Raw genomic sequence first — 57,671 nt, forward strand, 5'->3', positions numbered from 1 at the left:
CGGATTCTCTCCTGAACCATGGAGGTTCCGGCGTTCGCTCTCATCTCCTCCGCATACCGCCTTGCGGCTTCGATGTCTGCGTCGATTCGCAACCGGTTCTCGTAATAGTAGGCGAGCGCGGCATGGACGTCGGAGAGGGTGATCGAGGGATACTCCGCGACAATCTCGCCAGGGCTCATGCCCATACGCTCATGCCAGATCGCAATGTCCTCAACCTGGATACGATGTCCGTCGATGCGTGGTCGTCCACCGCAGACGCCCGGCGTGGAGACGATCCGAACGCGGTCCAGGGGATGGGCGGCCTCCACGCCGTGAGCGGGGTCCGTGGTGAGGCCTGTCGCTTGGATAGCGGAGGGTTCCATGGCTCTATTCTATCGATCCGGGAAACGCCTGGGCAATTGCAGGAGTTCGATCCACCCGCAGTCGCCTCACGGCTTCGCGTCCAGCATCTCCACCGTCTCGCGGATGGCCGTGGCGTGGACGACGATGCCGAAGCCCATCCGGTGGCGGAACTTGCTGGTCTGGTAGATGGCCTTGAACTCCTCGTCGAGGAAGTGCTGGCCGACCATCAGGCCCAGGATCAGGCGGACGCGGGCCGGCTCCGGCTTCGCCTGCAGCAACCGCTGGAGGTCGACGAGGTAGACGGGGGCGCCGCTGTCCCCCTCGAACGTGTTCAGGTCGACCAGGAAGGTTTGCGTGGCCTTCGTGGGGAGGAGGGGGAAGCCGGCGATGAAGCCGCCGCGGACGACGCCGAAGCCGGCCTCGCTGGCCTCGAACTGGTTCGGGTGGGGGAAGCCGACGCAGCGGACGGCGTCGCCGGGGTGGATCTCGTACTTCTCGAGGTCCGCGTCGGAGGCGAGCAGGTCCACCGGGACGGCCGGCGGCACGGCCTCGGCGGGAGGCACGACGGCGATCACGCCGACGTCGAGCTCCGGGTGCTTCTTCCAGAGGACCTTGCCCTCCTGCCGCACCCGCACCTTCACCGGCGCCTTCTCGTACAGCCCGTTGGGCCGTCGCTTGTGGAAGAAGAGGGTCACGTCCTCCCCCTTCGTGCGAGCCAGGGTGTGCTCGGCCGTGACGAGGAGGAACTGGGTGGCCTTCGGGTCCTTCGGAGACGGCCGGCTGAGCAGGAACCCCGTGCCGGTCGCGTCCGGGTCGGCGACCTTCACGGTCGCGAGCATCAACTGGGTATCCAGGTCGGCCGACTGGGCGCCGGCCGTGCCGGCGCGGGTGCAGACGAAGATCGCCAACAGCGTCGGCACGAGCAGGGACCGGTGCCGGCCCGCGAACCAGGCGGACGAAATGGCCAAGGCCGTCTCTCCCGAGGCATGCGCCGCGGCGGCCTCCCCTCCCGCCGGGTCATCTCGCGGGCCGTCGCGGGACCGATTGTACCATGTGGCAACGGACGAGGGACGAGGGGCGAGGGGCGAGCAGGGAGGGAATTCGGAAGCCGAGACGCGAGTCGAACGACACCAGGGCGAGCAAGGACCGCACGGGCCGCTTGCGGCGTCCGTCCAACGCGTCCTCCCGGTCTCTCGCCCCTAACCGATGGCCAGCCGCTTCCGGCCGGCGCGGTCGTGGGGTTTGAAGTCGGACTTGTCGATCTGGTAGCGCCGGAGCTTCTCGCTGATGCTCCGCCGGGAGAGGCCGCAATGGCTGGCGCAGCGGTCGATCCGGCCCCGGTGGGTCTCCAGGACGCGCGACAGGTAGGCTCGCTCGATCCGATGAGTGAACTCCTCGGTCAGCTCCTGGAGCGGCCGGGAATGGTCGAAATCGAGGCTGAAGGGCTCTTCATGGCGAGGCACGATGTGGGATGGCAGGTTCTCCGCGGCGATCACCTGGCCGGGCGAGGTGACCAGGGCTTGCTCGATGACGTGCTCGAGCTCGCGGACGTTACCCGGCCAGTCGTATCGGGCCAGCCGGCTCAGGGCGTCGCGGGCGATCGTCCGCGTGGGCAGCCCGCGCTCGGCCAACTTCTGGAGGAAGTGGTCCACCAGCACGGGCACGTCGTCGAGCCGCTCACGAAGCGGCGGAAGGTCGATCGAGACGACGTTGAGGCGGTAGAAGAGATCCTCGCGGAAGCGGCCCTCGGCCACGGCCTCGACCAGGTTGGCGTTGGTCGCGGCGATGACCCGGCATTCGGTCCGGATCGGCTCGTTCCCGCCCACGCGCTCGAACGCCCGCTCCTGGAGGACCCGGAGCAGCTTCGCCTGCATCGGCAGCGGGAGTTCGGCGATCTCGTCGAGGAAGAGCGTCCCGCCCTGGGCCATCTCGAACCGGCCCTTCCGCTGGCGATCGGCGCCGGTGAAGGCGCCCCGCTCGTGGCCGAAGAGCTCGCTCTCCATCAGGTGTTCCGGGAGCGCCGCGCAGTTCACGGCCTCGAGCTTCCCGGTGCGGGTGACGTCGCTGTAGTGGATCGCCTGGGCGACCAGCTCCTTGCCCGTGCCGGTCTCGCCGGTCACCAGCACGGTGCAGTCGGACGTGGCCACCCGCTCGACGCGGGCGAAGACGTCCATCATCCGCCGGCTTCGTCCCAGCAGGTTGTGGTAGGCATCCCGCTTCCGGAGCCGGTTCCGCAGGTCGGCCACCTGGTCCAGGAGCTGGCGGTCCTCGAGGGCCTGGTTGACCAGGAGCTCGAGGCGGAGGGTGTCGATCGGCTTCTGGAGGAAGTCGTAGGCGCCAAGCTTCATCGCCTCGACCGCGGCCTCCACGCTGGGATGGCCGGTCAGGACGATGATCGTGACCGGCAGGTCGCGGTCGCGGATCTCTCGAATCAGGTCCATCCCGCTGATGCCGGGGAGTCGCAGGTCGGTGAGCACCAGCGAGTAAGGCCGATCCACGAGGTGCTCGAGCGCGGCGGTCCCGTCGAGCGCCACGGTCACCTCGCGCCCCGGCATGGCCAGGAGCTGGGAGAGCTGCTGGCCGATCAGCTCACTGTCGTCCACCACGAGGATGCGTCGATCCATGGCGCCCTCATCCGTGCTGAGGTGGCGTGGCTCGATCCCGGAGCGAGCATGCGAGAGGGCCGCGCTCCCGGATCGGTCCGAATGACCGGGTCCATCTTCGAAGTCCATTTACTCAAGGGTCGTAGCCTACGGAGATTTCCGGGGCTGTCAAGGCGGGATTGAGAGCGCGGCCGTCTCCGACCTCGCCGATCGGTGATCCCCGTTCGGTAACGGTCGCCCTTCAATTCTACTTGCACGGTACAAATTACCCAGACGTTCGATTTTCGCTTTTCCTCCGACTCATCCCGGATTCTCATGCTAGATTGGAATAGCACCCTTTTGGAGCAGCACCCATGAGTAGCAGCGAGTGCCGGGAACGGCGAGCGATCGGCGACCAGCCACCGGCAGAGCTTGTCGAGCTGAGGGAGCGTTTGCGCTCGCAGGCCTACGAGATTCGGGCGGAGCTCGAGCCGCTGGTGGAGAGCGCGATCGAGAGCGCCCAGTATCGTGGCCGTGCGATGCGGCTGGCGCGTGAGGCACTCGAGCGATTCCGGCTCGAGATTGCGATGCTGGAATTCGACCTGGATGCGACCCGCCGGGAGCGGGAGGCGTATCGGATGAGGGTCGTCGAGGCGTGAGGAGCCGGAGCCCCGGCAGAGGGTCGCGGCCTGTCCTAGCGACGGCCGCGACGCTGGGGCACCGAGAGCCACGCGGTGACCACCCGGCCGACTTCGGCCAGGCTCTCGGCCGAGCAGTTCTTCGGCAGGTCGTCGGCCTTGTGCCAGTAGGGATAGTCGAAATCGATGATATCGATCGCCGGGATACCGGCGTTGTTGAGCGCGAGGTGATCGTCGAGGACCTCGCGGCCGACCTGGGTCTTGAAGCTCTTCGCGCCGATCTGGCGGGCGACCGTCCAGACGTCTCGGACGAGATTCTGGGCCAGGCTCAGGCTGTTCGGCTCCTGGGGGAGGTGGAGGTTCTTCCCCCCGACCATGTCGAGGACGATCCCGGCGACGTACTCGAAGCGGAGCTTCTCGCGCTCCTGGTCCTCGACGTAGGCCCGCGCGAATTCCTTGGAGCCGAGGAAGTACTGCCCCTGCGTCTCTGGATGGCGGCCGTAGACGAGCTCCTCGCCGTCGAAGAGGACGAGGTCCACGCCCCATGGCGTCTTCAGGTCCTTCATGTGGTTGGCGATCTCCATCAGGAGTGCCACTCCGGCCGCACCGTCGTTGGCGCCGAGGAACGGCTGCTTCTTCCGCTCCGGGTCGGTCTCCTCGTCCGGGAAAGGGCGGGTGTCGTAGTGGACAGAGATCACCACCCTACGCGCCCGCTCGGGATGCCAGGCCGCGATCAGGTTGACCATGCGGACCTTCTCGCCCGTCAGCGGATGATCGCCGGTGAAGGGCTGCTCGCGGACCGTGGCGCCGGCGGCCTTGAAGTGCTCGGCGGCCAGTTGCCGCTGCTTCGCGTTGGCCTCGGAGCCCGCGATCCTCGGGCCGATCGCGCAGATCTTCTCGAGGTATCCGAAGGCACGCTTGCCATCGATCGGTGCGGGTGTCGCGGCCACGGCGGCATTCGCCTCCCCAGAGCCAAGCCACGGCCAGAGCGCGGCGGAGAGGGCGGCGAGGCCGGCGCACAGCCCAACTCCCAGCGCCAGGCCGCCCGGGATCCTCGACCTGGCCGGTTCCCGGCCCTGTGTTCCTTCGATGGCGTCCATCTCGACTCCTCGGGGATGAGTCCGGACCCTTCCCGGCCGGATCAGGAGGTCAGGGCGGGGTGCTCGGCCAGCAGTTCCTGCAATCGCTCCATCGGCAGGCCGACGACGTTGGAGAAGCTGCCCCGACGGACCGCGACGAACGGGTCGTGGTCCTGGACGCCGTAGCCGCCGGATTTGCCTTCCCAGCGATTGGAGTCCAGGTAGCCCACTCGCTCCGCGTCGCTCAGGTTCCGGAAGCGGACGATGCTGACCTCGGTGGCACCCACCCAGACGCTCCGTTCAGGCCGGAAGAGGCAGAGCCCCGTGACGACCTCGGTGTCCCGACCCTCCTGGAGCCGGATCATCCGCTCGGCGTCCGCGCGGTCGATCGGCTTGTTGAGGATATGCGACCCGACGGAACAGACCGTGTCGGCGGCGAGGATCAGGCCCTGTCGTCGTCGAGACGCCACGGCCCGGGCCTTCCGCCACGCCAGGTTTGCCGCGTACTCCGACGGATCGATCCCCGGCTCCGGCTCCGGCTCGTCCACGTCGGAAGGATCGACCTCGAAGGCGAATCCCGCCTCCTGGAGCAATTGCCGGCGGCGGGGTGACGCGCTCGCGAGGATCAAGGTCGCCTGCATGAACGATCCGGGTCGCTAAACGGAACCTAGACCACACGTCCGGACTTACGCTCCCTGATCGTACGTCACTTGCCCCTTGCCAACAAGGCGGAAAGCGACCACGCTGGGGGGAGGAGGTCCACCCGCGGCAACTCCATCAAAGGTCCCGGATAATGAGGTTCCACGCCCTGGTTCCGGCTCTGCTTGGCCTGGCCTGTCTCGCTCATTCCCCCCTCCTCGCCGCCCCGCCCGGAAGCGACCGACTCGATTACCTCCGACAGGTCGAGCCATACGCCCCCGGTCGCAACTTCCCTCGGCTGGTGACACCGCAGTGGATCGGAGAGCCGGGCGTCGAGGCGGCGATCATCCTGGCCGTCGACGACATGAAGGACCCGGCCGCCTATGAGGCCTTCCTGCGTCCCATCCTCGACCGGCTCCGGCAGGTCGAGGGCCGGTCGGCCATGAGCATCATGACCTGCAAAGTGGACCCGCGGCATCCGCAGCTTCAGGCCTGGCTCCGGGAGGGGCTTTCGCTCGAGGTCCACACCCTGGACCATCCCTGTCCCCTCCTCCAGAAAGGGGACCTGGGGTTCGCCCGTCACAACTATCACGACGGGGTGGAGCTCCTCCACTCCGTCCCCGGCAACCACCCCGTGGCATTCCGGATGCCCTGCTGCGACTCCATGAACTCCCCGAGCCCCCGGTTCTTCGCGGAGCTGTTCAACAAGACGAGCCCCGGCGGCCACTTCCTGACGATCGATTCCTCGGTCCTGAATGTGTTCACCCCCGACGACCCGAGCCTGCCCCGGGAGCTCGTGCTCGACGGCCATGGCGGCGAGCGCTTCCGAAAATACATGCCGTCACCCTCATTCGTTAATACGATCGAGAATTACCCCTATCCCTACACGATCGGTAATCTCTGCTGGGAATTCCCGTGCGCCGCGCCGAGCGACTGGGAGGCGAGGAACCTGCGGGGCGACGCCCATCCCCGGACCCTCGAGGACATGAAGGCCGCGATCGACCTGACGGTCCTCAAGCAGGGGGTCTTCTGCCTGGTCTTCCACCCGTACGGATGGATGAGGAACGACCAGGTCGTCGCCCTGATCGACCATGCGACCCGGACGCACGGCAAGAAGGTCCGGTTCCTCAACTTCCGCGAGGCCCAGGAGCGACTGGACCGGAACATGCTCGGCGGCCGACCGCTCCGCGCGGCGGACGGCTCGGACAATCACGTCCGGATCGCCGACCTGGACGGCGACGGCTTCATGGACGTCGCCGGGCCGTCGACGCGAATCTGGGACCGGGCCGGCCGGTCGTGGAAGCCGGGCGAGCCTCTCCCCTCGTTCCCGTCGGCGATCACGCCCGGGCCCGACGACGCCACGGCGCGCCAGCCGGGCCTCCGACTCGTCGACGTCGACGAGGACGGACACCTCGACCGCGTCTTCTCCAATGACCGCGAGTACGGAGTCTACCTGTTCGACCCCGGGACCGGAGGCTGGACGCGGAAGGCGATGGCCGGCAAGGCGGGCGAGCCGAATGCCCTGCCGCTCATCGATCGGGCGGGCACGGATAACGGGTTCTTCGTCCACTCCCGCACGCTCTGGTGGCAGAACGAGGATACCGCGCAGCTCCCGGACCACGTCGCCCGGCGATCGTTCAACGAGATCCTCAGGGACCTCCCGACGCGGGCGAGGCCGCCCGGAGCGGCACTCAGGTCGATCCACGTCGCGCCCGGCTATGCGGTCGAGCTGGTGGCGAGCGAGCCGCTCGTCAAGGATCCGATCGCGATGGACTGGGGCGCGGACGGCCGGCTCTGGGTCCTCGAGATGGGCGATTACCCGCTCGGCATCGACGGCAAGGGGAAGCCCGGCGGCACGGTCCGGGTCCTCGAGGATGCCGACGGCGACGGCCGGTACGACCGGGCGACGACGTTCCTCGACGGGCTCGCCATACCGTCCGCGCTCTTCCCCTGGCGAAACGGCGTCCTGGTGGGGGCCGCGCCCGACATCCTCTACGCGGAAGATCGCGACGGCGACGGCAAGGCCGACGTCCGCGAGGTCCTCTTCACGGGCTTCACGCTCGGCAATCCGCAGCATCGGATCAACGGCTTCGAGATGGGGCTGGACGGCTGGATTTACGGGGCCAACGGGGACAGCGGCGGCAACGTCAAATCGGTGAAGACCGGCAAGACGGTCAGCATCCAGGGCCGCGATTTCCGCTTCCGACCCGACACCGGCGAGTTCGAAACCGACAGCGGCCAGACCCAGTACGGCCGGCATCGCGACGACTGGGGGAACTGGTTCGGAAACTCCAACCAGGTGTGGGCCTGGCACTATGTCCTCTCGGAGTCGGACGTGAGGCGGAATCCGTTCTACGCCTCGCCCGACCCTCGCCAGGTGCTCGAGCCGGACACGAGACTCTATCCGGCCAGCCCCACCCTGGCTCGCTTCAACGAGCCCGATCAGGCCAACCACGTCACCTCGGCCAACAGCCCCACGCCTTACCGGGACGACCTCTTCGGCACCCGCCGCGACGACCGCATGGAGCTCTTCGTCAGCGAGCCGGTCCACAACCTGGTCCACCGGATGATCGTCTCGCCGTCGGGGGCGACCTTCCGAGGCGGCCGCGCACCCGGGGAGGAACGGAGCGAGTTCCTCGCCTCGTCGGACAACTGGTTCCGCCCGACCCAGCTCAAGACCGGGCCGGACGGCGCGCTCTGGATCGCCGACATGTACCGCGCCGTGATCGAACACCCGGAGTGGATCCCGCCGGAGACCCAGAAGAAGATCGACATGCGTGCCGGCTCCGAGGAGGGGCGCATCTACCGCGTCCATCCGGTGGATCGCCGCCCGCGGAAGATCGAGCGGCTCGACACGCTGGACGTCGCCGGCCTGGTCGCCGCGCTCGAGAGCCCGAGCGGCTGGCGGCGGGACACGGCCCAGCGGCTGTTGCTCCATCGCGGGGACCGGGCGGCCGTGGGGCCGCTCCGATCGATCGCGCTGGGCTCGACGAATCCGATGGCGAGGGCGCACGCCCTCTGGATCCTCAAGCTCCTGGACGGCCTGGACGAGGCGACCCTGGTCACGGTCCTCACGACGTCCCACCATCCCGACCTCGCGCGGAACGCCGTCAAGGTTTCGGAGGACTTGCTCGCCACCTCCCCGGGCATCGCGGACGCCGTGCTGCGGCTCGTCGACCATCCGGACGCTCGCGTCCGGATGCAGGTCGCCATCGCCCTCGGCAACTGGAAAGAAGAGCGGGCCGGCAAGGCGCTCGTCCGGATCGCCCGCCGGGACTGTGGCGACCCCTGGATGCGTGCCGCGGTCCTTAGCTCCGCCCAGCCCCACGTGGCCACCCTCCTCATCGAGCTCTTCGAGGATCGGGCCCAGACGCCCCCCGCAGAGGTGGTCGAGCCGCTCGCGGCCGTGGCCGGCGCCACCCTCCCGAGGTCGCGGATGGACGCCGTCCTGCGAGCCCTGGATAGGCCCGCTGGGCCGAACGGGACGTTCGCGCCCTGGCAGCTCGCGGCCGTGAACTCCCTGATCGAGGCATCGAGTCGCTCGACGCATCCCATCGACCCGGCCGCGGAACCCGTCCTGGTGCGGCTGATCGACGCCGCCCGCAAGCTCGTCGAGGCGGAGGCCGCGTCGGAATCCGATCGGATCCTCGCCATCTCCCTGCTTCGCTTCTCGGCGGCGACGCGTCCGGCGGACAGGCAGCTCCTGGTCTCGCTGCTCGCGCCCCGGCATCCGGTCGCGATCTCGCAGGCGGCCGTGCAGGCGCTCGGCCTCGCCACGATGCCCGAATGCCCGGACGTCGTCCTCAAGGGTTGGACGTCCTACGCGCCGGCCGTCCGGTCCTCGATCGTGGATCTCCTCCTCAGCCGGAAGGTCTGGATGGGCTGCCTGCTGTCCGCGCTGGAGGAGAAGCGTATCCCCGCCGGCGAGCTCAGCCTCGCGCATCGCAATGGCCTGATGGCCAGTCGCGATCCGGAGACCCGCCGCCGAGCCCAGGCCATCTACGCGGACCTCGCCCGCTCTCGCCAGAGCATCCTCGACGCCTATCGGCCGGCCACCGAGGTGAAGGGGGATCCGGTCGCGGGCAAGGCCGTCTTCGCTCGCGTCTGCGCCATCTGCCACAAGCTGGGGGACGTCGGCTTCGAGGTCGGCCCGAACCTCGCCGCACTCAAGGAGAAGTCTCCCGAGGCCCTGCTGACGGCCATCCTCGACCCCAACCGGGCCTTCGAGTCCCGCTACGCGAGCTTCACGGTGGGGACGACCGAGGGACGCGTCATCTCGGGGCTGGTCGCCAGCGAGACGGATACGACCGTGACCCTCCGGCGGCAGGAAGGCAAGGAAGACGTCTTCCTCCGCAAGGACATCGAGGAGGTCGCCGCATCCGGCAAGTCGCTCATGCCCGAGGGCCTGGAGAAGGACGTCAGCCAGAAGGACCTCTCGGACCTGATCGCATTCCTCCAGGGGACGGCACCGCCGCCGAAGGTGGTGGCGGGGAATCACCCCCGGCCCGTCGCCCCGTCGCAGGACGGGACGATTCGACTTGCGGCCGTCGACGCCGAGATCTACGGCGAGCGCCTGGTGTTCGAGAAGGAGCATCAGAACCTGGGCTTCTGGATGGCGGCCGACGATCACGCGGCATGGGCCCTGGATGTCGTCCGACCCGGCCGCTACGAGGTCTGGATGGACGCCGCCTGCGCCGATGCCTCCGCCGGAGACGTCCTCGAGATCGACCTCGGCCGGCAGCAGATCCTCCACCAGATGCAGGGCACCGGCACCTGGGAGGACTACACGAAAACGCGCGTCGGCGAGCTGACCCTGCCGGCCGGCCGCTGCCGGATCGAGGTGCGCCCGGCCGCCCCGCCCCGGAACGCCCTCGGGGACCTCCGCAGCCTCGAGCTGAAGCCGATCGCCCCCGGCCCGGCCGCGTCGGCAAGTGCCCCCGGGCATTCTCCCCATCCCTGACCTCCCCAGGACCCGCCTCGACCGACTCGCCGAATTCTCGCGATCCACGCTTGACTCCTCAGACACGGTGTCTTAGAATCCGCCTCAGACAGCGTGTCTGAAAGAGGGAGGGGAGGGATGAGTCGAGAGCACTCGGACGTGACGGAGGCGGAGCTGGCGCTCTTGCAGTCGCTCTGGGACCACGGGCCGGCGACGATCCGTCAGCTCGTGGACCGCGTCTACGAGCAGGGGGGGACCTCGGTGTATGCCACCGTGCAGAAGCTCCTGGACCGGCTCGAGGCGAAGGGCTGCGTGAGGCGTAATCGCACGGGGGCGGTGCACGTCTTCGAGGCGTCGATCGCCCGCGGCGACCTGATCGGCCGTCGCCTCCGGGCGGTGGCCGACGCGCTCTGCGGCGGGGCGCTGGCGCCGCTGCTGACCCAGCTCGTCGAGGGCGGGGACCTGTCGGCCAGGGACCGCCAGGAGCTGCGATCCCTGATCGACCGGCTGGACGAACGGAAGCGAGGGGGCGGGCAGAACCGGGCATGAGCTGCGACCCGAAAGGAGCATGGGGATGAACGACCTGCTGAACCTCGGTCTCTCGAATGCGGCGGCGGCCTGCGTGATGGCCGTCGGGGTCGCGCTCGCCGGCCTTTTGCTCGGCAGCCGGCCCGCCTGGCGACACTGGCTATTGCTGCTCGTGCTGCTCAAGCTGGTGACGCCGCCGATCTGGGAATTGCCGATACCCCGGCTGGACCAGGATCGGCCGGCGGAACTCGCCGCCCCCGAGCAGAATGACCTCGGGCCGATGTCCGTGGAGATCGTCGAGCTCCCGGACGATGCGGTCATCGCCGCACCGACCCCGGCGGAGCTGCCGCCCGCTCCCGCTCCATCGAGCGTCTCGGCGTCGGCCGTCCTGGCCGCGATCTGGGTGGTCGGGGTGGTCGTTTCGCTCGGGACCGCGGGCGTCCGCATCGTCCGATTCCGGCGAAGGCTCCGCGCCGCCTATTCCGCGCCGGACGAGGTGCACGAGGAGCTCGCGGAGCTCTCCGATCGGCTCGGAGTGACGCGAACGCCGACCGCATGGATGCTCGACGAGGAGGTCTCGCCGATGGTCTGGCCGCTCGGCGTGCGGCCGGCGATCATCCTCCCGGTCCGGCTCTGGAAGGGGCTGGACGGACGGCAACGATCCATGGTCCTGGCCCATGAGCTGGCGCATCTGCGCCGGGGCGACCATGTCCTCCGGCTCTTCGAGCTGGCCGTGACCTCCCTCTACTGGTGGCTGCCGGTCACGTGGTGGGCCCGCCGGGCGCTCCGCGAGGCCGAGGAACAATGCTGCGACGCGTGGGTCGTCTGGGCCTTCCCCGACGAGGCCCGCGCGTATGCGGAAACGTTGCTGGACACGATTGATTTCCTGACCCCGACACCGTCTGCCGCGCCGCTCCTGGCGAGCGGCTTCGGCCGGACCCAACAACTGCGCAGGAGACTGACCATGATCATGCTCGGAACGACCCCGCGGAGCCTCGGCGCCGCGAGCACGTTCGCCGCGTTCGCCCTGTCCGCGATCCTCTTGCCCATGCGGCCGAGCCTCGCCCAGAAGCCCGGCGAGGACGCGAAGAAGGAGACCGTGACCGTCACGGCCTCGGCCATCGCCTCGGACGACGAAGTTGCCACGATCAACGTCGTCGGCGACGCGATCCTGGAAGACGATCCCAACGTGGTCGACGTCCGCGTTGAGGGACCGGAACCGGGCCGTCCGGCCGAGCTCAAGACCATCACCCTCCGCGCCGTCGGCGACGAGCCGAAGTCGGTCGAGACGACCGCGAACGTCACGATCGACGACGTCAAGGTTGAGGGAAAGCCCAAGCAGTCGATCCACATCGTCCTCAAGAACGGCGACAAGGTGGACGACATCAAGGCGGATTCCGTCGAGGCGGCCGTCAAGCAGCTCAAGGATCATCTGGCCGAGCTGGCCACCAAGGAGCCGAAGGACGAGACCTGGAAGGCCAGGAATAAGGCGCTCCAGAGTGCCCTCGACAGCCTCGCGAAGACGAAGACCGTCGTGATCGGCAGGCAGCTCGGCACGCGGCAGGGCGTGGTTGTGGCCAGCCCGGTCTCCCCGGAAGAGGCCGCGAAGAACAAGGCCAGGGTCGAGGAGCTGAGGAAGGACGTCTCGAAGCTCCAGAAGGAGCTGTCGGAGAAGCAGCGTGAGCTCGCCGGTAAGCAGCGTGAGATCGCCGAGAAGCATCGTGAGATCGCCAAACTCTCGGGCCAGATGGTCGTTCGCGGTACGCTCAAGGTCAACGCCGAACCCAGGAGGGAAATCCGCTCGGTCGTCGTCCGCGACATCCACAAGGAGGAGCCGAAGGATGCGAAGGCCGGCGCGCTCAATGGCGACGAGCGCAAGCGGCTGGAATCCCTCGAGAAGAACCTCGCCAAGCTCCTGGATGAGGTCAAGGACCTGAAGAAGCACGACGGCGGCGACAAGCCGAAGTGACCTCCGTGCTCGCCGGACGAGTCTGGGGCAGGGGGGATCACCCCACCCGGCACACGAGGCACTTGAGGTAGTCACCCTCGGGGCAGGCGGCCAGGACCGGATGGTCGGCCGCCTGCCCGCGTTGTTCGAGGACCTGGATCGGCCGCCGGGCCTCCTCGGCGACCAGACCGAGCATCGCGCCGAAGGTCGCCCGATCGACGAGCCCCGAGCACGAGCAAGTCACCAGGATTCCCCCCGGCTCCAGCACCCGGAGGGCGGCGACGTTGAGACGCTGGTAGCCGCGGAGCGCGGCGTCACGATCCTTCGCCTGCCCGGCGTACTTGGGCGGATCGCAGACGATCACGCCGAATCGCTCGCCTCGCCCGGCGAGATCGGCCAGCACGTCGTGCACGTCGCCGCAGCGGAACTCCGCCCGATCCAGGCCGTTCAGCGTGGCATTCCGGCCGGCCTGGCGGATCGCCCCGGCCGAGCTGTCCACGCCCAGGGTCGACGCGGCCTCGCCGTGCCGGAGGGCATTCAGCGAGAAGCCGCCGGCATAGCAGAAGAGGTCGAGGACCCGCCTCCCCGAGCAGAAGGCCGCGACCGCCTTCCGGTTGTCTCTCTGGTCGCAGTAGAGCCCCGTCTTCTGTCCGCCGCCCACGTCCACCTCGTAAGTCAGCCCGTTCTCGACGACCGTCACGGGCTCGATCGGGATCGACCCGACCAGGCATGTGTCGCCCCGCGACATCCCTTCCCGATCCGCCGTCGATCGGTCGGGCCTGGCGAGGATTCCCTCGCAGCCCGTGGCCTCGCGGAGCAGCCCGAGCAGCAGGTCCCGGCGATCGAGGAGTGCGCGACTCGAGAAATTCACGACCAGCCATCGGTCATATTGATCCACGGTCAGGCCCGAGAGCCCGTCCCCCTCGCTGAAGATCAGGCGGCGAGCGGAGCCCATCGGGGGCAGCCTCAGGACCTGGTCGCGGAGGGCGATCGCCGCCTCGACCTTCATCCGCCAGAAGGCCGCGTCCAGGGGCTCATCCTCCCAGCGGTAGAGCCGGACGGTGATGTTGCTGGCCGGGTTGAAGAGTCCCCGCGCGATGAAGGCCCCCTCGGCGCTCACGACCGAGACCTCGTCACCCGCTCCGGGAGAGCCGTCGACGCGGGCGATCGAGGGGCGAAAGAGCCAGGGATGGCCGGCGAAGAATGGCCGCGCCCGCCTGGGCAGGAGGGTGACCCGAGGCGGCGAATGGCCGGTCATGGCCCGTCGGACGCGACGCCGGGCTGGGGCTCGCGGCTGGCCGTCTCGAACTCGGCGAGGTAGGCCAGCGTCCGCTCGAGCTGGTTCTTGAGGTGCCGGACCCGCAGCAGGCTCCGGATCCGGCAGAGCAGCTCCACCTTGTTCACCGGCTTGGTCAGGAAGTCATCGGTCCCCACCTGGACGCCCCGCTCGAAGTCGGAAGACTCGTTGAGCGCGGTCACCATCAGGATCAGCAGGTCGCGCGTCTCCGGGTTCGCCCTCAGCTTCCGGCAGACCTCGAAGCCGGAGAGCCTCGGCATCATAATGTCGAGCAGGAGCAGGTCGGGGCGGAACTCCTCGACGACGCGCAGGGTCTCCTCGCCATCGGCGGCCGTCCGCAGCTCGCATTCGACGTCGCTGAGGTAGGCTTCCAGGAGCTCCACATTCTGGACGTTGTCGTCGGCGATGAGGATTTTCGGGACCGAGCTCGACTCGTTCAAGACCAACCCCCCTCGAGGCCGTCCGACCCCGAGCCAAGTTTCCCGCAGCCAGTCGGCCGACATTCCACTTCGAACGTGCCGAGGGAGACTCTCGCTCCCGGCCCCACCAACGCACCGAATCCCGCGTCACTCCGATTGTATCGGGATCCGGGGTCGCGGTGAACGCGAGTCTCGCCCCGCGACCCCGCCCCGGCCGTCCCGGCCCGGGCCTTGTTCCGATTGTTCCCGACATGACGGACATCCCGCCGGATCGTCAAAAGCCGTCCCTCCGCGGATTGCCCAACGCGTTGTCTGTGATACAATTGTAGCAGATTTCGCGAGATCGCCATCGGGACAGTTCTCCACCGCTCCCCTCGACCCCTCTTCTCGGAGAGGAGGCATCGCCGTGCCCCTGAGCGACATTGATCGCAAGCTCATCGACCGATGTCTGGGCAAGGAGCCCGGCGCCTGGAAGGATTTTGTCGATCGATACCTCGGCCTGATCTACCACGTGATCCAGCACGTGGCCCATGCCCGCAGTCGGACCGTCTCCCAGGCCGACATGGAGGACATTGCCTCCGAGGTCCTGCTCAAGATCGTCGACGACGACTACGGTATTCTCCGTCGCTATCAGGGGATCAGCTCGCTCCCCACCTACCTGACGGTCATCGTCCGCCGGATCTGCGTCAAGGAGATGGTCAAGCGGCAACGCGAGGCCGAGCTCGGTCACGCCAACGCCCACCGGTCCACCATCGGAGACGCGTCCGGCGAGGTCGAGGCCATCGCCACCGCCGAGGAGGTCGAGCGGATCCTCGGCGAACTTCCCGAGCGCGAGGCGGACGTCGTCCGGCTCTATCATCTCAAGTACATGAACTATCGCGAGATCGGCAAGCGACTCGGGATCCCCGAGGCCTCCGTCGGCCCCATCCTCTCGAAGGCCCGCAAGCGGCTGCGGGCGACTGCCGAGCATCGCGAGCGGGGCGACCAGCCCGCACCGGCCGAGCCGCCGGCCGCCGTCGAGCACCGGGCCGCAACCTGAGCCTGGACCCATCGGGTGTCCGGTCAACCTTGAGAATTCCGCTTGAATGGCAGGCAGCAGTGTCTGCCATTCGGTGTTTCGACTCCGAGGTCTTGAGGGTATCAGAAGGGCAGGCCGTCCTGCCTGAGCTCCCTCCATCCTCACGTTCAATCACCGACGGAGCCCCGGCCGTTCCCGTTCCTCCCGGCCCTCGCGTTCATTCACGGGCCGTCGACGGGGGGGGGATGAGAGCCGTCTCGGGGACAGGATCGCCGGTCCTCGTCGACGGGCCCGGCCTCGGTGCCTCCACGACGTCCAGGTCCAGGACCGGCAGGAGGACGACGCCACCGACCGGCGGTGTCGGCGACTTCTCCAGTCTGGTCGCGGACGTCCTGGACGTGGCCGAATCCTCTTGAACCGGCTGGGCGGGAGCCCGGCTCGCTCGTTTCCGGGGCTCGGGAATCGGCATGGACTCGCGGACGTCGGTGGCGGTCTGCTGCGATTGCTCGGGCCGCGCAAGCTGCGCGAGGTTGACCCGCGTCGAGCCCCGCGGAGTCGGCTCGACGAAGATGGCGGTGCTCTGCTGGGGCTCGAGCTTGTTCAGCTCCACCCCGGCGAGCAGGACATCCAGGAGGATTCGCTCGCGCTTCCACTCGAGCGTCATGTTGCTCGGGAGCGTGCAGGTCTCGACGGCCGGCGGGGGCGCGGAACGCGAGCCCCTGCGAGTGGGCCCGGTCGGGTACTTGTCGTATTTCTTGACCGTGGCCTGGGCGATCAGGGTCTTGCCGTCCTCGGCCAGGACCTTGAGCAACTGCACCTGCCGGGTCTGGTCGGAGACGATCATGATCCGAGTGTAGGGGAGCCCGCTGTCCCGCCTCGGCGGGAAGGTCAGGATCGTCGTGCCCGCCTGAGCCCCCGCCTGGACCTGGATCCTCGACACCTCTTCCTGGGAGATCACGTTCAACCCCATGGCATCGATGATCCAGTCAGGCTGGTACGTGATCGCGAGCGAGGTGGATGACCGGTCCTCATAGTTGCAGTAGTAGACCGACGGGTCGTTCTTGTTCTGGAACCAGAACCAGAACTTCTCGTCGTTGGAGCCGATGTCGGCGATGTCGTGCAAGTGGTAGCCGATCTCGAGCTTGAAGTTGCGGGGGCGTTCCAGGGCGAGGCGCCCGTTGACCTGGGCCTCGGTCGGCTTCTCACCGGGAGGGCTGAGCGTCGCCGTGATCGACGGGGTGGCCTTGATGTTCTGGATCCGCGAGGCGTTCTCGTTGTGCTCGGCGACGAACTCGTCGAGATCGAACGTCGGCCGGACGAGCCGGACCGGCGGCCGGTTGTGGGCGATCGAGTTCACCTCGGCCGTGCGACAGCCCGACGCTGCCAGGAGCAACCCGAGCGCCAGAAGTGTTCCCGCCACCAGCTTCATGAATGGCCCCAGGGGAATCATACCACCCGCCGCGTCCATGCGTAGGGCGGCATGCTCCTGAACGATGCAGCATGCGAATGCCATCGGATCGAGATGACGCTCGACCTCGAGATGAACTCACGAAGGGATCGGCACCTTAGCCGAAGTCGCCGAGCACCACAAGCGCGATCTGCGGGGCACGGAATTCGTGGGTGAGACGACATCGGTCCGCCGCGTGATCGGTCGGCCTCGCTTCCTCTCACTCGGTTCTTCGGCAAGGACCATCCCTCTTCTTCTCTGGTATCCGCCCCCGCCTCGATCTCAGGAACCACTTCCCGCATCGATACCGTATCCCTTCCTCGGCCCAGCACGATTGGGTCCGTTCGTCGCAAGGCGGTTGCCCCGGGATCGCTGTAAGGTGTTACAGAGATTCTGATTAGAATGCGTGAAACGGTTGGCTTCGTTCCCCGGTCACGAGTCGAAGTCTCCGTGCTTCAGCCGTCATTGGAGGCCGGAGCGTCGTCCTCAGGTCAGAGACCTCGCCCCCGCAGCTCACCTCAATCCTCCGCCTCCGCCCGGAGATTGCCCGATCGAACGGGCGCGCACCTTCTCCCGGATCCACTTCCTCGGGATTGTCGCACGACACGATGGTGGATCTTGCCATTCCTTGAGCCACGTAGGCCCCCCGGGTGGCCGTGGTGGAACACCACGGGACCGGCTTGGCCCCGGAGAAAAGCCTGTCCAACCACTCGGCCTGCTCTCCGTGGTGTTCCACCACGGCCACCCGCTCCATCTGTCAAGCTCTCTGAGCCCCGAAGCCGGGCAGTTTGCGACAAGCCCACTTCCTCTATTCTAGAGAGTGCGCCATGTTTCGCGATTTCCGTTCATCGCCGACGGGATTTCGCAGAGATTGTCTCCGCGGAAATCGGCGCAAACCGGATCTTCGATCCTCCCGGCCGAACCCGAGTCAGTTTCGAGGCGATCGGCCGTGCCGAGGTCGAGAAAGAGGTCCGGCGATCGACAACCTGCGGGGTCAACATGGATATGGCCCGTATCTCTCACCGCTCATGTTCCAGAGACAGTAGACCATGGCAAAATACCTCATTTCATTTCCGAGTGCTGCAATGAAGGTATCCGCCGACGAGTGGGAGGCGGTGGGTCGAGACGCGCATGCCGTGATCCGGCAGGCGAAGGAAGCGGGCGTCTATGTTTTCGGCGGAGGTATCGACGAGGCCGTACCGCCCGTCCTCGTCTCGGCCGACGGCTCGGTCGCTCAGGGAGGCTACCCGTGGGCCCCTCCGCTCAATGGTGGATTCACGGTGCTGGAGCTGCCTTCAAGTCAGGAGGCCATCGCATGGGCCGCACGCATTGCCAGGGCGTGTCGCTGTGATCAGGAGCTTCGCGTCTTCGGCTTCGATCCGGAGTCGTGAGGTCGGAGAGTTAGCCCGCCCGACGTTCAGGGTCGACGGCCTCTGAAAAGCGGCTCATCCGGCGGAAGCGTGCGCGGGCTTCAAGACGCGGCCAAATCCGGCTCTCCCCCTTAATGAGGCGGAGTCGGAGGGGGTGAATGATCCGGGCCACGGCGATCGAATTCACCCCCCTGAATCTCCCCTTGGTATCGGGGGAGCGTTTTTTCCTCGGTCCGCCATTGCAAGCGAGCCCGAGACGGCCTCGGGACTCGTAAGGACCACCTGTCGTTCACGGTCCTGCCGTCGTAAGGGGGGCGGACACCCGCGAATGGTGGGCGATCGACGCTCAGCCCGCGAGGAATCCCTCCAGGGCGTCGAAACCGCGCTCGATCGTCTCCAGGTCGGTCGCGAACGACATCCTGACGTATCCCTCGGCGCCGAAGGCCGAGCCCATCACCAGGGCGACGCGGGCGGTGTTGAGGGCGGCCATGCAGAACGACGTCGAGTCGGAGACGGTGATGCCGCTCAGGCTCCGCCCGAAGTGGCGAGAGACGTTCATGAAGGCGTAGAAGGCCCCGCCCGGCGGGGCACAGGTGACGTCGGGCAGCCGGGCGACCCGCTCCATCACGTAGTCGCGACGGCGGGCGAACTGGGCCTTCATCTCGGTGACCGAGTCCTGGGGGCCGACGATCGCCTCGAGCGCGGCCCACTGGCTGACGGAGCAGGGGTTGCTGGTCTCCTGGCTCTGGAGGTCGGCCATGAACTTCGAGACGGCCGGCGGGGCGACGCTCCAGCCGATCCGCCAGCCGGTCATTGCGTACGTCTTGCTCACGCCGGAAATCGTGATCGTCCGACCGGCGAGCTCGGGCCGGAGCGAGGCGAAGCACGTCGATCGGGCGTCGCCGTAGGTTAGTTGCTCGTAGATCTCGTCGGAGAGGACGCCGACCTCGGTCTCGAGGACCGCGTCAGCCAGGTCCTCGAGCTCCTCCCGCGTGTACACGACGCCGGTGGGGTTGGACGGGCTGTTGATCATCAGCAACCGCGTCCGCGGCGTCACGGCGGCGAGGAAATCCTCCGGCCGGAGCTTGAACCCGGACTCCTCCGTCGTTTCGAGGACGATCGGCGAGGCGCCCGTGAGCTTGACCAGGTCCGAATAGCTCACCCAGTAGGGGGCCGGGATGATCACCTCGTCGCCGGGCCCGCAGACCGCCATCAACGCGTTGTGGATCGAATGCTTGGCCCCATTGGAGACCACGACCTGCCCCGGCTCGGTCGCCAGCTTCTCCTTCCGGGTGTAGTGCTCGGCGACGGCCTGGCGGAGCTCCGGGATGCCGGCGGGGGGCGTGTAATGCGTCTTGCCGGCGCGAATCGCCCGGATCGCCGCCTCCTGGATGTTGGCGGGCGTGTCGAAGTCGGGCTCCCCCAGGGCGAAGTCCAGGATCTCGAGCCCCTGGGCCTTCAGCCGCTTCGCCTCCGCGCCCATGGCGAGCGTCGCCGAAGGTTCGATCAGTCCCGCCCGTTCCGCCAACGACAATGACATCGTCTGCACCCTTCCCTCGAAGTCGATCCGCTGCAATCTGAAGAACCCGACCATCTGGATCCGGGTCGCCACCCCCGCCTCAGACGCCCGCGACCTCACGCAGGTTCTCGGCGAACCGGAGCCGGGCCATGGCCTGACTGGAGAATCTCCCGAAGACCTTCTTGCTCGAGGATCGCTCTTCCTATTTCCGGCATCTTCCCCATCTTACGACCGGGATTTGCACGGACTGGTCTCACGTGGTAAATTATGCTGTCAAGGTAAGGATTGACGGCGGCTCGTGAGAGCGAACTCGCGGGTACGAGTGTAACGCCAATGAAAAGGAAAACAAAGGATCACGGATCGGTAATCCCACACGGCATTCATGGTGATCGCAACGAGGGTGGGAGAGGAACATGCACCGCGTCGTCGTGACGGGCATCGGGATCGTGGCTCCCAACGGTGTTGGCCGCCAGGAATTCTGCGAGGCGATCCTGGAAGGCCGCTCGGGTGTTGGCTACATCGAGAGCTTTGACACCACGGGCCTGCCGATCAAGATCGCCGGAGAGGTGCGCCATTTCGACGTCTCGAAGTTCCTCAAGGACCATCGCAAGAACGCGAAGCTGATGACCCGGGCGGTCCGGTTCGCCGTCGGGGCGGCGGCGCTGGCGGTGGAGGATGGCGGGCTCGATACCGAGCACCTGGATCCCTCGCGATTCGGCGTCTGCATGGGGACCGGGATCACCCCGGTCGACATCCAGGAGCTCGTGCCGTCGATCGTGCAGGGGCTCGGGGCCGACGGCTCCTTCGACATGGCGAAATTCGCCCAGGCTCGCTCGGAGAGCATCTTCCCGCTCTGGCTCCTTCAGCATCTGCCAAACATGGCGGCGTCACACATCTCGATCCTGCACCAGGCCATGGGGCCCAACAACACGATCGTCACGGCGTGCGCGGCGGGGACTCAGGCGGTGGGGGACGCGTTCCGGCTGATTTCTCGCGGCGACGCGGACGTGATGCTGGCCGGCGGCTGCGATAGCCGCCTGGACCCTCAGCTCCTGGTGGCCTACTCGGCGATGAAGGCCGTGAGCTCGTCGCTCCGGCCCCCGGCCGAGGTCTCCCGGCCGTTCGACGCCGATCGGGACGGGTTCGTGCTCGGCGAGGGGGCGGCCGTCCTGGTGCTGGAGGACTACGAGCGAGCCCGTCGCCGCGGTGCCAGGATCTATGCCGAGGTCACGGGCTACGGCTCCTCGTTCGACGCCTATGGGATCACCCGGCCGGAGCCCGAAGGCAAGGGTGCGGCCCTCTCCATGATCGCGGCGCTCCGCGAGGCGCGGCTGGACCCGGATGACGTGGACTACATCAATGCCCACGGCACGAGCACCCGGCTGAACGACCAGATGGAGACGGTCGCCGTCAAGCGCGTCTTCGGGTATCGTGCCGGCTCGATCCCGATGAGCTCGCAGAAGTCGATGATCGGGCATCTGATCGGGGCCTCGGGCGCGGTCGAGGCGGCCGCCACGGCGCTCTCCCTGGAGCGCGGGGTCGTCCCTCCTACGATCAATCTCGCGAATCCCGATCCCGACTGCGACCTGGATTACGTCCCCAACACCGCCCGAGAGATCCCCCTCCGCACCGCGATCTCCAACAGCTTCGGCTTCGGCGGCCAGAACGCATCGCTCGTGCTCACGCGGGTCTGACCGAGCGGCGGTTCTTCGGCATGCCTTGCTTTTGACAGTGCCTCATCCGCGCCTTAGGTTTGCTTGGAGGCTGCTCCGGGGCGAATGCCCGGCGCTCGCCACGGTACCGAGTCACCGGCGCGGAGAGTCGCAACGTGAAACGTGGAACCGCAGGCTCGGAACCTGACGCCGACCGCGTCGTCCGGCTGGAGAATGGATTGCGCGGCGTCTTCCAGGACAGGCCGTCGTCACGGCGGGCCTTCCTCGAGACGCCGAGCACGATGCGTCCCCTGGCCGTCGCCGCCGGAACCAGCGAGACGGGGTCTCCGCCCGGGGCCGCGGCCGAGATCGCCGGGCTCCCCGAGGCCCAGGGGCCATCCCCCTCGCATCCGGCCCGGCGGGCGGAAGCCCCGGTCGTGAGCGAGAGGGCGAATCGCGACGCGGATCGACCGGCGAGCTCGCCCGCCGGGTCCCTGTACTCATCGCCAGTCGCGGCCGTGCCCGAGCCGGCGCGACCACGGTCGCTGCGCGGTGGCGAGACCCCCCGTCGTGCGGGACAGGAGCGGCGGGTCTCCCACCGGCATGTGGTGCGGAGCGTGCGGGTTCGACTTCAATGGAGCGACGAGGGCGGCTCGATCTCCCTCACTCCCGGGAACCCCCTCGTCGAACATCCCGCCGAGATCGTGGACATCAGCCAGTCGGGAATCTGCGTCCTCTGCGGCCACGTCCCGCCGGGCAACCGCGAGATCTGGATCTCGGCCCCGGGAGCCGAGGTGGAGCACTGGAGCCGGGTCGTGCTCAGGTCCCTCTCGGAGCCCGAGCTCGGGCGGTTCTGCCTGCGGCTGGCCTTCGCGGAGACCTGCCCGTATGAGCTGTTCAAGCTCGCCGTGCTCGAGCCATTCCGGCTGACGGCGATCGCGATGAAGGAGGCGGGGCCCGGCGCATCGTGACCGATGCGCCCCTCAGGGGAGAGTGACATGAGTCGAAGCGGCTCGGTGCCCGATCGCTCCGGATCCCGGAGGCGCGATCACGCCTCGGGGAGGGACCGCCGGAACGTCTGCCGCTATCGGGCCCGTCATACGGCCGGGATCCTTGCATGGACCGAAGCCGAACAGTCATTCTCGATCCCGGCGCGAATCGAGGACGTCTCGATGAACGGCTGCCGCCTGAAGATCCGTCGCCGGAGGCTGCCGAGGCCCGACGGCCCGGTGATCCTCAGGGTCCAATCCAGGGGGCACGACGACTCGATCCCCGGGGTCCTCCTCGCCGCCGACAAGGCGTTCCTCGGCCCGCGGACGTGCCGCATCCGGTTCATCCAGTCGCTCTGCTTCAACACGTTCAAGCTGCTGGTGAATGGCCCCGACTACCTGGGCGAGCCCCGCCCCGACCGCCCGGAGCACGAGACCGATACCCTCTGGAGATAGCCCGGCCGGGACCCCGTTGCCGGCGTGCCGGCCGTCATTCCGGGCGAAAGAAGGGATCTCCGACCGCTCCGAAGTTCCGATCCCGGAATTTCACCGGCGATTCGAACGGCGGCGGCCCGGCCCGCGCCGCGGCGTCCGCCACTCGGGCCGCCTCCTCCGGGAATCCGTTGTGGCCGAATCGCCCGATCGTGGACTCCGCCATGTGGTTTTCCACGGCCAGGACGGAGTAGTTCACCCCGTCCGCGTACAGGTATGCGAGCGTCCGCTGGAAACGATCGGGGTGACTTGCCCGGGCCATCTCGAGTCGTTTCGCCCCGAGGAGATGCCGCCTGGCGAAGTCCAGCGAGTCCCGCCCGTAGGGCTGGTCGCCGACTCCCGGCCGGCTGCGATGATGAATCTCCGGCGCGTCGATACCGAGGATCCGGACGGTCTCCCTGGCCTCGCCCGGCCAGTCAATCCGGATGGTATCGCCGTCGTCGACCCAGACCCGGGCGGGATCCACGACCACCCGGACATGGGCCGGCCGCGAGGCTGCTGCGATTCGCTCCCGCAGCCGGCGATCCGGGGCGAGCGATCGCGTCGACGGGCAGGAGCGGAGGACGGCCGCGATGAGGGCCGCGAAGACCAGCCAGACCAGAACCCGGCGCACCCATCGTTGGATCATGCTGGCCCCGCGATCGCGTCGCCCGACCGGTCGTTGTCGACCCGCTCAGGGCGCGGTCCGCTTGATCTGCTCGAACAGGTACGTCCCCTTCTTGTTCGAGACCACGATGTCCAGGGTGCCGTCGCCGTTGAAATCCTCGACGACGAACTGGGTCCCGATCCCGCTCTGATCGTCGATCTCGCGGGGGGTGAACGCGACGGGCCCGTCACCCTTCCGGCTCGCCTCGAACCAGTAGAGCCGCGCGGGCTTGTCGGAGCCCGGCTCGTTCTTGCCGTGCGACCAGAACCGCTTGCCGGTCACGAGGTCGTCGAGGCCGTCGCCGTTGATGTCGGCGGCGATCAGGGCGTGCGTCTCCGAGACGAGGTCGGGGAAGAGGTCGTGCTTCTCGAAGGCCGAGCTCGCCGCGTCGCCCTGTTCGAACCACCAGATGCCATACTGGTGCGCCGAGCTCGCGATCGCGTCCGGCTTGCCGTCCCGGTTGACGTCGTAGGCCAGGATGTTCGACACGGCGTCGCCGAACTTCCCGGGGTGGAACGGCCAGGCCGCGGTCGCCGACCTGCCCGAGGCGGGCTGCTCCCACCAGCCGTCGGTGCAGATCACGTCCTTCCGGCCGTCGCCGTTGAGGTCCCCCGCGCCGAGCCCGTGCGAGAACCGGAAGGTCCCCGGCATGGGCTTGCCCGGCGAGCTCGGCTCGCTGATCGGGTGCATCGGCCAGGGCCTCGTCGGATCCGTCCCGGGGGCGAACCAGGCCATCTGCCCCTCGTTGTCCTTCCCCTTCGGCTGCCACCCCATGATCAGCACGCGGCGCCCGTCCTTGAACAGGTCCGTGTAGAGCGGCGTCTCGTTGCAGGCGCTGTGCCAGATCTCATGTTCGGGCCAGTGGCCGGGCTGGCCGCGCGGATTCTCGTACCAGTAGGCCGCGTCGCCGGGGAAACCGACCACGACCTCGTCGACCCAGCCGTCGCCGTTGATGTCGTCGGCCCAGCAGGTCATGCACTTGCTGTAGCTGTGCAGGCCGTCGCCGAATTCTCCGGGCTGGCGGATGTCGTGGCGAGTCCACGAGGGGGCCTCGTACCAGCAGTCACCGACGAGGATGTCGGCCTTCCCGTCGTGATTCACGTCGCCGACGCTCACGCCCTCGGACCGGAACCTCGCCTCGATCACGGTCTTCTTCCAGGTCACGGACGGGGCGGGATCGCCTCCGTTCGCGACCGCGACGGGCCGTCCAGCCGCCGGGCCGCAGACGACGAACGAGACCCACGCGGCCAGGGTGATCATCCCCATCGAAATCCCTCCTCTCGACCAGTCCACCCGCATCAGGTGCGACACGTCGAGATTACGACGGGCGGTCGCGGAAAGCCAGCGAGACGTGGCCGCGACGGGGACGAGAATCGAGGGGCTCTCCGGCCGCCATTCAGGAGGTGCCGGCGGGGCCCGGACTGCCGCCGGCCCCGACAGACACGCTGGGCTCCGGCGATTCCAGGAATTCGGCCGGGGCCGTCAGCAGGACTCGCTCGCCCGGCGAGAGGCCGCCGGTGACCTCGAGCATCCCCGTGGTGGAACGGCGGGTGGTGATCGAGCGCCGCTCGGGCCCGTCCGGACCGATGACGAAGCAGAATTGCTCTCGCCCCCGCATGCCCATCGCCTCGACCGGGATCGCCAGGCAGTCCCTGATCGTCCCGGTATCGATCTCGACGGTGGCCGACATCAGGGGGAGCATTTTCGGCGGGGTCCGATCCAGGCGGACCCGGACGACGAAGTGGCGGATCCTCTCGTCGTCTTCCTTCCAGTTGACGTCCGAGAGCAGGGCGATCGAGACCACCTTCCCGGGCAGCACCTGCTCGCCGAGGGAGGCCACGCGGACCTCGGCCGGCATGCCGACCTTGACCTGCGGGCCCATCGACTCGTTGAGCGAGACCTCGACCTCCATCTGCGTCAGGTCCGGCAGCTTGAAGAGCTCCTGCCCCTCATAGACCATCGAGCCTTCCTGCAAGGGCGTGCGGCGGAAGTAGCCGCGCCGCGAGTGGATGGCGATGCCGTCCTGGGGCGCGCGGATGACGCAGCGGTCGATCTGCTTGCGGACGTGGGCCAGCCGCTCTTCCTGGACCTTGAGGCGGGCCGCCGCCGCCCTCAGGGTGCCGTCCGCGATGCCGACGTTGCCCCGGAGCGAGACCGTCTCCTTCTCCACCTGGAAGTCTCGGAAGAGCCGGAATTCCCGCTCCGTCCGATCGAGCTCGTGCTCCGCCTTGGCCAGCGTCTGCTGCTCGGTCGCGAGCTGGGCTCGCGAGGCATATCCCTTGGCGAACATCCGCTCGGTCCAGGCGAGATGTTCCCGGTATTTCTGCACGTCCGACCGTCCGAGCGCGATCCTCCCCTCGTAGTCGTTCGACTGCTGGGCCACCAGCCCCTCGGTGTATTCGCGGACGGCCAGCTCGGCCGTCTCCTTGCCGAGCCTGGCCCGAGACCACTCGGAACGGGCCTGGTTGAGGAGGATCTCCTCCTCCCGCGCCAGGTCGTCGAGCTCGGACGTGTTCAAACGGCAGAGGACATCCCCCTTCTTCACGGGCTGACCGTTCTCCACCAGGCTGATGACCGTGAGGCCCTCCTTCTCCGTGATGTCCTCGACCTCGCAGACGACCATCGTCTCCTTCATCGGCTGAAGGTCGCCTCCCGCCATCACGGTGAAGCGAAGGTCGGTCCGCTCCACGGTCGCCCACGGGCCGGTCACCTCGACCCGTCGCGATCCGAGCGACCCCGTCACCACGGCGTAGCACGCCGCCGCGCCGAGTACGGGGACGAGCAAAATGGCCGCCTGCTTACAGGGAGTCGAGAGCATGGAACGACCCATCTACCACAGGCAACTCGAACCCGATCGCCCGCCACCGTCCTCGTACGCCATCCTCTGACAAGTGTAATAAACTTGGGGGATGGCGGCAAGGGCATGCGAGGCAATTTCGGGAGAAAGGCCGGGCCGATTTGCCGTCGGCGTCAGGGTTGCTGTTTGAGGTCGATGGCGACGCGGGCGCGGAGACCCTGGTCCTCGAAGGTCAGGCCGAAGCGGAGGGACTTCAGGTCCCTGGACGCGGTCGCGAGTCCGCTGGCCTGCTCGGTTCGCGGGGCGGCGGGGCAGCCGAAGGCGGTTGATTCCATGGTCTTCCAGGTGTCGTTCCAGACGTACCGTCCGCCGCCGGGGCAGGTGAGGCGAGTGCCCCAGAGTGTCTCGTGGAGGAGCAGCGGGTCTCGATCCGGGAAGAGCCGGTGATACTCGTTGAGGATCGGCAGGTTGGCCCACGACTGGAGACGGAGTCTTTCCAGTATGGTCGGTGAGCCCAGAGTCGAGAGGATCGGGATCACCGCCGGATCGAGCTTCAGCGCGAGGCTCTCGCCGAGCCAGGCCGGCTCTGGGCCTGTCGGGCTTGGTTTCGGTTCGTTCCCGGCCGATTTCGCGTCGAGCCGGTCCAGGAATCGAAGCACGACTTTTTCGACGGGGGAGATGACGAGGGCGCGGGGAGTCGCGGCGTAGTAAAGTGTCATGCCGGACGCAGGGCCGCCGCCGGCTCCGTCCTTCATACCGACGTGGACATAGTCTCGCTGGCCGTGCTTCCGGACCTCGAAGTTGAGCATCCCCGGGGCCGACTGATCGAGATAAGCCCGAGCGGCGGCCAGGAAGAGGGCAAGCTTCGTCCCGTCCGTCGATGCGATCTGGAGTCCGGCGGGAATCTTCTCCGGATGTTCGATCGCGCGTTCGAGAGAAGGGGGCGTGCCAAGGCTTTCCCGCCAGGTCGGATCGTCATCGAGAAAGAGAGAGACCGACGCCCCGATCCATCCGAGCGCGATCTGCGGCGGCATCTGCGTCAAACGCGTGACGTCGTTGCCCATATTCTGAGCGATCGCCGCTTTGATGTCGATCGCGAGGATGCCGTGGAGGAGCGAACTGGGATGCGGGTCGCCGTCGCCCGGACCGATCTTCGAGGCGCCAACCAGGTCGATGAACTCCCTGTATTCGCTGGATGCGATCAGGGGCATCACGCTCAGATCCATGGCGATCGAGCGGTCGGGCCGGCCGCCAAGGCGGATTGCAATCGGATCGAAGTACTGTCGCAAATTCCGTTGGTAGCCGTCGCGCCAGAGCTTGTATCCGGCGGCCTCCTCCGCCGTCGCCTCCTCGAGCGGCAGGTCGGCGATCGGCGTGGGGTTGGCGAGTGTGCCGTAGACCTGCGAGAGCACGCCCCCCCGCGTCAGGCTCAGGCCGCCGAGGTCGATCGCGTGGGAAGCACGATTCGCCTGGAGGGGGAGTCCCTTCGCCGTATCGCCGGCGATCTCGGCCATGTGGTTGGCCTGGAGGGACACCAGCCGTCCCGCGGCGCGGAGGCGGCGAGAGGAGCCGATCCGCCATTTCGGCCCACACCAGCGCCGGATGGCGGCGTCGGTGAGGACGATGAGCCCGTTCTCATCCTCGCCGCCCCTCGGATAGCGATCGCGGAAGAAGGTGTATTCGGGGGCGTCTGCAAGCCTCGGCAGTTTGCCTGCGATCGTCTTGCCCACCTGCTGTACCTGCCACCGCGAGTTGGTGAGCAGGACCAGGTCGTCCCACGAAGCAAGGAACGCGGAGAGGCTCCGATCGCTCGACCGGGCGACGCGGACCTTCCCCCCCTCGCACACCTCCTCGACGATGTGAACCGCCGGATCGACATGGCGTCCGGCCGCCTCGATCCGGCCTTTGAGGAAGTCCACCAGGGCCGAGGGGTCGGTGACCTCGAAGATCAGGGCGAGGTCCGTACCCGTGGCGAGGTACGGATCCGAGCCCGAGATGGCCAGGCTCCGGATCGCCCGGTCGCCCGCGACCTTTTTCTGGAACAGGAGAATCTCGTCCACGGTGACGCCGAGCTGACGCTCGTATCGCTGCTGGACCGGCAGGGCCTCGTCTGCCCTGCCCGCCGTCCCCAGCAGCGGGAAGGCCCGGTCGCGGAGCAGCCTGAGCAGGTTGTCCGCGGCGTCCAGGTTCGCGATGAAGAGCGCATGCTGGTCCGCGGGGATCGCCCGTGCCAGTGGATCGAGGCTGGGCGTGCGGCCCTGGAGCCGGTGTTTCCAGTCGATCTCGGCGACGGTGATGCCGGTGAGCGAATCGATCTTCACCGGACCGGTCGCCGTGGGTCGGGGAACTCTTCCGGCCTGAGGAGCTTCATCCGGATCATCCCCGTTGCCGGTCAAGGGGAGAGGGCGATCGAGCTGGAGGTTCTCATCGATGGCCCTGCCGCCGCCGAACAGGCTGAAAGTGTCCTCCATGGATCGGGCACGAAAGCGCAGGTCCGAGGTATTCGGTATTCGCCGCACCCTCGCCGCGTCCGAATGCGGCTCGCCCAGGACGTCGCGGGCGGCGGCGATCTGGCGAAGGAACCAGGGTGCACCGGGTCCTCCCTGGTACAGGAGACATTCGAAATAGGACCGCTTGGAGATTCCGAAAGCCCGCTTCGACTCGTCGGTCGTCTTACGGATGGGCAGCACGAAGGAGGCTGAGGTCATCCCCTTTTCGCCGGGGAAGACGATCCGACCGCGGATTTCTCGCCGGTCCGGTGACGCCGGCACGCGGGCGGCCACGACGTCATCCCCGTAAAGATGACCCAGGGGTGAGAGCGGCCACGTCCCGCCAGGTTCCGGGATCGTCCGCCCCTGCGGCCATGAGACGCCGACGTAGGCCTCGCCGGGTCCGTCCAGCACGACGTAGGGCATCTCCTCCGGCTGGCACCTGTAGCCCAGGTTGACGGAGGCCGGGGTCGTCGGACGTTTCGATTCCGCCGGAATCAGTCCGCCTGGTTCCAGCTTCAATGCGCTCACCGAGGAAATGACGATGGTGTCCTCGTCGCGGGCTCCGGCCGACGAAACGATTCCTGGCCAGCCGGCGAGGAAGACCAGCGCGACGGTCTGCACGCGAAGGCTCGTTGTCGCTCCCATGCTGTGACACTCCGGACGATCCTGATACGAATGCCCCTGAGGCCTCAAGTTATCTCATGCTCGGAGGCCGCGGAAGTGAGACGGGAAGACCGAGACTTTTTCTCCAGCAGGAAGGGCTTCCCAGGCGCGAGATTGGGGGGCGAAGGCTACAATTGACGGCGGTCATCCAGCGTGCTCCGGGTTCGACGGAACACGTCCCGCCCGATGCGATTTCATCCTGACGAGACTGCCTGATGCCGACTCGTTCTGCTTTCTCGTTGTTGCTCTTCCTCGTTTTCGTTCAAAGCACGCGGGGAGATTCCTCCGTCGGTTATCAGCGAGACGTCCAGCCGATCCTGGCGGAGCATTGCACGGCGTGCCACGGCGTGGATGAGGCCGAGCGCAAGGGGCGATTGCGCCTGGACCGGCGAGAGGAAGCCCTGAAAGGGGGCGATTCGGGTGTTGCGGCGATTGTGCCCGGCAAGCCGGACGAGAGCGAGATCATCCGTCGCATTACTTCGGACGATTCGACCGAGCGCATGCCGCCGAAGCGTCACAATCCTCTGACATCAAAACAAGTTGACATACTGAAGAAATGGATCCGAGACGGGGCCGAGTATCAATCGCACTGGGCGTTCATCGCGCCCCGGAAGGGCACGATCCCGAAGACAGATCGGGCCAATCCGATCGACGCGTTCGTGGTCTCTCGTCTGAAGGAGCGGAACCTGGCCCTTTCTGCGGTCGCGGCCCCGGCGGCCCTATTTCGACGATTGTCGCTCGATCTCATCGGCCTGCCGCCCTCTCCGGCGGACCTGGCACGCTTCCAGCAGGATGGATTCGCGGCCACGGTGGAAAGGCTGCTGAAGAGCGAACGGTTCGGGGAGAAGTGGGCGCGGCATTGGCTTGACGCCGCACGCTATTCCGACACCAACGGCTACGAGAAGGACATGCCGCGCGAACAGTGGATGTGGCGGGACTGGGTGATCGACGCGCTGAATCGCGACATGCCTTACGACCGGTTCCTGATCGAACAACTGGCGGGAGACCTCCTGCCCGGCGCGACCCAGCAACAGATCGTCGCCACGGGATTCTTGCGCAATAGCATGATCAATGAGGAAGGGGCCATCGTCCCCGAGCAGTTCCGCATGGTCGAGATGTTCGATCGCGTCGATTGTCTCGGGAAATCCGTGATGGGACTGACGACCCAATGCGCCCAGTGCCATTCTCACAAATTCGACCCGCTGACCCAGGACGAATACTACGGGCTGTTCGCGTTCCTGAACGACTCCTACGAGGCTCAATCGTGGGTCTATACCCCCGAGCAGCAGCGGCAGATTTCACAGATCCAGGGCCGCATCCGCGACGCCGAACGGCGATTGCGCGAGCAGCGGCCGCAGTTGGAACGAGAGATCTCGGCCTGGGAGCAGGAACTCCTGAAGGGCCAGCCTGCCTGGGAGCCGCTGATCGCCAGCGAAATGGGAAGTATCAGCGGATTGAATCATCCAACTCAGGAGGCCGACAAATCCATCCTGATGAAGGGCCATCCCAGCGATGAAGTCTTCTTCGTCGCGACGCCGACGTTGAGCGGTGTGACGGGGCTTCGCTTGGAAGCGCTGAACCATCGCGATCTACCGCATGCCGGTCCCGGCCGCAGCCGCCTTGGCACGTGGGGGATCAATGAGTTGGAGGCGTATGTCAAAACTCCGGCCGGCAAGAACTGGGAAAAAATCAAGCTCAAGAACGCGACGGCAGACTTCTCCGAGGCCGAGCAGAAAAGTGCGGACGGCAAGAAGATCAGCGGACCTGTCGCCCATCTGATCGATGGGAAGGACAACACGATCTGGACGGCGGACCGTGGCGTCGGCCTTCGCAATCAGCCGGCGGCGGCCGTCGTGCAGTTCGATCATACCTTGAATCTGCCGCCCGGAACTCAACTGAAAATCGCCCTGCGGATGACGGACATGCTCGGGTGTTGCCGCCTGAGCCTCACCCGACAGCCCGCTCCCTCGGCCCCGCCGGTCGATCATGCCGCGATCCTGGCGATGCAGACCCCTGCACAGGCGCGGACTTCCGACCAGAAAGCTGCGATCTTTGCCGCCTGGCGGATGGTCGCTGCCGGGGCCGGGCCGATAAACGACGAGATCGCTGCCTCCTGGAAGGACTTTCCCCAGGCGGCGACGTCCATCCTGCACCTGGCGGAACGGGAACCCGCCAATCACCGCGAGACCCACCTGCTCGCACGCGGCAACTGGGACCAGCCGACCAGGGTCGTTCAGCCCCACACACCGGCCGCGTTTCCACCGTTCCCGCCGGACGCACCCCGCAACCGGCTCGGCCTCGCGCGCTGGCTGACCGATCCCAGGTCGCCCTTGACGGCACGCGTGGCCGTGAATCGCATCTGGCAGTCGATCTTCGGCGTGGGCCTGGTGGAAACCGCGGAGGATTTCGGCACCCGGGCGCCGGTGCCGGAGTATCGCGAGCTGCTGGACTGGCTGGCCGTCGATTTCATGGAGCATGGCTGGAGCCAGAAGCATCTGATTCGCACGATCGTCAACAGCGACACGTATCAGCAATCGTCCAGAGCGTCCGCGGCACTCGTGGAAAGCGACCCACGCAATCAATGGCTGGCACGGGGGCCGAGCTTCCGGGCTGACGCGGAGGTCGTGCGCGACATCGCGCTGAGCGTTTCGGGACTGATCACGCACAGGCTCGGCGGCCCGAGCATCATCCCTCCCGTCCCGCAGAACGTGCTGGATTACAATTTCACCTACCCGGCCTACTGGAAGCCGGCCGAGGGCCCCGAGCGCTATCGCCGAACGATCTATGGGTTTCGCAAGCGCTCGATGCCCGATCCGGCGATGTCGACCCTCGATGCTCCGAACGGCGATTTTGCCTGTGTGCGTCGCATGCGGTCGAATACGCCGCTCGCCGCTCTCACGACGCTGAATGAGCCGATCTTCGTGGAGTCTGCCCGGGCCCTGGCATTGCGGATCCTGCGGGAAGGGGGACGGGATGACGTGCGGCGGGCAGACTATGGGTTCTTCCTCTGCACGTCGCGACCGCCGACGAACGAGGAGCGGGATGTCGTCCTGGACCTGGTGCGATCGCAGCGAGGACGGCTGGCCGATGGCTGGTTGAACGTGCGCGAAGTTGCCACCGGCGACTCCACCCGCCTTCCGGAGTTGCCGACGGGAACGACTCCTCAGGACGCGGCCGCCTGGACCGTGGCGGCGAGAGTGCTCCTGAACCTCGACGAAACGATCTCCAAGAGATGAACAGGAATTCGAGCATGAACCTGGAACAGGAGCTGCAGCGGGCCCGGGCGCAATCCTTCTGCCGCCGTTGGTTCTTGCGGGACTGCGGCATTGGGCTTGCTGGGATCGCCGCGGGTTCGTTGATGGCCTCCGAAGTCGGCGCGACGACGCCCGCGGCCCAGAATCCGCTGATGCCCCGAAAACCGCATTTCGCGGCCAGGGCGAAGCGGGTGATCTACATCTTCCAGGCGGGGGCTCCCAGTCACCTGGAACTGTTCGACAACAAGCCTCAACTGTCCCGCCATGACGGCCAACTGCCCCCTGCCGGGCTGCTCAAGGATTATCGGGCTGCGTTCATCAATCCCAACTCCGCGCTCCTCGGCCCGAAATTCAAGTTCGCGCGCCACGGGCAATGCGGCATGGAGTTGAGCGAGGTGCTGCCGCACACGGCCAGGATCGCCGATGAGATTTGCCTGATCCGCACGATGCAGACCGAGGCGGTCAATCACGCCCCGGCTCAGATCATGATGAATACCGGATCCCAGCAGTTCGGCCGTCCCAGCCTCGGCTCGTGGACGATGTATGGACTGGGGAGCGAGTCGGACGAACTTCCCGGCTTCGTGGTCCTGACCAGCGCCAATGGAACCAGTGGCGGCGCCAGCAACTACGGTTGCGGATTCTTGCCCACCATGTACGGCGGCACGCCGTTTCGCAGCGCCGGTGAGCCTGTGCTCTATCTCTCGAATCCCGGCGGGATCGACAAGGAAGCGCAGCGCAGTTCGCTGGATACCCTGAACCGGCTCAATGACATGGCTCTCCAGTCGTCGGCCGATCCGGAGATCGCCGCCCGAATTCAAAGCTACGAGATGGCGTACAAACTCCAGACGAGCGCGCCGGAACTCATGGACCTCAGCAAGGAATCCCCCCAGACGCTCGAGAAATACGGCATCAAGTCGGTCAAGGAGGCCAACTTCGCCCGCAACTGCTTGCTCGCTCGGCGTCTCGTCGAACGAGGCGTCCGCTTTGTCCAGCTATTCCACGAAGCCTGGGATCAGCACAGCAACCTGACGGCCGGCCTCAAGCAGAACTGCATCAATACCGACCAGGCCAGCGCCGCGCTGGTGACGGATCTCAAGGAACGGGGACTCCTGGAGGACACGATCGTCATCTGGGGCGGCGAGTTCGGACGGACGCCCATGGTTCAGGGGGGGAACGACGGCCGGGACCACCACAACCGCTGCTTCAGCATCTGGCTGGCCGGCGGCGGATTGCGGGCCGGGTACACGCACGGTGAGACGGATGATCTTGGGTTCAACGTCGTCGCGGATCCCGTCCATGTTCACGACTTACATGCCACGTTGCTACACTTGCTGGGGTTCGACCACACACGACTCACGTATCGGTTCCAGGGACGCGACTACCGACTGACGGACGTTCATGGGCGGCTCGTCAAGGGAATACTGAGCTAAAGCCAGGAATGTCGGTGTCAGTTCCTCTTCCTCGAACACCCTCGAGCAGCGGGGCGGATCAGATCCAGACGCTTCGATCCAGCGACCGATACCCCACGGCCTCGGCGATGTGCTGGGGGAGGATCTCGTCGGAGCCCTCGAGGTCGGCGATGGTGCGGGCGACCCTGAGCACCTTGTCGTGGGCCCGGGCGGAGAGTCCGAGCTCCTCCATCGCGGCCTTGAGGATGTTCTGGGCGTCGGGCTTGAGCTTGCAGAAGGTGCGGACCTGGCGCGGGGTCATCCGGCCGTTGACCGTGGTGCCGTGGTGGTGCGGCTGCGACGAGCCGAAGCGGCGTGCCTGGCGCTCGCGCGCCGCCAGGACCTGCGCCCGCAGCTCCGAGGACGGCGGCCCGGGCGGCATCTCGGAGAGCTGCGTGAACGGGACGGCCGGGACCTCGACGTGGAGGTCGATGCGATCCAGCAGCGGGCCGGAGATCTTGCTCAGGTACTTCTCCACCTGCGGCGGCGAGCACGAGCACGCCCGCCGCGGATCCGACCGGTAACCGCACGGGCACGGGTTCATCGCCGCGACCAGGATGAAGTCCGCCGGGAACGTGCTGCTCCGGAGCGCCCGGCTGATCGTCACCCGGCCTTCTTCGAGCGGCTGCCGCAGGACCTCGAGCGTCTTCCTGTTGAACTCCGGCATCTCATCCAGGAAGAGCACGCCCTTGTGCGCCAGCGAGATCTCGCCCGGCTGCGGCGGGCTGCCGCCGCCGACGAGGCCGGCGTCGCTGACCGAGTGGTGGGGGGGGCGGAAGGGACGCACGGCCATGAGGGCCTGGCCGGGCCGGAGCAGGCCCATGACGCTGTAGATCCGGGTGGTCTCCAGGCTCTCGGCGGGGGTGAGCGGGGGGAGGATCGTGGGCAGCCGCTTGGCCAGCAGGGTCTTGCCCGTGCCCGGCGGGCCGATCATCAGCAGATTGTGACTTCCCGACGCGGCGATCAGGAGGGCGCGTTTGGCGTAGTCCTGGCCCTTGACGTCGACGAAGTCCTCCTCGGTGTGGGAGTTCTGGGCGAAGACCTCGTCGAGGTCGACGCTCTCGGGGTCCCTGTCGACCTGTCCGGAGAGGAAGCCGACGGCCTCGGCGAGGCTGCCGACGGGGTAGACGTTCAGGCCCTCCACGACGGCGGCCTCGGATGCGTTGGCGGTCGGGACGAGGAGCCCGTCGCGGCCCTCGGCGACGGCCTGCAGGGCCATCGAGAGGATCCCCTTGACGGGCCGGGTCTCGCCGGTGAGGGCGAGCTCGCCCACGAGCGCGAAGTTGCCGGGGCGGTCCACGCTCACCTGGCCGCTGGCGATCAGCAGGCCGATCGCGATCGGCAGGTCGAAGCCGCTGGCGTCCTTCTTCAGGTCGGCCGGGGCCAGGTTGATCACGACCCGATCCGTGGGCCGGCGATAGCCCGAGTTGACGATCGCGCGCTCGACGCGATGCGTGCTCTCCTTGACCGCCGCCTCCGCCAGCCCGACGAGGACCGTCTTGGGCATGGAGGAGAACGAGGCATCCACCTCCACCTCGACGGGCGTGGCGTCGATCCCGATCAGCGTGTAGGAGAACAGCTTGGCGAGCATCGTGGCGCGGCGGCGTCCAGCGGCGAGGGAGGTTTTTCTCCGGACCACGCCCCCATTCTAACAGGGAGCGATCGGCCATCCTAGCCGCCCCTGAAAGGCTGTCCAGGACGAACGCGGACAGGCTGTCCCGGTCGAAGGCCGATCGCGTTCGGCCCTATCGCTCCAGCAGGACGACGATCTCTTCCTTGGAGTTGCCGCCGAAGTCCTTCAGGTGCGGCGAGGACATCCCCTTGACCGACCAGCCCTGGCGGGCGTAGTTGTTCAGGAGATCCTCCAGCCTGGCGAGGTCGAATTTCCCCTCGAAGACCTTGTCGCGAGAGCAAATGAACTTGTATTCCTTGGTCTCGTGGGGCCCGTGGGCCTCGAAGGCGTGCTGGTCGTGGTCCGAGGCCGCGGCGGCGGCGGGTGCCGGGGCCAGGATGGACGGCTCAACCTGGACCGACCAGGCGGAATCGTCCAGGCCGTCGACGGCGATCCCCGAGTGGGGCGCCTCGGCGGCCGCGGCCACGGCGGCGGCGACCTGCGGGGCGGCCGCGACGGCGGCGGCCGGCGGGGCCAGGACCTGGAAGCTGTTGCCGCACTTCTTGCACTTGATCCGTGCACCCACCAGGGAAGGGGGGATCTTCCCCCGCTCACCGCACGACGGGCACGCGACGACGGGCATGGCCGGCCTCCTCGTGGGAAAGGGCTCGCGGCTCGGGGCAGGGCGGCGATCGAGTGCCGGCGGCTCGCCCTTCGCCGATGGGCCGGCGGCGAACTCCTCGCGAGTCCCCGCCGGACCGATCGCTAACGTATCACGCGCGGGTCGTCGTTCCAACCGCCTGCCCGTCCCCGCCCCGGCCCGGCGGCCGCCGGCGTGCCCCAAGGGGTGTTGAGGAAATCCCACATGCTCGCCGGACCCGAGTTGATTCGGAGGCCCCTCGCTTGACCGCGCGGCGGGCGGCGATCATGATCAACCGCATGAACGCACAAGCCGGCATTGACGCGTCAACGGAGCTGCATCCGTGGGCGGGTCCTCGTCGCAATTCAAGGCGGTGGTAGACCATGGATTCCGAGAAGGTGCTCGATCAGCTCGACGCGATCATCGATGAACTCCTGGACGAGAGCGACCTCGCGTCCTCGTCCGTCGCCTCGATCCTGATGGCGGCGAGGGATTCGATCCGCAACGGCTATCACGTCGCGCTCGCGGGCCGTACCTGGTCGGCGAGCAATGCGCTGCGCCAGCAGTTCCCCAGGACGGCGGAGCTCTTCCCGGTCGCGGTCCTGAAGCATGCCAGGCATTGATCGGGGGAAGTGCCCGGGGCGGACGGAGCGGGGGGGCATGCCGAGGGGCTCGCGGTTAAGATGATGGGGTCTCCGCGGCGGCTCCGGGCTCCGCGGACGCCCGCCGCAACCGACCGAGGTGATTGCGGAGCCTTTGGGACGACCCTCCGGCGAGCCTGATGACCGCATTCCTCACAAGCTTCCTCGCGATCGCGATCCTCCTCCTCGTTGCGGGTCTGTTCTCCCTCTTCAAGGCCGCGATCCTCGCCTCCCGGGAATGGAGGCTCCGCGGGCAGGCCAGCCGCGGCGACCGGGGTGCGCTGGCCGCCCTGGCGATCCGGATCGAGCCCGGCCCGACGCTCTCGGCCTTGCGGCTGGGGATCGTCGTCGCCCTCTCGGCGGCCGGTATCCTGGCCGGCTTCCAGGTCGTCGGCCTGGCGGGGGACGTCGAGGGGGGCGATCGAGGCGTGCTCCTGGGCGCGGCGCTCGTCACCGTCATGCTCGCGACGGCCACGTTCGTCCTCACGCATTCCCTGCCCAGGCGGCTCGCACTCCATCGCCCCGAGCGGATCGCGAGGATGCTGGTCCGGCCGGTCCTCCTGGTTCGCCGGATCCTCGGCCCCCTCGCGCGGTTCATCGACCTGACCGTGGATCGAATCCTGCGTGGCTCGAGCGCCGCTCCCGCCGATCGCCCCGACATCTCCGTGGAGGAGATCCAGCGGCTGATCTGGGCGGGTGCCAGGTCTGGCGTCATCGAGGAGGTGGACGCCGAGATCTTCCAGAGGGTCTTCCGCTTCCTCGATCGTCGGGCGAGGGCCATGATGACGCCCCGCGACGACGTCGAGTGGATCGACCTGGCCGACTCGCCGGAGACCATCCGCGCGAAGATCATGGCCTCGGCCCACTCGCGGTTCCTGGTCTGCGACGGGAGCCTGGACATCCTGCTCGGGGTGGTGCAGGTCAAGGACCTCCTTAGCCCGGGGGGGGACGGCCCCTCGATCCGCCTCCGGGGCCATCTCGCCTTGCCCCCGTTCGTGTACGAGCGGACTCGCGGCCCGCAGGTCCTCGAGACCCTGAGGAAGTCGGCGACGCATACCGCGGTGGTGCTCGACGAATTCGGGTCCGTCGTGGGGATCATCACGATCCACGACATCATCGAGGCCATCCTCGGCGACCTACCCAAGGACGGCATCGAGGACGACGAGGGGCGCCGGCATCAGAAGCCGGACGGATCCTGGGTCCTGGAAGGTCGCTTCCCCCTCGACGAATTCCGCGAGATGTTCGACCTGGTGGACCTCCCCCCGACGGATTACCAGACCCTCGCCGGGCTGGTCCTCGCCCGGCTCGGGCATTTCCCACGGATCGGCGAGTCGTTCGAGTTCTCGGGCCTACATTTCGAGGTCAGCGACGTGGAGAACAACCGCGTGGACCGCGTCCGCGTCCGGCCGACCCCCCGATGGGAGCGGCCCTGATTCCGGCCTGAACCGGCCGGTCCGAACGACGGCCGTTCCGGACATCACCACGCGCTCGCCCGATCGAGCTGCGAGACCTCCTCGGGGGTCAGCGCCAGCTCGGCCGCCTTGACCAGGTCGGAAAGCTGCTCCACGCTCGTCGCGCTGGCGATCGGCGCGGTGACGGACTTCCGCTGCATCAGCCAGGCGAGGGCCACGACGGCCGGGACGGTCCCGCGTGCCCCGGCGATCTCGTCGAGCGCCTCCAGGATTCGGAATCCGCGATCGTTCAGGTACTTCGAGCCGATGCTCTTGCCCCGCGGGCTCTTGCCGAGGTCGCCCGTCGATCGATACTTGCCGGTGAGGAATCCGCTCGCCAGGGAGTAATAGCCGATCACCCCGAGCCCGCGCTCCAGGCAGAGCGGCTCCAGGGCCTCCTCGTAGCCCTTGCGATCGTACAGGTTGTACTCCGGCTGGAGCGAGACGTAGTGGGGCAGCCCGTTCTCGTCGGCGATCGCGAGGGCCTGCTCCAGGCGCCGGGCGTCGTAGTTCGAGGCTCCGATCGCCCTCACCTTGCCTTGCTTGATCAAGGTATCGTAGGCACCCAGCGTCTCTTCCAGGGGCGTCTCGGCGTCATCCTTGTGAGACTGGTAGAGATCAACGCGGTCGGTCTGAAGGCGCGCGAGCGAGTCCTCGACGGAGCGCAGGATGTAGCCCCGCTTCAGCCCCTTCGAGCCGTCGCCCATCGGCATGCCGACCTTCGTCGCCAGGACGATCCTGTCTCGCTTCTTGCTGGCGGTGAGCCAGCGGCCGATGATGGTCTCGGACTCGCCGCCTCGATGGCCGGGCACCCAGGCCGAGTACATGTTCGCGGTGTCGATCAGGTCGAAGCCGGCGTCCACGAACGCATCCAGGACGTCGAATGAAGTCTTCTCGTCGATGGTCCATCCGAAGACGTTCCCGCCCAGGGCGAGGGGGGCCACCGAGATTCCGGATCGGCCAAGTGGTCGTCTGAGCATCGTATCCTCCCCGGGTCGTGCGTGTGGATCCTGCGCTATCTTACCGCCGCGGTCCAGGATACCTATCCCTCAGTGTCGTGATCCGTCGTTGACGACGTCGCGGGTGTCTCGACGCCGACTGGTCGGTCCGACCTCGGGCGATCGACCCGGATTTGCACGCTCGAGACCAACTTCCTCAGTGAGCGAGCCAGAACAGGACCCACCTGATCGCGTCGAAGGGTGATGAGCCGACAGAGCAACCTGAAGTCGATGCGGGTCGCCGCCCGAGCGTCGTCGCGATCGAGCCCATTCGGGCAGGCCGACCCGAACAGGAACCGGATCAGGCGACGCCGACAGGCTCCCAGGTCGGACCTGGGAGGCTCCGGCGGAGCCTGGTCGAGGCCGAGCGTGGCTCCCGTGGCGATGAGCCCCGCATGGACGATTCCGCTACAGCCGTGCAATTTTGCCCTCTGCCAGACGTCTTCCCATCGAAGATCTGGAAATCGCATCACCGTCTCGCGGATATCGCAGAGTGCCTTGAGGCGTTCGAAGCGCCGGCGGTAGGCACCGATGCAGGAGGCGATGAGCAGGTCCTCCGCGCCCATGACATGAACACGGTGGCCCAGGTGATCGACCGGGCGGGCTCCCTCCCAGATGGTCCGGAAGCAGATCGGGAGGAGGCCGTTCAAGGTGAGGTCGTGATGCTCGAGCCACTCGCATTCCCAGCCCCAGCCGGTCCGCCTGCCGAGGATCCCGATCAGGTCGTAGAATCCGGTGCGGGTGGTTGCGTCAAGCTCCTCGAGCGAGACGCCCAGGACGAGGTCCACGTCGGAGGAGACGGTCGGGAATGGTGCCGCATAGACGACTCGATCGAGGGCGACTCCCTTGATCAGGAGCACGGGCAGTGAATGCTGGTCGCAGAAATCGAGGAACTCGCGGAGCGCGACGCCGGCTCGTTCCTTCGCGTCGCGATTGACGACGCAGGAGATCCCGAATCGGAGCCTTACCGCCCTCGGCACGATCCGATCGGGCTCATCCAGCCTCTCGAGGTTGAGCCCGACGAGCGGTGCCACGCCATGTTCCGTGGCCGCGACGAAGAGGCGATCCCAATCGATCGCGTGTCGCTCGCAGAGAGAACGAATGACGCGCGCATGGCCGTCGTCGAACCGCTGCCGGCAACAGGCGCGAAGGATCTGCAATTCGGGCCTGAGGCGATCCCGGTCGTCGAGGAAGCCCGGATTCGGCTCGACCTTCCCTCGACCGGTGCCGGGGCGTAGCCGGATCGTGCTCATGGCTTGCTGCCCAGGAGGAACTCGCCGACGGCGGGTTCGGCGTGGGGGTCGATGGTCGTCGCCTTCGCGAAGAGATCGGAGTTCCCCGCGCCGATCGCACAGGGGGCCAGGTTCATGGCCGTCGCGGTCAGGTACATGGTCTGATAGAGGACGCCGACGTTCTTCTGCACGAGTGCATAAGCGATCGACTCGTACTTCCAGGCGACGCGCGGCATGCGCGCGGCGATGGTGATGAGGACCTGGAGCGAGCTCGCCGCCATCCCCGCACACCGGGCGGCGTGATCCAGCATCTGGTCGACGTATCCCGTGCGTCCCGCGATGCGGATCAGTCGATGCTCCTCGCCATCGTAATGATAGAGTCCGGGAACCAGGTCGCGACAGGCTCGGATCGTGACGTAGAGTTCCAGCTCATGAAGGCAGCCGGCGGAAGGATAGGGTCGGGACGCAAAATCCATCCGGATCGGGCCGCGCTCGGTCGTGAGAATCGCGTCGTGATAGTCGACGATCCTGCCCACGCGATAGAGGAACTCGGCGAGCTCCCGCGCCGAGATGGGCACCGCGACGTATTCTCGACGCGACTGTCGGGCCTCCACGACGGCCGCGAACGGAGGATCCTCGCGCTCGATCCGCTTGAGGTCAGGACGCTCGAGGACGATCGATTCACCGACATGGCCGGGACGGCAGGCCGGGGGCGGTTCGGATCGACCTGCGAGGCGATACGTCGGGCCCATGGGTGCGTCATGCCGCCCCGCGCGGCTTCGCGAGTGGAAGAGGAGGTCGTGGAACTCCCAGGACTGAAGCGGGGGACGTTCCTCCTCCGCCACCTCCGCCCCCTCGGACGGTTCCGCGGCGAATCCGGCACCGACGAGCAGGGCGAGCATCGCCGCGGCCGCGGCCGGCGAGAGGGATGGAATCCGGTCCGCAAGCTCCTCGGCCTTGCAGGGACTAGACAACTCGTGCACCATCGCCGTGGCCAGCCAGTGATGGAGGATGATCCGGCCCGACGACCGGGGCGACTCGAGGACGATCCGGTCTTCGATCCGGCGGCTGTAGGCGAACCGGGAGAGCACGATTCCTCGGTCGAGTTCGAGATCTCGGAGCGGCAATTCCAGTCCGTCGGAAATCGCCAGCAAGGTCGCCAGGTTCAGGTCCCCCTGGCGCGCGGAACAGGTCAGGAACCCGCGTGCCGTGGCCTCCTGAAGGAAAGCCGCCCAGCGGTCCGATGACACGTCCAAACCCAGGCGGTCCGGTCGCAGCAGCCTTTCCAGCGGCGCACCCGGCGAATCGAGGAGGCCAAGCCCGGCCGCCAGCGGTGGTTCGAGGCTCATCGAGTCGCTCCCCCGGACGAGCCGACACGCCCCCCCGGAGAGGGGGGAGATGGTGACTCCTGCGGCGATCGACAGCCAGGGCGAGCGTTCCATGGAGGACGACTCGGGACGATTGGAAATTCAGATGAACATGGGTACTGGATTCAGTTCGGATTCTGCCAGTGGGCCCGGCAGCCAGCCCAGCCTCGCGGGGACGTCGAAGAGTCGACCGGGGCCGAAGCGGGCCCAGAAATGGCGCAGCCCCGGGACGATGACCTTGACGACCGGGAGCCCGATGTCGGGGCGCGTCAGGTCGAGGACGAGGAACTCCATGCCACGATCCTCGACGAGCGAGCGGCAGTACAGCACATCGTCCCGAAAATCATCGAACCGGACCGTCCGAAAATCCGCGAGCCGGCGCCTCGGCGCATGGGGGTCGGGGGCCAGGTGCGGCTGATTCGCGATCGTGGCCGTCTCGAGCCAGTCCTCAACATCCGGGCCGCCGACGAATCCCCGCCGGGACGGATCCTCGACGCTCGGGTTCGAGAGCATCAGGTGAAACTGATTGAACTCGGTGACGGCCCTCAGTACGGCGGCCCGCGGGCTGAAGTGGGACCCGAAGCCGAAGAGGATCTCCTCGGGCCGCGAATCGACGCACCTCGAGACGGCCGCGAATGTCGGGATCTCCAGGTCCGAGGTCAGGTCCAGGACATGTAAATCCCTCCCTCGCTGGCGGAGGAAGGCGGCGAGGGTCTCCAGGTACGGATCCTGGAAGCTGGACAGATCGACCTCGGGACGTCGGAGGCGGTTGTACCACCAGAGCGCGACGGCGTCGCGCTCGACCAGCTCCAGGAATCCGTGAAGGATCGCCTCCTCCAGCGTGCTCCCCGCGGCATTGCCGTTGGAGCAGGCGACGCAGGACGCGGCTTCCGTCGGCCGGGGGTGATTGAAGTAGCAGAATGCCGTGGGCAGGTAGCGATGTTCCCCGATCGTCAGGGACGACACCGGCGTCCAGTCGATGATCGCGTCCTCGACGAACGGCTCGGGCACGACATTGAACCGCGAGCCTCGGGAATTCCAGCGGTCTCGCCCTCGATATTGCTCCTCGCTAAAGCGCATGCACTCGTTGGGGTGAATGGCGCGCGGGGCAAGGTCCACGAACCTCGCCCGAATTCGAGGCTCGTCGCCGCGGTAACAGGACGAGGATCGCTCCAGCGCCTCGCCGAGGGCGCTCGCGCGGGCCTGCAAGTCCGTCGTCCCTTTTCCGCTACAGAGGTTCCGAAACCCTTCCCGAAGCGAACGCGGCGTGGATCTCCTGAACGCAGGATTGTAGCCGGCGGTGTAGCTATGCTGCGGGCCCTGGGTCGACAGCCCAACCCGCTCGAGCATGGTCACGTGGCCGGTGATCGGGCTTACATGGTGAGCATGGCTCTCGAGCATGACCTCCGGGGGAACGGATCGCGCCGCGTCATTCGCCCAGGGGGGCTTCCGGCGGCTGCGGAGCTCGACCTGCGTGAAACCTCGTCCCGGCTCGTCGGCCGGGTCGCCACATGCCGGGCAATGGGGCTGCCAGGCCAGCCGATGGGTCGTCCCTTGCATGGTTCGGAGGTCGAGGGTGGCGACCCGGCCGGCAAGGTCCGGCAGCTCGCCTCGTACGACCCACTCGGAGACCTTCAACGCGAGCAGATTGGCGGCGACCTGAAGCCCGGCCGGCGTCGAGCCGGGCGGGACCGGGATCGGCTCGGCACGTCGATTCAGCGATCGGACGAGCGATTCGAAGGGCCGGTTCGTGCGGAGTCGGCCCGCGAGACATTCCCAGCATCCGGTCATCTCGGGCTGAAAGAGTGGTCCCAGCCAGAGCTCGGATCCGGTCGGCCTGGCCAGGAGCCAGGAGCGACCTGAATCCAACGACTCTCGATTGATCTCCGCGAGCCCGCCGCGGAGGTAGTCGTCGGTGATCACGACTGTGAAAGCGCCTCGCGGATCCTCCCGGACGCCGAGGGATTGGAACGCATCGCGGATCGGTCCGACCCCGACATTCCCGATCGCGCGCAGGACCACGCGTCCCTCGGCGAGTCGACGGGCCGCAAGCTCGGGGTCGATCTGGAACCCCGCCCACCACGCCTCCTCGCCGGGGGGCAAGACCGGGTCGCCGTGGGTGAGGTATCCGCACTCCTCCATGTGCTGGAGCGCGGCGAGGATCTCCGGCCGCGAGGCCCGGTCGTTCAGCTTGACGATGATCTCCTCGGGTGTGAACCTGCCATCCAGGTAGGGCAGGACCAGGGCGGACAGCGCCCCTTCGACGAAGGTGTGTGCGCCCTCGGAGAACAGGATCAGGCCCTCTCCTTCGAGTGCCTCGGCATGGAGATGAGCCTTCAGGCGCGGTCGTTTCGCCATCGATGCGCGACTCCGGGTGCTCGACCGCTGACCCTTCGAGGCCGGGAAAAGCCATCCCTCGCGGGCGGTCCGGTCGCCGTCAGCTCGAACCGCAACCGCCGGACGCCGCCTGCGCCGGCGTCGGCGTCAGGAGCGTCGTGACCGCGGGCAGGATCAGCGTGAGGACGCCCACCTTGCCCACCTTTCGGACCACCTCGCGGCGAGACTTCCGGGCTTCCTCGGGCGTGCGATCGATGTGGTCCTCCAGGAGTTGAGAGCGGCCGAGGCGGTCGATGGCGACCATGACGAGATCATCGTCGGCGACCGGATCGACCTGCTCGCGGAGCAGGGAGGCGATTTCGGGGACGGAATGCAGTCCGTCGCAACTTCGCCAGACCAGGGCCGCGGTCCTGTTCAGGTTGTGGGCGAGCTTCCGCTGACGATCATAAATGATCATCTCGTCGCCGATCGTCTCGAGGAGAAGATTGTCGCGCCGGGCTCTCGGGTTCATGGCGATACCTCATGTTGAGGGCTATCGATCCTGGGGGTGATCACTCCGGCGACTCCGACATGCGAAGGTCGGATCGCGGAAACTCGAACGGCAATGGCGCGGGGACACGACGGCCACGATCCTTCGCCAGTACGGAGGCCGCCATGGCATCGGCCTCGCCCCGAACGCCGCCCAGGGCGGCTGCCCCGCCGACGGCACGTCGCAGGACGGCCAGCGAGAAGTCGGGCTGGCTTCGGGCCAGGACGGTGTGCCGGAGCATCGCCAGCACGGCCGTCCCGGGCGAGAGGACGCGGGGCTCCCACCTCGCTCCGGGCCGATGCCTCGTCACGAGCAGTTGCCCGATCGGCAAGGGGCCCGCATGCGAAGTCGCACCCAGATCCTCGGGCGTGCAGCGGCGAATTTGGCGGCCTGGCCCCCCGCGGATCGCGAGGGCTCGCGGGAACGGATGGACGAGGCCGTCCTGATCCAGGACCGCGAATTCGTCCGAGAGGTACTCGGCACCCGCGCGAAGCATCGCGGCAACCAGCGTGGTCTTTCCGCTCCGGCTGGTGCCCGGTATCACGATGGCTCGCCCGCGCCAGCCGACGACGCCTGCGTGGACGAAGACCACGCCCCGGGCGTTCCGCGAGACGCTCAGCTCGAGGCCCGAGCGGAGCCGGGCGGCGACCTCGTCGGCGCTCCGGGTCCTCGCCAGCCTGTATCCGTTCACGTACAGGTGGTGGGCCGGCCCGCCACGGCGTCCGGGCTCACGTCCCACCACGAGGGAGTAGAGCCTGTCCACACGTCGATCGCCCGACCAGGACCAGGACGGCGGCAGAAGCTCCGGCAGACGATCGAGCGCGGCACGATCGCTCACCCGTATCCCGATCCGCGCCCCGAACGAGGCGAAATCGATGCGTCCCGCCCAGGGGATCCGGTCGAGTCGGGCCTGCTTCCGGACGATCGATTCTCGGGGAGAGATGTGGAGGCGGGATTCCATGACTGGCCCCCGAGATGTCGCTCGCATGAGTGCGGGATTGAAAAAGTATGGCGAAATACCCTCCAATGTTCAAGTCCGTCCATTGGACCTGAAGTCTCGAGTTGCCGGGACGGAACTTCTGTGCCGCGAACGCAACACGACCGGGCGGGACGACGGCCGGTCGACGTTCAGATCTTCCGCACCTTGATGTTGAATTGCTGGATGCGATAGGCGATCTGTCGCGGGGTCATTCCGAGCAGACGGGCGGCCTTGGCCTGGACCCAGCCGGCATGCTCGAGCGCGGCCACGATCCGCTCGCGTTCGTCGAGGGCGGGGTCGTTGAAGTCCGCGGCCAGGCCCTCCGTCGCGCCCCCCTCGAGGATGCTGTCTTCCAGCCCGGAGAGGATGAGCGCGTCGCGATCGATAACCCCGCGCTCGGCCATCACCGCGGCCCGCTCCAGGCAATTCTCGACCTCGCGGATGTTCCCGGGCCACTGGTACTGCATCATCATTCGGACGGCGTCATCGGTGACCTGGAGGGGCCGGCCCTGGCGCTTGGCGATCCGCCCGGCCAGGGCCCGGGCGATCTCCGGCAGGTCCTCGAGTCGGGCACGGAGCGGGGGCATGTAAATCGGCATCACGTTGAGGCGATAGTAGAGATCCTCGCGGAACTTGCCGGAGGCCACGTCGTCCTCCAGGTTGCGGTTGGTGGCGGCGATCACGCGGACGTCGATCTCGCGCGTCTTCGAGCTGCCGACGCGCTCGAATTCCCCTTCCTGGAGGATCCGCAGCAGCTTGGCCTGGAACGTCGGCGAGATCTCCCCGATCTCGTCGAGGAAGAGCGTGCCGCCGTCGGCCTGCTCGAAGCGCCCCAGGCGGTGGTCGGCCGCCCCCGTGAAGGCCCCCTTCTCGTGGCCGAAGAGCTCCGACTCGAGCAACTGGTCGGACAGGGCGGCGCAATTGAGCCGGACGAAGGGCTTCTCCGCTCGCATCGAGTTGTAATGGATCGCCCGCGCGACCAGCTCCTTCCCCGTCCCCGACTCGCCCCGGATCAGGACTGTCGTCGTCCAGCGGGCGACGGCCCGGATCTGCTCGAAGACCCTGCGCATCACGGGCGTGTGGCCGATGATGTTGTCGAAGCCGTACTGGACGCGGACTTCCTGGAGGAGCCGATCCCGCTCGCTGACCAGGTGCCGCCGCTCCTCGGCCATGCTCCACGAGAGTCGGACGACCTGTCCGACCAGGTTCGAGACCATCTCGAGGAATCGCGCCCGCTCCTGGAGCGTGGTCGGCGGCGAGACGTCGGGCTGGGCCGCGATGACCCCGATGACCTTGGCCCCCATCCGGATCGGCGTGGCGATGAACGGGAGATCGGGCTGATAGAGCCCCAGGCGGCTGATGAATCGGGGCTCGTCGGCGATCCGCGGCACGATCACGGTCTCGGCCTGCTCGAGGATCAGGCCGATGATCCCCTCTCCGCTCCGATACCGGATGTCGTCGAGCTTGCGATCGCGTGAAGAGTCGTCGTGGACGGCGCGGAGGATCAGCTCCCCCGAATCCGGATTGAGGAGCGTCACCATCCCCCGCCGCAGGCCGCCGCGGTCCTGGAGCTCATGGAGGACCCCGCAGAGCGTCCGCTGCAAGTCCAGGGAATGAGCCAGCACCTGGCTCACGTTGAAGAGCGTGTCGAGCTCCAGGGTGATCGGACAGTCCTTGCAGTCCATGGACGCAAGCAACCCCATTCCGGCTATAGGGAGTCTCCGTCGATCCCGGCCCCGAGCCGATCGGTGGGACGATCACGAGAATCCGCATGGCTTGTCATGGAAGCGAGCCGTCCGGTCGGGGCTCGAGATCCGCAGCGCAGCAGCCTGTCCCGCCTCACTCGCTCGCCGAACACGAGGAGGGCCAGGCGGCCATCCCGGAACGGCGGAGACAGCGAGGGTGCAATCCATGGGAGAGGGGCATGACGAAACGGTTTCATCATGCAATCCGCGCACCGTTTCGCCGCGGTCATTCGGGTGATCTGTAACTTGGCGGGGCGGATGGATTTGCTCGTCGAATCCCGGCGGCCGAACGGGTCGAACCGTCCGCCCGTCGCGTCGGCCGGCTTCCGAGCTGACCACGACGACGGCAATCTGGCGGCATCGTGCCTACCGAATGCGCACGCCCGCTTGATTCGATCGGGGGCGGTTGCCGGCCCGAGCCCCCCCGGACCCGCCGCGGCCGGGCTCGTGAGCCTCGATCGGGAGCCGATCGGCCCGGCGGGAGGGAACCGGCGCGAAAATCGCAAGCGAGAGCGATCGCCCGAAGGGACGACGACGCTTGAAATCATCCTTGACCAAGACACGCTAGCGGGCATTCGAGCGACCTCGATGGACGAGGGGGACTCCTTCATGCGGATACACGTCAAGGTGACAGGCCGGCGATACCTTTCCGGCGGAGAGATGCTTCCCGCGCTCGACCTGCCCGGAGGGTCGAGTATCGACGACGCGATCGACGCGGTCCGGCGCCAGACGGGCGGGGCCGCGGCGATCATCCCGCAGGCTCTCCTGGCGATCTCCGGCGAGCACATCGGGACGGTCGCTCGTCATACGCCCAGGGTCCTCGTCGACGGGGACGAGGTCATGATCTTCGCGCCGGTCGCGGGCGGCGCGCCGCAGACCGGACAGTCGGCTCGCTTCCAGAGCCGGACCTGACTCATCTCTCCCCGGAAGCCATCGACCACGAGCAGGCGGCCCCACGACGGTATGCCGGCCCGGCCGAGGATCTTGATCGCCTCGAGCGCCGCCAGGTTGCCCATCGTCGCGGCGATCGCCCCGACGACCGGGAATCTGGCTTCAAACGGGGGCTCCTCCGGGTACGCACACGCGAGGCATGGGGAGTCCTTTCCGTCGCAGACGAAGAGCGAGCCGGCCATCCCCCACTGGGCAGCGTCGATGAACGGGATGCCGGCGTCGTAGGCCGCCCGGTTCAATCGGAGTCGATGCTCGAAGTCCGCCGGGCAGCTCAGGATGATGTCGACCCGGCGGGCCAGGATGTCCGCCTCCTCGTCATCGGGTTCGTGATCGATGACCTCGACCGAGACGAACCGGCTCATGGCCCGGAGATATCTCGCGAACTGGTCGGCCCGGGGCATGCCCACGCCGGCCTCCGAGCCCAGGAGCTGCCGGTTCATGTCCGGCGACTCGAGCTCGCCGCCGTGGGCGATGATGATCGTGCCGACTCCGGCCATCGCCAGCGAGAGCGCCGCGGGGCCGCCCAGGCCCCCCACCCGCGTCACCAGGGCCGTCGATCCCTTGAGCCGGCGCTGGCCTTCCTCGGAGAGCACCCCCGGCCCGATTTGCCGGTCGTACCGGACGCGTTCCTCGTTCGAGAGTTTCGGCAGGATCATGCAGGCTGCTCCATGCATTCCGGCTCGACCGGCTCGAGCGCCGACTCCGGAACGAGGAAAGTACGGCCGTCGAAGTACGCATGGTAAGCCGGCCCTCCCGGATGGTCGCGGAGGACGCGGAGGACCTCCCCGCGCGTGCCGGCGGCCACGACGACAACGCCTCCGATTGCCAGGGGGATTCGCGAGGCGACCTTGTCCCGGAACAGGAACTGCGCGGGGACCCACGGCTCGTCGGCCCCGATCAACTCCTCCTCGCGGCAGCCGACCAGGAGATCAACCTCGGTAAAGTGCACCGAATAGATGATCTGATCCTGGAGGAAGGTCCCGACGTTCCGGACGAAGCCCACGCTCCCCGCCTTTGCCAGGACGTCGCCCGTCTCCTTGCCCGGGAAGGTGCCGTCGTTGCGGACCGTCCGGACGACCCGGACGAGCTCGCCGTAGTCGAAGCGGGGCATCATGGGAGTGAGCCTCCGTTGACGGTCGACGAACCCCCGAGGCCGATCGAGGAGAGCGGCACGAAGGCCTCGCCCCGCGCCTCGTGGAAGACCTTGAACACCTTCTCCGTCAGGGCGTCGGATTCGACGAAATCCTGATAGGCGCGTGCCAGCCAGGCCCGGTAAGCCCCCCGACGGCCCTCGAGGTCGCCCGGCAGGGAGTCGCGGTCCTGCGCCAGGTAGTCGTGGAACCGCTGGAGGATGTGCAGCCGGTTCACGTGGACGACGGACGGCTCGTACGGGACGGCGAAGTAGTCGAGGAACTCCTCGGCGCTGGCCAGGTCCTGGAGCTCGTCTTCGAATTCATCGAGGTCCATGGCTCAGGCTCCCTGGCGGACGGTGGAGGGGACTCGAAACGAGCGCGAGCGGCCGCCTGACGCGGCCCGGACGGCGACGGCATGCCAGCGCCTGAGCTCGGCGTCGGTGGGGGGCCGCTTGGTGCGGTCGGCGAAGTTACGGAGCCGTTCCAGGATCGCGGCCGTAGCCTCCGGGCCCGCCGAGAGGCCGAGGTCCGCCAGGGCATGCGCGACGGAGCGAGTCCCCGAGTGCTTCCCCAGGACGATGGAGTGTGACCGACCCAGGAGCGCGGGGTCCACGCCCTGGTAGTTGTGTCGATCCTTGAGGAGTCCGTCGACGTGGATCCCGGCCTCGTGCGTGAAGACCCCCGCGCCGACGAGGCTCTTCTGCCAGCCGACCTGGCGGCCGGAGGCCTTCGCCACGCGGTCGGACACGAGCGGCAGGCGGGGGAACTCGACGCCGGTCTCGAGGCCGTGGAGCAGCTTCAGGCTCACGGCCACCTCCTCGAGCGGGGCGTTGCCGGCTCGCTCGCCCAGGCCGTTGACCGTGGTGTTGACGTGGGTCGCGCCGGCGAGGACCGCGGCCAGGCTGTTGGCCGTCGCCAGGCCGAGGTCGTCGTGCGCGTGCATCTCAATCTCGAGGCCGGTCGCCGCTCGCAATCGCCGGATTGCCCGATGAGTGGAGAACGGCTCGAGGATCCCCACGGTGTCGGCGAACCGGAAACGGCGGGCGCCGGCGGCCTCGGCGGCCTCGGCCACGCGGAGCCGGAACTCGGGGTCGGCCCGCGACGAGTCCTCGCCGCCGACGCAGACCTCGAGACCTTCGTCCAGGGCCCGCGGCACCATGTCCGCAATCGTCCTCAGCACCGCGGAGCGATCGGTGGAGAGCTTGCGGTCGATCTGCTGGTCGGAGATCGGGATCGACAGGTCGACCATCGTCACGCCCAGCCCGCGGCATGCGGCCAAGTCCTCCCGGCGCATCCGGCACCAGACCAGCAGCCGGGCGCGAAGTCCGGCGGAGGCGATCGCCCGGATCCCCTCGCACTCGGCTCCTCCCATGCCGGGGATGCCGATCTCGAGCTCGGGCACCCCCGCGTCGTCCAGGTCGCGGGCGATCGCCAGCTTCTCCTCGAGCGTGAAGGCGACTCCCGCGGACTGCTCGCCGTCGCGCAGGGTCGTGTCGTCCAGGACGACCGTGCTCCCGCGCGGCGGCTCGTCGATCTCATCGGCGAACACGACGTCACCTCCGATCAGGCGTAACGGGGGGCGAACGCTTCCTCGGCGGCGACCGGGCCGTCCTCGTTCCAGTAGGGCGAGAGCGACCGCAGATGGGCCATGATCGGCGGGACCGCGGCGATCACGCGGTCCACCTCGTCCATCGTGTTGTACCGCGACAGCGAGAACCGGACGGTGCCGTGAGCGGCCGTGTAGGGGATGCTCATCGCCTTCATCACGTGCGACGGCTCGAGCGACCCTGACGTGCAGGCCGATCCGCTGGACGCCGCGATCCCCTCCTTGTTGAGCAGCAGGAGGATGCCCTCCCCCTCGATGTACTCGAAGGCGATGTTCGCCGTGTTCGGCAGCCGATGGTCGGGGTCGCCGGTCACGAAGCAGTTGGGGACCGCGGCCAGGATTCCCTTCTCGAGCCGGTCCCGCATCGCCTTCACGCAGGTGTTCTCGAAGACCATGTGCTCCATGGCCAGCTCCGCCGCCTTCCCCAGCCCCACGATCGACGCCGAGTTCTCCGTGCCGGCCCGCCGGCCCCGCTCCTGGTGACCGCCTCGGAGCAGGGGGCGAAAGCGGGTGCCCCGTCGGAGATAGAGCACGCCCACCCCCTTGGGGGCGTGGAGCTTGTGCCCGGAGAGGCTGAGCATGTCGATGGCCGTGTCCTTGAGGTTGATGGGCAGCTTGCCCACGGCCTGGACGGCGTCGGTGTGGAACTGGGCGCCGACCCCCTTCGCCAGCTCCGCCATCTCCTCGACGGGGAAGATGGTCCCGGTCTCGTTGTTGGCCCACATGGCCGAGACGATGGCCGTCTTCTCCGACAGCTTCTTGCGATATTCCTTCAGGTCCAGCCGCCCCTTCTCGTCGACCCTGAGCCGATGGACGACATAGCCGTCGTCGCCGAGCTGCTTCTCCAGGTAGTCGCAGAGCGACAGGATGGCGGGGTGCTCGACGACCGTCGTGATGATCTCCCGACGCTCGGGCAGGGCCTTGAGCGCGGAGAGGATCGCGGTCGAGTCCGACTCGGTCCCGCACGACGTGAACACGATCTCCGACTCGTGGGCCGCCCCCAGGAGGTGCTGGACGCGGGCCCGCGCCTCCTTGATGGCCTTGCCCACGCGGTCGCCGAAGCTGTGCATCGACGAGGCGTTCCCGAACTGCTCCGTGAAGTACGGGAGCATGGCCTCGACGACCAGGGGGTCGACCTTCGTGGTCGCGTTGTTATCCATGTAGATGTCAGCCATGGCTCGCACCTCCGATCGCCATCGGCTCCGCCGGAGCGGCCTTCATCCTGCTGGCGGGGAGGACCTTGAGGAACTCGCCGAACTCCTCCATCATCTTCTGCTGGACGCCGCCGAGGGTCGCGGACTCCATCGCGCAGCCCTTGCAGGCGCCCAGCATGGTGACGTAGATCGTCTTGCCGTCGATCTCCACGAGTTCGAGGTCGCCGTGATCGGCCTGGAGCTGCGGGCGGATCTTGTCGATGACGGCCTCGACGCGGCGGACCCGCTGGGGCATGGTCATCTCCGACCATCGCAGCGGCTTCGCCGGGGCGGGCTCCGCGGGGGGGTCGAAGGCGTTCCCCCGCCGACGTTGGATGTCGTCGAGGATGTCCTCGATCTTCTCGTGGCACGAACAGCATCCGCCGCCGGCCTTGGTGTAGTTGGTGACGTCCTCGACGGTGGAGAGGCGGTTCGAGGCCACGACCTCCTCGATCAGCCCGGCGTGGATGCCGAAGCAGTGGCAGACGAGGTCGCCTTCCTCATGATCCTCCGCGAGCTCCTCGCCGCGGTAGTTCGCCACGGCCGCCTGGAGCGCCTCGCGGCCCATGACGGAGCAATGCATCTTCTCCGGCGGCAGGCCGTCGAGATAATCCGCGATGTCCTGGTTGCTGACCTTGAGCGCCTGGTCCAGGGTCATCCCCTTGACGATCTCCGTGAGCGCGGAGGACGAGGCGATGGCCGAACCGCAGCCGAAGGTCTGGAACCGGGCGTCGAGAATCCGGTCGGACTCGGGATCCACCCGGAGCATCAGGCGGAGGGCGTCGCCGCAGGCGATCGCCCCGATCTCGCCCACCGCGTTGGCCTCGGCGAGCGGGCCGGCGTTGCGAGGCTGGAAGAAGTGATCCTTGACCTTCTCGGAATACTCCCACATGGCAGGCCCCCCCCTGACTCGCGGTCGCTCCATCCCGGGTGGCTCGCACAGAGCCCGACGAGACCGGCGGAGCCTCGACGGGATGCCCCTATTCTCAAACCGGGTGCCAATCGCGACCGCCCAGGGCGCGCGGTTTTCCGGCCCTTTTCCGCGGCGAACGTGGTCGATCGGCCGCTGTCGCAAACCCCACCCGCCCGGCGGCCTTTGTCCGGGTTGCGACGCTCCGGAGTTCCAGAGGATTTCCGATCCGCCGGCCTCCCGGCCCATGGCCGTGTCGGAAACGCGACAATCCGCTCGCCGGCGGTCGCGTCGGGAAGATTCCACGACATCGCTCCAGATTCCTAGGAAATCATATCAATGGCCATCAGAATCACAGTGGTTTGATGCCTGATCCTGAGGCAGGATTGTGGCGCCAGCGGGCAGGTCCATCACACGAAGTTCGGAGAGGGGCAGGGAGGGCTCGCCCCGGCGCCATCCCCTCGATCCGCGGCCGCCCCGACTCCGGAGGATGGTTCGACGCGGCGCGCGAAAAGACCGCCCGGTGGCCTGGATTGGCGACCGGGCGGTCCAGATCGTGGGGCCCATCGAAGCGGGGTGGTTCAGCCGGCGAGCGAGAGGGGTTCGTGGGTCAAGCAGGACTTCGGGCAGGCCTTGCTGCACGCCTGGCAGCCGATGCAGTCCTCCGGATTGGCGAGGCTCATGACCTTGCGCGTCTCCTCGCTATCGTCGTCGTCGTCGTCGTTCAATTGCCGCTCGACCAGCGTGAAGACCTGGCGCGAGCAGGACTTGAAACAGCGGCCGCAGCCGATGCAGCGGGCCTGGTTGAGCGAGGCAACGTAGTGCGGGATCCACTCCGTGCCGCCTCGCGTCCGGCCGGTGACCTGGGTGGCGATCATGGTGCGGTGACCTCCTCCGCGGCTCGGGCGGCCGAGAGCTCGTCGACGGCGTCTTTCCAGGACCGGCAGGCGGCGAGCGTCCCCTCGGCGATCGACGGGATCTCGTCGAGTCGTTCGGGCAGCCGCTCCTCGGCCAGGTCGTGCATCCTGCCCGCCCACTCGGCGGCGATCCGCTTGCGGCGCTGGACTTCCTTCTCCAGGCCCCGGATGATCTCATCGCGCGTCATGAATGTGTCCTTGAACGGGGCCCGGAGAGACCGCCCGCGCCCCCATCGAGGGGGCGCGGGCCGACCGGCGAGGGTCAGTCCTCCTCGGCGACCTGGCGATACTTCTCGATCAGCTCGAGGATCCCGTCGAGGATCTTCTCGGCGTCGTGCTCCAGGACTTCCCGCGTATTGAAGCCGAAGCGGTGGACGTCGCGGAGCGTCCGGTCGTAGACGACCAGCTTGCCGACGGTGATCAGGGCGCGGCCGAACCCCTCGTGGTGGATGTTGATCGAGGGGATGGCCATCAGGCCGGTCACCTTCTCGACGAGCGAGCAGATGGCGTTGTAGTACGCCTTCACGCGCGACATCACCTCCTCGTCCGGGTCGCCGACGATCGGGATGAGGTGCTTGTGCTCCTTGGTCACGATGAACGGGGACAGGATCTCGTCGTCGCTGGCCCGGTCATGCTGGCCGTAGGTGTCGATGGCTCGCATCTGCTTGACGAGCTCCTTGGCCAGGTTGGACTCGACGATCGGCGCGGTCGAACTCATGACGGAAACGCTCCAAAAGGACCTTCGGGGGTCGCACGACCACTTCGTGGCGAACTCAACCGTCCCAGCCCTCCTCCTCCATCGCGTCGAACCGGCCCGCGTCCCTGCGGCGGTCCTGGCTCTGGAGGGCCTTGACGATCCATGGGGTGCTGGCGAGGTTGATCTCGTTGCGGAGGTGGGCGAGCGCCTCGGCGATCAGGGCGCCGGGCTCCACCTTGATGGGCTGGACCCCCGCGGCGGCGAGCTGCCGCACGGCGGAGCCGCCGACCGCCTGGCAGAAGACCGCGGCGCACCCCTGGAGCGCGGCGATCTTGGCCGGGAGCTTGGATTCGTTGCCGTCGTGGACGGCCTCCTCGAACTGGGTCACCCCGACGAGCTCGGACCCGGTCCCCGACACCCGGTAGATGGCGAAGCGGGTCGCCGAGCCGAAATGCTGGTCCACGACGGTCATGCCGCCGGTGGCGAAGGCGACGTTCATGGACGGGCCCGGCGCGGCGGGCTCGTCGTCACGGAGCATCAACCGGACAGGGTACGAGGCCGGCATCGAGGAGTCCCTCCGGGGCGGGGTCGTCCCGCTTCTGCGAGTAGATGGAACGATAGGCCGGGATCGCGTGATGGCGACGCTCGGCGAGCATGTTCGCCAGGTCGAAGAGCAACTGCCGCGTCCCCCGGTATCCGATGAACGTCCGCTGATAGCCACCGATCAGGTCGTACTGCGGGAACCCGGCCCGGACGATCGGGATGCCCAGCCGCCCCGCCGAGTCGACGGCGTGCGAGTTGCCGATCAGGCATTCCGCCCGCCCCTCTCGCGCCGCCTTCTCCAGGTCCGCCAGGTCGCCGATCTGGACGGCGGCGGCCGGCACGGACGAGAGCGACGGGCCCGCCGCCGGAGCGACGGCCGCGACCACCTCGGCCCCCATCTGGGCGGCGAGCTGGCCGAAGGCCAGCAGCAGGTCGGGGTCGGCGGCGATCGCGAGCCGTGTCTGGCCGATCATGAAATGGGTGTCGACCATGGCGTCCTGGAGCTGGGCCCGGTGCCGCTCGAGCTTGCGGGGGACGTCGCGGTCGCTGATCCGGTGCAGGCAGTAGACCAGGGCATCCACGGCCTCCAGCCCCATGAGGTGATCGAAATGATAGTTCGGCACCCCCGTCCGCTCGTGGAGCAGGTCCGCCGCCTTCTCCATCGACCGGCCGACGACGAGGGTGGCGTCCGAATCGCCCAGCGTGGCGATCTCCTTGACCGTGATCCCGCCGTAGGTCAGGGGGTTGAATTCCTCGTCGGTGAGGTGGCCGTCGAGCGAGTCGGCCAGGTCGGGGAGGACGATCGGGCGGAGCTCGAACGCCTCGATCAGCTCCTTGAGGGCCTCGACGTCGCCGACCGAGAGCGAGGAGCCGGCCAGCACGTTGACCCGCCCCTTGCGCCCCGGGATCGGCGGCCGGTCCTCCCGCGAGGGGGGGACCAGGACGTCGATCATGGCGGTCACGGCGGCCGCGAATCCCGTCTCGAAGCAGCCGGAGTAATCCGGCGTGTTGACCGGGACGACGGGGATGCCGTCGAACTCCGGATGACGCTCGCGGAACTGCCGGATCGCCCCGGTCAGGTGCGCGCCCTGGGTCTCGGCCAGGCCGGTCGTCGGCAGGCCGACGAGGCTCGGCTTGTGCTTGCCGCAGACCACCTTGAGGGCCTCGATGATGTTCTCGTCCGCGCCCATGACCGAGCTGATCTGGTCCATGGCCGTGGTCTGGAGCGGGATCGGCTCGCGGAAGTGGCGGACGAAGAAGACCTTGCCGAAGGCCGTGCACCCCTGGGCGCCGTGCATCAGCGGCACGGCCCGGTCCAGGCCCATGAAGGCGAGCGAGGCCCCGACCGTGGCGCTCGCCTTGAGCGGGCTCACGGAGAGGGGCTTGGTTCGCTTCCGCACGGTGGTCGTTGTCATCGGACTCCGATCTCCTTTCGGGCGATCAGGCGCGGAAGACCTTGGGCCGGTGATGGATGACGGGCTGGGCCGGCTCCCAGGGCGTCGGCCGGCGGGCCGCCTCCCAGACCGGGCTCTCGATCGCCAGCGCGAGCTGGCGGGCCAGCTCGAGCATCCCCTCGTAGCCGGCGTAGCCGAAGTCGCGCTCCTGGTTGATGTCCAGGAACGGGATCTTGGCCTTGAGCGCCGTGTACATGTTGCGACCCCCGGCGATCAGGATGTCGGCCTCCTGCTCGTGGACGATCTTGAGCAGGGCCCGGGGGTTGCCGTCGTCGATCATCCTCGTCTTCGGCCCCATCAGCTCGCGGATCCGCTGCTTGTCCTCCTCGGTGGACTTGGTCGTCCCGGTCGCGACGACGACCATGCCCAGATCCTGGAGCGCCGAGATGATCGACCAGGACTTCACGCCCCCCGTGTAGAGGAGCACCCGCTTGCCGCGGAGCCGTGCCCGCCACGGCTCCAGGGCCTCGTGAATCCGCGCCTCCTCGCGGGCGATCAGGGACGTCGATCGCTCGGTCAGGCCGGGATCCCGGATCAG

The 57,671-nt window shown here is 67.6% G+C and carries 47 protein-coding genes (1 of these 47 running past the window's edge); 13 read left to right on the forward strand and 34 right to left on the reverse strand.

The window, feature by feature from the left end; genetic code table 11:
• From G6O54_RS21030 to G6O54_RS21040, 3 genes are all read right to left on the reverse strand, one after another.
• Nucleotides 1-362: DUF433 domain-containing protein (locus G6O54_RS21030; RefSeq protein WP_165227670.1), on the reverse strand; the 362-nt coding region annotated here is incomplete at its 3' end.
• Nucleotides 363-428: 66 nt separating this feature from the next.
• Nucleotides 429-1,310 carry a S1 family serine peptidase gene (locus G6O54_RS21035; RefSeq protein ID WP_165227672.1) on the reverse strand — a complete coding sequence of 294 codons (882 nt, stop codon included), beginning with the start codon at nt 1,308-1,310 and terminating at the stop codon, nt 429-431.
• A 231-nt stretch (nt 1,311-1,541) separates the two neighbouring features.
• Nucleotides 1,542-2,966 (reverse strand): sigma-54-dependent transcriptional regulator, encoded by a 1,425-nt coding sequence (locus G6O54_RS21040; protein WP_165227674.1) that lies wholly within the window; start codon nt 2,964-2,966, stop codon nt 1,542-1,544.
• Between the two features lie 332 nt (nt 2,967-3,298).
• Between G6O54_RS21040 and G6O54_RS21045 the strand changes: the two genes are divergently transcribed.
• The gene (locus tag G6O54_RS21045; protein WP_165227676.1) at nt 3,299-3,583 is read left to right on the forward strand and encodes a hypothetical protein; all 285 of its coding nucleotides are present in this window, start codon (nt 3,299-3,301) and stop codon (nt 3,581-3,583) included.
• A 35-nt stretch (nt 3,584-3,618) separates the two neighbouring features.
• On the opposite strand, the gene G6O54_RS21050 is transcribed toward G6O54_RS21045, so the two are convergent.
• Together G6O54_RS21050 and G6O54_RS21055 are read right to left on the reverse strand one after the other, a co-directional pair.
• Nucleotides 3,619-4,662: a M28 family peptidase gene (locus tag G6O54_RS21050; RefSeq protein WP_165227678.1), complete on the reverse strand. Its 1,044-nt coding sequence runs from the start codon at nt 4,660-4,662 to the stop codon at nt 3,619-3,621.
• A gap of 41 nt (nt 4,663-4,703) precedes the next feature.
• Nucleotides 4,704-5,282 (reverse strand): Maf family protein, encoded by a 579-nt coding sequence (locus G6O54_RS21055; RefSeq protein ID WP_165227680.1) that lies wholly within the window; start codon nt 5,280-5,282, stop codon nt 4,704-4,706.
• Nucleotides 5,283-5,434: 152 nt separating this feature from the next.
• Here G6O54_RS21055 and G6O54_RS21060 point away from each other — a divergent pair, with 152 nt between their 5' ends.
• The 3 genes from G6O54_RS21060 to G6O54_RS21070 all read left to right on the forward strand — a co-directional run bounded on the left by G6O54_RS21060 (nt 5,435) and on the right by G6O54_RS21070 (nt 12,716).
• Nucleotides 5,435-10,240 carry a PVC-type heme-binding CxxCH protein gene (locus G6O54_RS21060; RefSeq protein ID WP_165227682.1) on the forward strand — a complete coding sequence of 1,602 codons (4,806 nt, stop codon included), beginning with the start codon at nt 5,435-5,437 and terminating at the stop codon, nt 10,238-10,240.
• 117 nt (nt 10,241-10,357) lie between these two features.
• Nucleotides 10,358-10,768, forward strand: a complete 411-nt coding sequence (locus G6O54_RS21065) for a BlaI/MecI/CopY family transcriptional regulator (protein ID WP_165227684.1) — start codon at nt 10,358-10,360, stop codon at nt 10,766-10,768.
• Nucleotides 10,769-10,793: 25 nt separating this feature from the next.
• Entirely contained in the window at nt 10,794-12,716 is a 1,923-nt protein-coding gene (locus tag G6O54_RS21070; protein WP_165227686.1) for a M56 family metallopeptidase, read from the forward strand.
• Between the two features lie 37 nt (nt 12,717-12,753).
• On the opposite strand, the gene G6O54_RS21075 is transcribed toward G6O54_RS21070, so the two are convergent.
• Together G6O54_RS21075 and G6O54_RS21080 are read right to left on the reverse strand one after the other, a co-directional pair.
• Nucleotides 12,754-13,953: a class I SAM-dependent rRNA methyltransferase gene (locus tag G6O54_RS21075; RefSeq protein WP_165227688.1), complete on the reverse strand. Its 1,200-nt coding sequence runs from the start codon at nt 13,951-13,953 to the stop codon at nt 12,754-12,756.
• On the reverse strand, nt 13,950-14,432 hold the full coding sequence (locus G6O54_RS21080) for a response regulator (RefSeq protein ID WP_250847009.1): 483 nt from the start codon (nt 14,430-14,432) through the stop codon (nt 13,950-13,952). Before G6O54_RS21080 ends, G6O54_RS21075 begins: the two co-directional genes overlap by 4 nt.
• A gap of 385 nt (nt 14,433-14,817) precedes the next feature.
• Between G6O54_RS21080 and G6O54_RS21085 the strand changes: the two genes are divergently transcribed.
• Nucleotides 14,818-15,450, forward strand: coding sequence for an RNA polymerase sigma factor (locus G6O54_RS21085; protein ID WP_165227692.1), 633 nt, complete (start codon nt 14,818-14,820; stop codon nt 15,448-15,450).
• A gap of 196 nt (nt 15,451-15,646) precedes the next feature.
• On the opposite strand, the gene G6O54_RS21090 is transcribed toward G6O54_RS21085, so the two are convergent.
• Complete coding sequence (locus G6O54_RS21090; protein WP_165227694.1) at nt 15,647-16,858, reverse strand: hypothetical protein; 1,212 nt, start codon at nt 16,856-16,858, stop codon at nt 15,647-15,649.
• A 1,067-nt stretch (nt 16,859-17,925) separates the two neighbouring features.
• On the opposite strand from G6O54_RS21090, the gene G6O54_RS21095 reads away from it, so the two are divergent.
• The gene (locus G6O54_RS21095; RefSeq protein ID WP_165227696.1) at nt 17,926-18,267 is read left to right on the forward strand and encodes a YciI family protein; all 342 of its coding nucleotides are present in this window, start codon (nt 17,926-17,928) and stop codon (nt 18,265-18,267) included.
• A 325-nt stretch (nt 18,268-18,592) separates the two neighbouring features.
• Here the strand turns inward: G6O54_RS21095 and G6O54_RS21100 are convergent, their stop codons facing one another.
• Nucleotides 18,593-19,786, reverse strand: a complete 1,194-nt coding sequence (locus G6O54_RS21100) for a pyridoxal phosphate-dependent aminotransferase (protein WP_165227698.1) — start codon at nt 19,784-19,786, stop codon at nt 18,593-18,595.
• Nucleotides 19,787-20,178: 392 nt separating this feature from the next.
• Between G6O54_RS21100 and fabF the strand changes: the two genes are divergently transcribed.
• From fabF to G6O54_RS21115, 3 genes are all read left to right on the forward strand, one after another.
• Entirely contained in the window at nt 20,179-21,459 is a 1,281-nt protein-coding gene (fabF, locus tag G6O54_RS21105) for a beta-ketoacyl-ACP synthase II (protein WP_165227700.1), read from the forward strand.
• A 134-nt stretch (nt 21,460-21,593) separates the two neighbouring features.
• On the forward strand, nt 21,594-22,388 hold the full coding sequence (locus G6O54_RS21110) for a hypothetical protein (RefSeq protein WP_165227702.1): 795 nt from the start codon (nt 21,594-21,596) through the stop codon (nt 22,386-22,388).
• A 201-nt stretch (nt 22,389-22,589) separates the two neighbouring features.
• Nucleotides 22,590-22,862: a hypothetical protein gene (locus G6O54_RS21115; RefSeq protein WP_165227704.1), complete on the forward strand. Its 273-nt coding sequence runs from the start codon at nt 22,590-22,592 to the stop codon at nt 22,860-22,862.
• A gap of 34 nt (nt 22,863-22,896) precedes the next feature.
• Here the strand turns inward: G6O54_RS21115 and G6O54_RS21120 are convergent, their stop codons facing one another.
• From G6O54_RS21120 to G6O54_RS21135, 4 genes are all read right to left on the reverse strand, one after another.
• Nucleotides 22,897-23,526, reverse strand: coding sequence for a thermonuclease family protein (locus G6O54_RS21120; protein ID WP_165227706.1), 630 nt, complete (start codon nt 23,524-23,526; stop codon nt 22,897-22,899).
• Nucleotides 23,527-23,571: 45 nt separating this feature from the next.
• Entirely contained in the window at nt 23,572-24,810 is a 1,239-nt protein-coding gene (locus G6O54_RS21125) for an FG-GAP repeat domain-containing protein (RefSeq protein WP_250847010.1), read from the reverse strand.
• 130 nt (nt 24,811-24,940) lie between these two features.
• Nucleotides 24,941-26,362 carry an efflux RND transporter periplasmic adaptor subunit gene (locus G6O54_RS21130; RefSeq protein ID WP_165227708.1) on the reverse strand — a complete coding sequence of 474 codons (1,422 nt, stop codon included), beginning with the start codon at nt 26,360-26,362 and terminating at the stop codon, nt 24,941-24,943.
• A 152-nt stretch (nt 26,363-26,514) separates the two neighbouring features.
• Nucleotides 26,515-29,478, reverse strand: coding sequence for a hypothetical protein (locus tag G6O54_RS21135; protein WP_165227710.1), 2,964 nt, complete (start codon nt 29,476-29,478; stop codon nt 26,515-26,517).
• Between the two features lie 233 nt (nt 29,479-29,711).
• Between G6O54_RS21135 and G6O54_RS21140 the strand changes: the two genes are divergently transcribed.
• The gene (locus G6O54_RS21140; protein WP_165227712.1) at nt 29,712-32,732 is read left to right on the forward strand and encodes a PSD1 and planctomycete cytochrome C domain-containing protein; all 3,021 of its coding nucleotides are present in this window, start codon (nt 29,712-29,714) and stop codon (nt 32,730-32,732) included.
• 14 nt (nt 32,733-32,746) lie between these two features.
• Entirely contained in the window at nt 32,747-34,180 is a 1,434-nt protein-coding gene (locus G6O54_RS21145) for a DUF1501 domain-containing protein (RefSeq protein WP_165227714.1), read from the forward strand.
• Nucleotides 34,181-34,238: 58 nt separating this feature from the next.
• On the opposite strand, the gene G6O54_RS21150 is transcribed toward G6O54_RS21145, so the two are convergent.
• Both G6O54_RS21150 and G6O54_RS21155 read right to left on the reverse strand, forming a co-directional pair.
• The gene (locus G6O54_RS21150) at nt 34,239-35,789 is read right to left on the reverse strand and encodes a YifB family Mg chelatase-like AAA ATPase (RefSeq protein ID WP_165227716.1); all 1,551 of its coding nucleotides are present in this window, start codon (nt 35,787-35,789) and stop codon (nt 34,239-34,241) included.
• 154 nt (nt 35,790-35,943) lie between these two features.
• On the reverse strand, nt 35,944-36,453 hold the full coding sequence (locus tag G6O54_RS21155) for a DUF4177 domain-containing protein (RefSeq protein ID WP_165227718.1): 510 nt from the start codon (nt 36,451-36,453) through the stop codon (nt 35,944-35,946).
• 380 nt (nt 36,454-36,833) lie between these two features.
• Between G6O54_RS21155 and G6O54_RS21160 the strand changes: the two genes are divergently transcribed.
• Complete coding sequence (locus G6O54_RS21160) at nt 36,834-37,073, forward strand: hypothetical protein (protein WP_165227720.1); 240 nt, start codon at nt 36,834-36,836, stop codon at nt 37,071-37,073.
• 158 nt (nt 37,074-37,231) lie between these two features.
• The gene (locus tag G6O54_RS21165) at nt 37,232-38,524 is read left to right on the forward strand and encodes a hemolysin family protein (protein ID WP_165227722.1); all 1,293 of its coding nucleotides are present in this window, start codon (nt 37,232-37,234) and stop codon (nt 38,522-38,524) included.
• Nucleotides 38,525-38,568: 44 nt separating this feature from the next.
• Here the strand turns inward: G6O54_RS21165 and G6O54_RS21170 are convergent, their stop codons facing one another.
• From G6O54_RS21170 to nifE, 19 genes are all read right to left on the reverse strand, one after another.
• Nucleotides 38,569-39,522, reverse strand: a complete 954-nt coding sequence (locus tag G6O54_RS21170; protein WP_165227724.1) for an aldo/keto reductase — start codon at nt 39,520-39,522, stop codon at nt 38,569-38,571.
• A 62-nt stretch (nt 39,523-39,584) separates the two neighbouring features.
• Nucleotides 39,585-40,793, reverse strand: coding sequence for a nucleotidyltransferase family protein (locus G6O54_RS21175; protein ID WP_165227726.1), 1,209 nt, complete (start codon nt 40,791-40,793; stop codon nt 39,585-39,587).
• Nucleotides 40,790-42,121 carry a SagB/ThcOx family dehydrogenase gene (locus tag G6O54_RS21180; RefSeq protein ID WP_165227728.1) on the reverse strand — a complete coding sequence of 444 codons (1,332 nt, stop codon included), beginning with the start codon at nt 42,119-42,121 and terminating at the stop codon, nt 40,790-40,792. The genes G6O54_RS21175 and G6O54_RS21180 overlap by 4 nt, the downstream gene beginning before the upstream one ends.
• Nucleotides 42,122-42,241: 120 nt before the next feature.
• Nucleotides 42,242-44,497 (reverse strand): TOMM precursor leader peptide-binding protein, encoded by a 2,256-nt coding sequence (locus G6O54_RS21185; protein ID WP_165227730.1) that lies wholly within the window; start codon nt 44,495-44,497, stop codon nt 42,242-42,244.
• Nucleotides 44,498-44,576: 79 nt separating this feature from the next.
• On the reverse strand, nt 44,577-44,987 hold the full coding sequence (locus G6O54_RS21190) for a PqqD family protein (protein WP_165227732.1): 411 nt from the start codon (nt 44,985-44,987) through the stop codon (nt 44,577-44,579).
• A gap of 40 nt (nt 44,988-45,027) precedes the next feature.
• Entirely contained in the window at nt 45,028-45,966 is a 939-nt protein-coding gene (locus G6O54_RS21195; protein ID WP_165227734.1) for a hypothetical protein, read from the reverse strand.
• 167 nt (nt 45,967-46,133) lie between these two features.
• Nucleotides 46,134-47,669, reverse strand: a complete 1,536-nt coding sequence (gene nifA / locus G6O54_RS21200) for a nif-specific transcriptional activator NifA (RefSeq protein WP_205678964.1) — start codon at nt 47,667-47,669, stop codon at nt 46,134-46,136.
• Between the two features lie 863 nt (nt 47,670-48,532).
• Nucleotides 48,533-49,336, reverse strand: coding sequence for a HesA/MoeB/ThiF family protein (locus G6O54_RS21205; protein ID WP_165227738.1), 804 nt, complete (start codon nt 49,334-49,336; stop codon nt 48,533-48,535).
• Nucleotides 49,333-49,794 (reverse strand): nitrogen fixation protein NifZ, encoded by a 462-nt coding sequence (locus G6O54_RS21210; RefSeq protein WP_165227740.1) that lies wholly within the window; start codon nt 49,792-49,794, stop codon nt 49,333-49,335. Before G6O54_RS21210 ends, G6O54_RS21205 begins: the two co-directional genes overlap by 4 nt.
• Nucleotides 49,791-50,147 carry a nitrogenase-stabilizing/protective protein NifW gene (gene nifW / locus G6O54_RS21215; protein ID WP_165227742.1) on the reverse strand — a complete coding sequence of 119 codons (357 nt, stop codon included), beginning with the start codon at nt 50,145-50,147 and terminating at the stop codon, nt 49,791-49,793. Before nifW ends, G6O54_RS21210 begins: the two co-directional genes overlap by 4 nt.
• Nucleotides 50,148-50,150: 3 nt before the next feature.
• Nucleotides 50,151-51,362: a homocitrate synthase gene (nifV, locus tag G6O54_RS21220; RefSeq protein WP_205678966.1), complete on the reverse strand. Its 1,212-nt coding sequence runs from the start codon at nt 51,360-51,362 to the stop codon at nt 50,151-50,153.
• A 14-nt stretch (nt 51,363-51,376) separates the two neighbouring features.
• Nucleotides 51,377-52,594 (reverse strand): cysteine desulfurase NifS, encoded by a 1,218-nt coding sequence (gene nifS / locus G6O54_RS21225; protein ID WP_165227744.1) that lies wholly within the window; start codon nt 52,592-52,594, stop codon nt 51,377-51,379.
• Nucleotides 52,587-53,504: a Fe-S cluster assembly protein NifU gene (nifU, locus tag G6O54_RS21230; protein WP_165227746.1), complete on the reverse strand. Its 918-nt coding sequence runs from the start codon at nt 53,502-53,504 to the stop codon at nt 52,587-52,589. Before nifU ends, nifS begins: the two co-directional genes overlap by 8 nt.
• A 599-nt stretch (nt 53,505-54,103) precedes the next feature.
• Nucleotides 54,104-54,400: a ferredoxin III, nif-specific gene (gene fdxB / locus G6O54_RS21235; protein WP_165227748.1), complete on the reverse strand. Its 297-nt coding sequence runs from the start codon at nt 54,398-54,400 to the stop codon at nt 54,104-54,106.
• Nucleotides 54,397-54,627: a CCE_0567 family metalloprotein gene (locus G6O54_RS21240; RefSeq protein ID WP_165227750.1), complete on the reverse strand. Its 231-nt coding sequence runs from the start codon at nt 54,625-54,627 to the stop codon at nt 54,397-54,399. The genes fdxB and G6O54_RS21240 overlap by 4 nt, the downstream gene beginning before the upstream one ends.
• A 74-nt stretch (nt 54,628-54,701) precedes the next feature.
• Nucleotides 54,702-55,157, reverse strand: coding sequence for a NifX-associated nitrogen fixation protein (locus tag G6O54_RS21245; protein ID WP_165227752.1), 456 nt, complete (start codon nt 55,155-55,157; stop codon nt 54,702-54,704).
• Nucleotides 55,158-55,212: 55 nt separating this feature from the next.
• A complete protein-coding gene (locus G6O54_RS21250; RefSeq protein WP_205678968.1) occupies nt 55,213-55,701 on the reverse strand; it encodes a NifB/NifX family molybdenum-iron cluster-binding protein in 489 nt (162 codons plus the stop codon).
• A complete protein-coding gene (nifN, locus tag G6O54_RS21255) occupies nt 55,664-57,094 on the reverse strand; it encodes a nitrogenase iron-molybdenum cofactor biosynthesis protein NifN (protein WP_165227754.1) in 1,431 nt (476 codons plus the stop codon). The genes G6O54_RS21250 and nifN overlap by 38 nt, the downstream gene beginning before the upstream one ends.
• A gap of 25 nt (nt 57,095-57,119) precedes the next feature.
• On the reverse strand, nt 57,120-57,671 hold the 3' portion of the coding sequence (nifE, locus tag G6O54_RS21260; protein WP_165227756.1) for a nitrogenase iron-molybdenum cofactor biosynthesis protein NifE. 867 nt of this gene lie beyond the right edge of the window; 552 of the gene's 1,419 nt are visible here — the last part of the coding sequence; its start codon lies off the right edge, out of view; its stop codon occupies nt 57,120-57,122.

The sequence above is a fragment of the Aquisphaera insulae genome (assembly GCF_011064615.1).
Lineage (GTDB): Bacteria > Planctomycetota > Planctomycetia > Isosphaerales > Isosphaeraceae > Aquisphaera > Aquisphaera insulae.

Coding starts and splice junctions, on each gene's coding strand:
- G6O54_RS21045 (WP_165227676.1), top strand. CDS start 3,299: ATGAGTAGCAGCGAGTGCCGGGAACGGCGAGCGATCGGCGACCAGCCA.
- G6O54_RS21055 (WP_165227680.1), bottom strand. CDS start 5,282: ATGCAGGCGACCTTGATCCTCGCGAGCGCGTCACCCCGCCGCCGGCAA.
- G6O54_RS21165 (WP_165227722.1), top strand. CDS start 37,232: ATGACCGCATTCCTCACAAGCTTCCTCGCGATCGCGATCCTCCTCCTC.
- fabF (WP_165227700.1), top strand. CDS start 20,179: ATGCACCGCGTCGTCGTGACGGGCATCGGGATCGTGGCTCCCAACGGT.
- G6O54_RS21040 (WP_165227674.1), bottom strand. CDS start 2,966: ATGGATCGACGCATCCTCGTGGTGGACGACAGTGAGCTGATCGGCCAG.
- G6O54_RS21195 (WP_165227734.1), bottom strand. CDS start 45,966: ATGGAATCCCGCCTCCACATCTCTCCCCGAGAATCGATCGTCCGGAAG.
- G6O54_RS21180 (WP_165227728.1), bottom strand. CDS start 42,121: ATGAGCCTCGAACCACCGCTGGCGGCCGGGCTTGGCCTCCTCGATTCG.
- G6O54_RS21100 (WP_165227698.1), bottom strand. CDS start 19,786: ATGTCATTGTCGTTGGCGGAACGGGCGGGACTGATCGAACCTTCGGCG.
- G6O54_RS21175 (WP_165227726.1), bottom strand. CDS start 40,793: ATGAGCACGATCCGGCTACGCCCCGGCACCGGTCGAGGGAAGGTCGAG.
- nifW (WP_165227742.1), bottom strand. CDS start 50,147: ATGGACCTCGATGAATTCGAAGACGAGCTCCAGGACCTGGCCAGCGCC.
- G6O54_RS21145 (WP_165227714.1), top strand. CDS start 32,747: ATGAACCTGGAACAGGAGCTGCAGCGGGCCCGGGCGCAATCCTTCTGC.
- G6O54_RS21075 (WP_165227688.1), bottom strand. CDS start 13,953: ATGACCGGCCATTCGCCGCCTCGGGTCACCCTCCTGCCCAGGCGGGCG.
- G6O54_RS21095 (WP_165227696.1), top strand. CDS start 17,926: ATGGCAAAATACCTCATTTCATTTCCGAGTGCTGCAATGAAGGTATCC.
- G6O54_RS21125 (WP_250847010.1), bottom strand. CDS start 24,810: ATGGGGATGATCACCCTGGCCGCGTGGGTCTCGTTCGTCGTCTGCGGC.
- nifU (WP_165227746.1), bottom strand. CDS start 53,504: ATGTGGGAGTATTCCGAGAAGGTCAAGGATCACTTCTTCCAGCCTCGC.
- G6O54_RS21120 (WP_165227706.1), bottom strand. CDS start 23,526: ATGATCCAACGATGGGTGCGCCGGGTTCTGGTCTGGCTGGTCTTCGCG.
- G6O54_RS21250 (WP_205678968.1), bottom strand. CDS start 55,701: ATGCCGGCCTCGTACCCTGTCCGGTTGATGCTCCGTGACGACGAGCCC.
- G6O54_RS21155 (WP_165227718.1), bottom strand. CDS start 36,453: ATGCCCGTCGTCGCGTGCCCGTCGTGCGGTGAGCGGGGGAAGATCCCC.
- nifN (WP_165227754.1), bottom strand. CDS start 57,094: ATGACAACGACCACCGTGCGGAAGCGAACCAAGCCCCTCTCCGTGAGC.
- G6O54_RS21130 (WP_165227708.1), bottom strand. CDS start 26,362: ATGCTCTCGACTCCCTGTAAGCAGGCGGCCATTTTGCTCGTCCCCGTA.
- G6O54_RS21090 (WP_165227694.1), bottom strand. CDS start 16,858: ATGAAGCTGGTGGCGGGAACACTTCTGGCGCTCGGGTTGCTCCTGGCA.
- fdxB (WP_165227748.1), bottom strand. CDS start 54,400: ATGATCGCCACCCAGGTCACCGGCCGGACGCGAGGCGGCACGGAGTGG.
- G6O54_RS21050 (WP_165227678.1), bottom strand. CDS start 4,662: ATGGACGCCATCGAAGGAACACAGGGCCGGGAACCGGCCAGGTCGAGG.
- G6O54_RS21160 (WP_165227720.1), top strand. CDS start 36,834: ATGGATTCCGAGAAGGTGCTCGATCAGCTCGACGCGATCATCGATGAA.
- G6O54_RS21190 (WP_165227732.1), bottom strand. CDS start 44,987: ATGAACCCGAGAGCCCGGCGCGACAATCTTCTCCTCGAGACGATCGGC.
- G6O54_RS21170 (WP_165227724.1), bottom strand. CDS start 39,522: ATGCTCAGACGACCACTTGGCCGATCCGGAATCTCGGTGGCCCCCCTC.
- G6O54_RS21115 (WP_165227704.1), top strand. CDS start 22,590: ATGAACGGCTGCCGCCTGAAGATCCGTCGCCGGAGGCTGCCGAGGCCC.
- G6O54_RS21210 (WP_165227740.1), bottom strand. CDS start 49,794: ATGATGCCCCGCTTCGACTACGGCGAGCTCGTCCGGGTCGTCCGGACG.
- G6O54_RS21205 (WP_165227738.1), bottom strand. CDS start 49,336: ATGATCCTGCCGAAACTCTCGAACGAGGAACGCGTCCGGTACGACCGG.
- nifS (WP_165227744.1), bottom strand. CDS start 52,594: ATGGCTGACATCTACATGGATAACAACGCGACCACGAAGGTCGACCCC.
- G6O54_RS21140 (WP_165227712.1), top strand. CDS start 29,712: ATGCCGACTCGTTCTGCTTTCTCGTTGTTGCTCTTCCTCGTTTTCGTT.
- G6O54_RS21245 (WP_165227752.1), bottom strand. CDS start 55,157: ATGAGTTCGACCGCGCCGATCGTCGAGTCCAACCTGGCCAAGGAGCTC.
- G6O54_RS21135 (WP_165227710.1), bottom strand. CDS start 29,478: ATGGGAGCGACAACGAGCCTTCGCGTGCAGACCGTCGCGCTGGTCTTC.
- G6O54_RS21060 (WP_165227682.1), top strand. CDS start 5,435: ATGAGGTTCCACGCCCTGGTTCCGGCTCTGCTTGGCCTGGCCTGTCTC.
- G6O54_RS21185 (WP_165227730.1), bottom strand. CDS start 44,497: ATGGCGAAACGACCGCGCCTGAAGGCTCATCTCCATGCCGAGGCACTC.
- G6O54_RS21240 (WP_165227750.1), bottom strand. CDS start 54,627: ATGACGCGCGATGAGATCATCCGGGGCCTGGAGAAGGAAGTCCAGCGC.
- G6O54_RS21070 (WP_165227686.1), top strand. CDS start 10,794: ATGAACGACCTGCTGAACCTCGGTCTCTCGAATGCGGCGGCGGCCTGC.
- G6O54_RS21150 (WP_165227716.1), bottom strand. CDS start 35,789: ATGCTCGCCAAGCTGTTCTCCTACACGCTGATCGGGATCGACGCCACG.
- nifA (WP_205678964.1), bottom strand. CDS start 47,669: ATGGACTGCAAGGACTGTCCGATCACCCTGGAGCTCGACACGCTCTTC.
- G6O54_RS21065 (WP_165227684.1), top strand. CDS start 10,358: ATGAGTCGAGAGCACTCGGACGTGACGGAGGCGGAGCTGGCGCTCTTG.